The following is a 57,671-nucleotide window of genomic DNA, read 5'->3' on the forward strand; positions in this document are numbered from 1 at the left end:
TAAATACGACATTATGAATGACCTCATGTCTGGTGGGATTCACCGTTTATGGAAGCGCTTTACTATTGATTGTAGTGGCGCACGTCCGGGCCAGCGGGTACTGGATTTAGGCGGTGGCACCGGTGATCTCACGGCTAAGTTTTCACGTATCGTCGGTGATAACGGCCATGTTGTGTTAGCGGATATCAATAACTCAATGCTGAACGTTGGTCGTGAGAAGCTGCGTGATAGCGGCATTGTCGGCAACGTTCATTATGTTCAAGCGAATGCTGAAGAGTTGCCGTTCCCAGATGATTACTTTGATATCATCACCATCAGTTTTTGCTTGCGTAATGTCACGGATAAAGATGCAGCGCTTCGTTCAATGTTTCGAGTGCTGAAACCGGGCGGACGTTTGTTGGTTCTTGAGTTCTCAAAACCGGTGCTTGAACCATTATCTAAAATCTACGATGCGTACTCGTTCCATCTGCTTCCACGCATGGGGCAGCTGGTTGCTAATGATTCGGAAAGTTACCGCTACTTGGCGGAATCCATTCGTATGCACCCAGATCAAGAAACACTCAAAGGGATGATGGATGAAGCGGGTTTTGAAAATACCAGTTACTACAATCTCACTGGGGGCATCGTTGCTCTTCACCGCGGGTACAAATTCTAAGGAATCGTGATGCCATTTGACGCCTTAATGACCGCAGGTATTGAAACCACACTCAACACCTTAATCAAAGATAATCCGGATTTGGTCCGTCGCTTAGCTCGTCTTAAAGGCCAAGTGATTCAAGTTCATCTTAAAGAGGTGAATAAGACCATGACATTCGTGTTTAGCCAGCAAGTGGATGTGTTGGCTCACTATGAAGGTAAGCCGGATTGTTATCTCTCGATTAACTTATCCGTGCTGCCAGAACTGCGTGAGCAATCCAATATCACTCATTTGATCAAACAAGATAAAGTTGTGCTTGAGGGGGATATTCAACTGGCGCAAAAATTTGCTCAATTAATGACGGACTGCAAACCCGATATCGAAGAATGGCTCTCGCGCGTGACGGGCGATGTCATCGCTCATTCTCTGGTTAGCGGGGCGAAGCAACTGGCAGGGCAAGTGAAGCAATGTGCGCAAAGTCAGCGTCACCATATGGCACAGGTAGTGACCGAAGAGTGGCAACTTGCACCATCGTCATTGGAAATTGCGCATTTTTGTGGCCAAGTGGATGAGGCGAAAAGTGCAGCGGCTCGCGTTGAATCGCGCATTAACCAATTGCTGGAGAAGCTATGACCCTAGCGGAACTCAAACGTCTATATCGCATCATTAAAGTTCAGCTAGAGTATGGGTTAGATGAATTTTTGCCCGTCGAACATCAACTCACCAAGGCGCCACTATTAGCCCGTAAATCTCTGTTTTGGATAAAAAATCGCTATCCCGATAAACCGTTAGGCGAGCGTTTACGTTTGGCTTTGCAAGAGCTGGGTCCGGTTTGGATTAAGTTTGGGCAAATGATGTCGACTCGCCGCGATCTCTTTCCTCCTCATATCGCTGATCAACTCGCTTTACTGCAAGATAAAGTTGCGCCGTTTGACGGAGAATTAGCTCGACAGCAGATGGAGCAAGCTCTGGGAGACAAGCTCGAAACGTGGTTTAGTGATTTTGATAGTACGCCACTCGCATCCGCTTCAATTGCTCAGGTGCATACCGCCACGCTTAAAGACTCGGGTCGAGAAGTCGTTTTAAAGGTCATTCGTCCTGATATTCGCCCTGTGATTGATGCAGATCTAAAACTCATGTATCGCATGGCGCGTATAGTCGCTAAAACGCACCCTGAAGCACGTCGTTTAAAACCGGTTGAAGTGGTGCGTGAGTATGAGAAAACCCTGCTTGATGAGCTCGATTTACGTCGTGAGGCAGCCAATGCTATTCAATTAAGACGCAACTTTGAAGGCAGTGAGGAACTCTATGTTCCTGAAATAATTACTGACTTCAGTAATCAAACTGTCATGGTTTCTGAGCGAATATACGGTATTCAGGTATCGGACCTTGCGCAGTTAAAGGCTAATGGCACCAATATGAAGTTATTGGCTGAGCGCGGCGTCAGTGTGTTTTTTACTCAAGTGTTTCGCGATAGTTTCTTTCATGCTGACATGCATCCAGGAAACGTGTTTGTAAATCCTGAACATCCAGAAAATCCTCAGTGGATTGGTTTGGACTGTGGTATCGTCGGAACCTTAAATAGTGAAGACAAGCGGTATTTAGCAGAAAACTTTTTGGCGTTCTTCAACCGAGATTATCGCCGAGTTGCTGAATTACACGTTGAATCCGGTTGGGTGCCTCTTGATACCAATATCGACGAATTTGAATTTGCGATTCGTATCGTTTGTGAACCCATTTTTGCCAAACCCTTGTGTGAAATTTCCTTTGGTCATGTGCTGTTGAACTTGTTTAACACTGCGCGACGCTTCAATATGGAAGTTCAGCCACAATTGGTGTTATTGCAAAAAACATTGCTCTATGTAGAAGGGTTAGGGCGCCAGTTGTATCCGCAGCTTGATCTGTGGGAAACGGCTAAACCTTTCCTTGAGAAATGGATGATGAATCAGGTAGGTCCACAAGCGGTGATTAACGCGGTACGCGATCGAGCACCGTTTTGGGCGGAAAAATTACCGGAGCTGCCTGAACTGCTCTACGATAGTCTTAAACAAGGTAAAGCGATGAACCAGAGAATGGACGCGCTGTATCAAGGGTATCGAGACAGTAAACGCCAGCAGGCGACAGGGCGGTTTTTGTTTGGTGTTGGAGCAACGTTAATTGTGTCCGCCACGATTTTACTCACCAGTACTGAACAACAATTAGCGTATGGTGCTGCAGCCGTCGGTGCTGTATGTTGGTTACTAAGTTGGCGAGCGTATCGACGTTAGGCGATACGCTCATAAATTGTAAAAAGTAAGACCCGAGGAAAATGACAATGGGTGGTATTAGTATTTGGCAACTGGTCATCATTGCCGTAATCGTTGTGCTGTTGTTCGGCACCAAAAAGCTTCGCAACATTGGTGGCGACTTGGGTAGTGCTGTAAAAGGCTTTAAAAAAGCGATGAATGACGATTCATCTTCAGACAACAAAAAGCAGGACGCTGACTTCGAGAACAAGAATATCGAACAGCAACGCGAGCAGGCGTCGACTGAAAGTAAGAAAGACAAAGAGCAGGTATAACTGTGTTTGATATCGGTTTCTGGGAACTGGTATTGATTTCTGTGGTGGGGCTAGTGGTGCTTGGGCCAGAGCGGTTGCCGCATGCGATTCGCAGTGTTTCGCGTTTTATTGGTGCTGCGAAAAGCATGGCCAACAATGTGAAAGATGAAATATCGCATGAGCTGAAAATCCAAGAGCTGCAAGAGAATTTGCGGAAAGCTGAGAAAATGGGCATGGAAGATCTTTCTCCCGAGCTCAAAGCGTCAGTGGATGAGTTAAAGCAGGCTGCTCAGGATGTTCAACGTCCTTATGCTCAAGACAACACTCAGCCCGAATCTCAAGCAGAGACCGAAGCGAGCGCTTCGAATCACGAGTCTACATCGGCAGATAAAAAAGCCGAGTAACCTTTTCGTCTAGGAGCAGTGCGTAGGTGCTGCTCCTTTGTCTTTATAGTTGAGGCTTGAAATGTCTTCGGTAGAGCAGACACAACCTTTGATTAGCCACCTGTTAGAGCTACGTAATCGCCTATTAAAAGCGATTCTTGCTGTGTTGGTGGTGTTTGTTGGATTGGTATACTTTTCCAACCATATTTACGAATTTGTCTCCAAGCCGTTGGTCGACAAATTGCCTGAAGGGGCCACCATGATTGCCACCGATGTGGCGTCTCCGTTTTTCACACCCTTAAAGCTGACCTTGATTGCCTCGGTATTTGTTGCAGTCCCCTTTATTTTGTATCAAGTGTGGGCGTTCGTCGCGCCAGGCTTATATAAACATGAACGCCGTTTGATCATGCCGCTGATGTTTTCCAGCTCCCTATTGTTTTACTGCGGAGTTGCGTTTGCGTATTACGTCGTGTTTCCTCTGGTATTTGGGTTTTTTACCACTATTTCTCTGGGTGGCGTGGAATTCGCCACCGACATTGCCAGTTACTTGGACTTTGTTTTAGCACTGTTTTTGGCGTTCGGTATTGCTTTTGAAGTGCCGGTTGCGATTATTCTTCTGTGCTGGACGGGGGCTACCGATGTGCAAAGTCTGAAAACAAAACGCCCTTACATCGTGGTGGGTGCGTTTGTGGTTGGGATGTTACTGACACCGCCAGATATGATTTCACAAACGCTACTGGCGATTCCAATGTGTGTGTTGTTTGAAATTGGGCTGTTCTTTGCGCGTTTCTATACGCGCCGCGAAGAGTCACAAGAGGATGAGCAAGCACAAGACTAACGGGTGCATATCGAGATAAAAAGGTTGGCAATGGCCAACCTTTTTTGATCCAAGTGAGCTAAGGTTTTAAACCAAATAAGGTTTCAGCGTTATGAGTGGTTAGGTTGTCGACTTGTTCGACACTTAACTCTCTCAATTCTGCAATACGGCTAGCCACAAGCGCTGTGTAAGCGGGTTCATTACGTTTACCACGATGTGGTACCGGCGCCAGATACGGGCAGTCTGTTTCCAAAATGACGTAATTCATATCCAAATGTGGGATAACTTTATCCATACCACCGTTTTTGAACGTAGATACACCGCCAAGGCCTAAGTGAAAACCAAGTGCGTTGATTGCTTTCGCTTCTTCAATACTCCCACCAAAGCAGTGAAAGACGCCGCGCAAAGAGCCATCTTGCTCTTGTTCGAGTAACGCTAATGTCTCTTTAATCGAATCGCGGGTATGGATCACCACGGGTAAATCTAGCTGTTTTGCCCAACGTAATTGGGTCACAAAGGCTTGTTCTTGCTGCGCGCGGAATGTTTTATCCCAGTAGAGATCAATGCCAATTTCGCCGACAGCAATGAAGGAATGCTTGTCAAACCAGCCACGAATAACCTCCAAGGTGCTATCGACATTTTCATCCACATAGCAGGGATGCAATCCCATCATCGAACGGCAAACATGAGGAAAAGCGGCTTCAGTATCCAGCATGGGTTGAATGGAATCTAAGTCGATATTTGGCAGCAGAATACGATCAATACCTTGGTCTAGAGCGCGTTGAACCACTTGCTCGCGGTCTTGATCAAATTCGCTGGCATAGATGTGAGCATGTGTATCGATCATCATGATGTCCTTTGTAAAAATACGTTGGCTATCTAAACATAAATTAGGGGTAGCTGCATCTGTTGTGGTGATGGCAATCGGACTCTTTAGACGTTTTTCAGCTTTGTCTCTGGCGTGTGCAGGTTTGAGTGATATGATTTCTTCCAACTGTCACTGAACAAAGGAGAGCAGTGTGTCTGTTTCTATTCAAGGTCAATTTCCTGCGCGCCGTATGCGCCGCGTTCGTAAGCATGATTTCAGTCGTCGTTTAGTGGCTGAAAACCAGTTGTCCGTCAGTGACTTGATTTATCCGATGTTTATTCTGATGGGGAAAAATCGCCGCGAAGAAGTTGAGTCAATGCCGGGTGTTGAGCGTTTGTCGATCGACTTGATGCTCGAAGAAGCGTTATACCTTGCCAACTTAGGGGTACCAGCCATTGCGCTATTCCCGGTGGTGACGCAAGAAGCTAAGAGTTTATGTGCCACCGAAGCTTATAATGCTGAGGGGCTAGTGCAGCGCGCTGTCAAAGAGCTCAAACAACATGTGCCGCAAATGGGTGTGATCACTGATGTCGCACTTGATCCTTATACCACACATGGTCAAGACGGAATCATTGATGACGACGGTTATGTACTCAATGATGAAACGACAGAGGTGTTGATCAAACAAGCGCTTTCGCATGCTGAAGCGGGAGCCGATGTCGTTGCTCCATCGGATATGATGGATGGGCGAATTGGTAAAATCCGTCAAGCATTAGAAGAGGCTGGGTACGTCAATACCCAAATCATGGCCTACTCCGCGAAGTACGCGTCTGCGTATTATGGACCGTTTCGAGATGCTGTCGGTTCAGCAAGTAACCTAAAAGGCGGTAATAAAAAGAACTACCAGATGGATCCGGCCAATAGCGATGAAGCGCTGCATGAAGTGGCAATGGATATTGCTGAAGGTGCTGATATGGTAATGGTTAAGCCGGGGATGCCGTATTTAGACGTGGTACGTCGCGTTAAGTCTGAATTACAAGTACCGACGTTTGCCTACCAAGTGTCAGGTGAATATGCGATGCACAAAGCAGCCTTTCAAAACGGTTGGCTTAATGAGAGAGAAGTGGTGATGGAGTCGCTATTGTGCTTTAAACGCGCGGGAGCGGATGGCATTTTGACTTATTTCACCAAACAGGTTGCCGAGTGGTTGGCGCAGGAGCAAGCACAAGCGGCGCAATACCTCGCGGATGACGAGGCGTAAGTCGATGTTATTGATGAGAGCTGGCCTAGTGCCAGCTTTTTTATTGCACAATGAAAGAGACACAACAAAATGAACACGATTCAGGTTCGTCAAGGTACATTGGAAGAAGCACTGAATATCGCGCGACAAATAAAAGAGTTTTCTCAAACCACCACACGAGAGTCTCTAAAACAGAGGTTAGAGGGTAAGTCATCGTTGATTTTAGTGGCCGAAGAAAACCAGCAACTGCTTGGATTTAAAATGGGCTATCGGCTTGATGAATCAACATTTTATAGCTGGCTTGGTGGCGTGGTTGTGAATGCATGAGGTAAAGGGATTGCACAGGCTCTATTAGATGAACAAGAGAAATGGGCACGAGATCATAATTATCAAAACATTACTGTGAAGTCTCGAAATCAGTTTCCATCGATGCTAAGACTGCTACTTAGAAATGATTATCTGATTGATAATTATGAGAAAAGAGATAATCCTCTTGCATCAAGAATTCACTTTATCAAGACGCTATAAACCGAGCGTGATAAAAATAAATGATATTTTTTCTCATTTAGATGTTGACCTATTAAATGAGAATAATTATTATTACTACCGTCTTAGGGAATAAAGGTAATTCTTCTGACATTGCGATTTGCACTCACTCCTCGGGTGTCTAGTAATGAAAGAGGGACGACACGAATTCTTTTTGACACGACATTGCTCACATTGCTTCCAGTGTAATTTATAGCTTTTTGGTAGGGCGGACGTATTCATTAGAATCGCTCTAACCCCTTTATGCTAGGCGACATCTTAGGGTGTCGCTTTTTTTCGCCTTGTGATCAGAGACTCTCGGTTTTGAGATGGGTAAAAGGTCATCAATAGTCTTTTCCACAGTTGAGGATCGGTTTTTGATCCTGAGGTTTCTGATCGATCTAATATTTTTTCCTTTAATTTCAATTTGATAATTTGTTGCTTTTGTTGTTGCGCAACAATAAAAATCATCACAGGAAAATAATATAAACAGAGTTATCCACAGAGCGTTCACGATCATAGCGAAGCGATCCTCAATCATTCACGCAATTCAGAGACTTAAAATGGATTCATGGCAATAGTCGTGGCATCCTAGGCGCATCTTTTTAAGCACTCTCTGTTTTGGTACACAAGATTATGGCTACTATTCCCGATAATCCTCTTATTCTGATCGATGGATCTTCTTATCTATATCGTGCGTTTCATGCCTATCCCGGCACTATGAGTAATGGTGAGATTCCAACGAATGCGGTGTACGGCGTGGTGAATATGTTAAGAAGCATGATGCGCCAGTTTGCTTCTGAACGCATGGCCGTCGTCTTTGATGCGAAAGGTAAGACATTTCGTGATGAACTGTTTGCGGAATATAAAGCCAATCGTCCACCCATGCCGGATGATTTGCGCTGCCAAATTGAACCCTTGCATGAGGTGATTCGGGCGATGGGTTTGCCACTGATTTGTGTTCCAGGTGTTGAAGCCGATGATGTGATTGGCACCCTTGCATCACAAGCGTCAAAAGCTGGTATGCCGGTCTTGATCAGTACTGGTGATAAGGATATGGCGCAGTTGGTGGATGAGAACGTTACCTTGATTAACACCATGACAAACGTGGTGATGGACAGAGAAGGGGTGATAGAGAAATTTGGTATCCCTCCAGAGCTGATCATCGATTATCTCGCGCTGATGGGCGATAAAGTCGACAATATTCCTGGCGTACCGGGAGTTGGTGAGAAAACCGCCACGGCGTTACTTCAAGGTATTGGTGGGCTGGATGAACTTTACCAGCGGCTTGATGATATCGCCCCTCTTGGCTTTCGTGGTTCTAAAACCATGGCGAAAAAACTTGAGGATAACCGCGATAATGCGTACCTCTCTTATGAATTGGCGACCATCAAACTTGACGTTGAATTAGAGCAAGCTCCAGAAGCTTTGACCAAGTCAGAACCGCATAAAGACCAATTGATCGAGCTATACAGCAAGTTATCTTTCAAATCGTGGCTTAATGAATTATTAGAAGGTCACAGCCCAGTCATTGAAGCGGCAGAGAAAGCGGGAATTCCTATTGCCTCTTCCTCTTCATCAACGGTTGAGATCGACACGTCAGCGGTTACCTTTGATCATAGCCAATATGAGGTCATTACCGATAAGGAGAGCTTTGAGCGTTGGCTTGAGCAGCTTAAGGCTAGTGAGGTATTTGCGTTTGACACCGAAACGGACAGCTTAAATTACATGGTGGCCAACCTTGTTGGTTTATCTTTTGCGATTGAAGAGGGTAAAGCTGCTTATGTGCCGGTAGCGCATGATTATCTAGATGCACCAGAGCAACTGGATCGTGATTGGGTTCTTGAACAGCTCAGGCCGATTTTGCAAGACGAAAACCAAGCCAAAGTAGGACAAAACCTCAAATATGATGCCAGCGTGCTTGCGCGCTATGACATCGAAATGAAAGGTATCAAGCACGATACCATGTTAGCGTCATACGTTTATAACAGCGTTGGCGGTAAACATGATATGGATAGTTTGGCGCTACGTTTCTTACAACATAGCTGCATCTCGTTTGAGCAAGTGGCAGGTAAAGGCAAAAACCAGCTGACCTTTAACCAAATCCCTCTTGAGCAAGCCGCGCCATACGCGGCAGAGGATGCAGATGTCACACTGCGTCTTCACCATCGCCTAATGGCCAGTATTGACGGTGATGAAAAACTCAAAACGATTTACGAGCAAATTGAAGTACCGTTGATTCCGGTGATTTCTAAAATTGAACGCACGGGTGTGTTGATTGATGACATGAAACTCGCCGCCCAATCACAAGAGATCGCTGCGCGACTTGATGAGCTTGAACAAAAAGCGTTTGAAATTGCTGAACAAGAATTCAACCTCAGTTCACCAAAGCAGCTGCAAACCATCTTTTTTGAAAAAATGGGCTTGCCGGTGATTAAGAAAACACCGTCAGGTACGCCATCGACCAATGAAGAAGTGTTGCAAGAGTTAGCGCTCGATTACCCATTACCAAAACTGATTTTGGAGTATCGTGGGTTAGCAAAACTGAAATCGACCTACACCGACAAACTGCCGAAAATGATTAACCCAGAAACAGGGCGTGTTCACACCTCTTATCATCAAGCTGTTACGGCAACTGGGCGTTTGTCATCAACTGATCCAAACTTACAGAATATTCCTATTCGTAACGAAGAAGGTCGTCGCATTCGTCAGGCCTTTATTGCGCCTCGCGGTTGTAAAATTATGGCGGTCGACTATTCACAAATCGAATTGCGTATCATGGCGCATCTCTCGGGTGATAAAGCCCTATTGGAAGCGTTCCAACAAGGAAAAGACATTCACGCCGCCACTGCTGCCGAGATTCTAAATATCAGTATTGACCAAGTGACCAGTGAACAGCGCCGTCGTGCTAAAGCCGTTAACTTTGGTCTGATCTATGGGATGAGTGCCTTTGGTCTCGCTAAGCAATTGGGTATTCCACGTGGTGAAGCGCAGCAATACATGGACGCCTATTTTGAGCGTTACCCGGGCGTGATGCAGTACATGGAAGATACCCGTAGTGCAGCGGCAGAACAGGGCTATGTGGAAACCATTTTTGGTCGTCGGTTGCACCTACCCGAGATCAAATCGCGAAATGGTATGCGTCGTAAAGCGGCAGAGCGGGCGGCGATCAACGCGCCAATGCAAGGTACAGCGGCTGATATCATCAAGAAAGCAATGTTGCTGGTGGACGAGTGGATTACCGAGCATGGTGAAGATCGTGTAAAACTGCTTATGCAAGTACACGATGAACTGGTGTTTGAAGTACAAGAATCCGCATTGGATGAAATTGAAAGTAAAATACAACAATTGATGGAATCCGCAGCTGAGCTTGCCGTCCCTCTCGTGGCAGAAGCGGGACACGGGGATAACTGGGAACAGGCCCACTAGACAAAATTTAATCAAAATCGCCAATAAAGTATGAGCCAGTGCACAAACACTGGCTCTTTTTTTGATTTAAAAAAGCCAGTAGGAACAAGGGTTTTATGTTGTTTAAGAAAACTTTAATGAAAAAAAACTACAAAAACAGTTTCCATTTCTGACCATTTGTTGTACATTAATCGACGTAGGGTACAGAGGTAAGATGTTCTATCTTTCAGACCTTTTGTTTCACGTTATTGGATTAGGCTGATTCAGCCGCCCCAGTCAGCTTTTGACTGGGGCGTTTTTTATTGTGCTAAATAAAAAATCCTATATAAATCATTTGCCTACTTATCATTTCTGACTTTTCCCTCATCCATGTGTTCCTCTTCACAGAAAAGCCTGTTGATTGATAACGTCAATTGGAATGTAAAAACAATTCTGTAATAAAAATTCATTATCTGTGTGAATGTTTCACTAATATACTGATTTATTATCGTTTTATGATGCGGTTGTAGAGAAAAGGCGAGTGGGATCTTAGTAACAGGTTTGTCATGTCATATTTGCTTTCTGGCGCTGAGTGAACAAGGATTACTAACGCATAACAATAACAACCTCCTTACTTCTCTCCCATTCCCCATCCATCGATGGGGACTTTTATTTGAATAACCCGAACGCGCTGTCTGTTATTGCAAATAAAGCCATTAATAAGCAAAAAGCTCGCGATAGCGAGCTTTAAAGGCCGGTAATATATAGTTGAGTAATGGTTACTCTTGTTCATCCGATGCTGGAGTTTCTGAAGGCTCCTCGAGCTGTTCAAGGGCGGGAGCAAACCACCCATCCAACTTACGGCGCAGAATATCCACTCCCAGCCCTTTAAGGCTTGAGAATGCATCAACCTGAACATCGCCACCAAAGGCCATGGCTGCTTCACGAATTTTGAGCAGCTGCGCTTTACGTGCGCCACTTTTCAGTTTGTCGGCTTTAGTCAATAAGACTTGGACCGGAATACCGCTATCGACGGCCCAGTAAATCAACTGTTGGTCTAGGTCTTTCATGGGATGGCGAATATCCATCAATACCACCAAACCTTTAAGACATTCGCGCTTTTGTAAATATTCACCGAGAGATTTCTGCCATTTCTTTTTCATCTCGATGGGCACTTGAGCAAAACCGTAACCCGGCAAATCGACAATATGACAGCCGTCAGTCACTTTAAATAAGTTAATCAGCTGAGTTCGACCTGGCGTTTTACTGGTTTTTGCTAAACTTCTTTGGTTAGTTAAGGTGTTTAGTGAACTTGATTTGCCAGCATTAGAACGTCCAGCAAACGCAATCTCGATGCCTTCATCTTCAGGCAAATGACGAATGTCAGGTGCACTTGTGATGAAATGGGTGTGTTGGTAATTAATTTTTGCGCTCACTGTGTTAACTCCATCTCGACTTTGTGTAGTCGATTGATTACTTCTTTGTGAAATTGTGTAAAATAACCGTGCTCGGCATAAGGTCGTCTATTGTACCATGAGTCATCCCCCTAAGGGGTACTGGAAGCTTGATAATTATAATGGAATGTCATGAATAAATTAGCGCTAATTGTGAGTGTATTAGCCAGTTTTTCAGTGTGGGCCCAAGGCAACATTGAAGCTGGTAAAGCCAAATCCCAAACGTGTGTTGCCTGCCACGGTGCAGATGGCAACAGTATTATGAACATCTATCCCAAACTTGCAGGCCAACATGCCACTTATCTTGAGAAGCAGTTACAAGATTTGAAACTGGGTATGACGACACAAGGCGAGCAAGGTCGATACGATCCCGTGATGAGTGCAATGGCGGCGCCACTGTCAAAACAAGACATGGCCGATCTTGCCGCGTATTATGCCTCGCTTCCTATATCAGAAAATAGCACACCAGAAAGTGTGGTTACGAAAGGCAAAACGCTGTATACCGCAGGTGATGCAGAGCGTGGTTTGACCGCCTGTATCGCATGCCATGGGCCACGAGGTAACGGAACCAAGCTGTCTGGGTTCCCTAAAATCTCTGGTCAGCATGCTGAGTACGTAAAGTTACAACTGGAAAAATTTCGTGAGGGTGCTCGTGGTAACGATATGAATGCCATGATGCAAGATATCGCGAAAAAACTGACTGACGATGATATTGAAACCTTATCGCAATACGTTGGTGGTTTGCACTGATCGAAAACCTTATTATTCGGTTCTCAACGCCTCGACTTTGTTCGAGGCGTTTTTATTTGTGAGCGAGTTCACGTGAGGTTTTTTCTCTGGAAGCGCAAGTGACTGATCGCTTTGTAAGAGATCGACCATTGATACAACTGTTTTTACGAATAATGAAATTTAATCTCATTAATAATCAATGAGTTATTTGTTAGATTGAATTTTAAGCGAATTTTTTTTCGAACGGTGATTGTACAAGGCATCGAACGGAGTAAAGTAATTCCCATCAGCAGGACGCTGAAACGAAGGATTTTAGCCACGATGGCTACCAAGGATTAACTTAAGCTCTGCTTAAGTTTGGAAACAGCAAGTAGGATGCTTGCTGGACAAGGATGGTCGACTTGTCTGATGGTTTGGACAGTGTAAAGGATCAGGTTAAGGGTTAACCTAGATACAGGAAGTAAAACGGAAAGCCAAAATTCATCAGGATGATGGAAAACGACTTTTTGCAAGGAAAGCACCAAAAACAAAAGGAATGTTGGCGCACTTTTAGTGACCAGTTTTCGCCAAATATTGGCACCGAAAAGCGATAGTAACCCTATCGCTTTTTTTATATTTACAATTTGACGCTCGTCACACGAGCATTTTTTCCAAAACTGGCGAGAAAATACTCACTAGGTCTCCACTCTAAGGTTCATTTCTGGTATGTTGCGCATCCCATACAGAGGATCTCTCAATGCAACATTGTCCTTTATGTCATAGCTCGACGAGCTATCCGTACTTTGAAGATAAACAACGAGCATATTGGCAGTGCGATCAGTGCGAGTTGGTATTCGTTGATCCAAACCAACGCTTAGTCGCCAGCGACGAAAAAGCGCACTATGATCTGCATGAGAATGACCCCAATGATCTTGGCTATCGTCGATTTCTGTCACGAGTGGCAGCGCCACTCGTACAGCGCCTGATGCCAAAGTCATGTGGATTAGATTTTGGCTGTGGCCCAGGTCCAACACTTTCATTGATGTTGCAGGAGCAGGGCCACACGATGTCGTTATACGATCTCTACTATTATCCTGAGAGTCAGGCGTTAGAGAGAACGTACGACTTTATAACTGCCACCGAGGTGATCGAGCATTTGTACGATCCCGCCGGAGTCTGGCAACAATGGTTAAATTTAGTTAAGCCTGGTGGCTGGATTGGTCTTATGACCAAAATGGTCATCAACGTGGATGCGTTTGCTGGATGGCACTACAAGAACGACCCAACGCACGTGGTGTTTTTTAGTCGGGCCACTTTCCAGTATCTGGCAGAGCGAGACAAGCTCGAACTTGAATTTATAGGCAATGATGTAATTTTGCTGAGGAAACCCCAGTAATGTCTAGAGAAAGCATATCAAGAACCGGTATCAATGGTGATCTCGTATTTGCGCGTAAGCACAACCGTAAGAACGATGATATCGAAGGCCGTGAGCGTAAAAAGCAGAAAAAACGGAAAGGCTTGAAAACCGGTAATCGTAATTCGGAAGCGAAACAAGCAGAGCAGCGTCATGCTTCTGCGAAGCGTGATCCACGCTTGGGAAGCAAGAAAAAGATTCCGTTGGTCGTGGAAGCGGCGAAGAAACCAAGTAAGCAGCAACGTAAGCTCAATGCTAAGCAAGAGCTAGAGATGTTGGAAAATGACGCGCAACTTAATGTGTTGCTCGATCGTTTGGACAATGGTGAAAGCCTTGGTGCTGGCTTGCAAAAATACGTTAATGAGAAGCTTGATCGTATTGAAGTATTGATGAAGCAACTTGGTCTGTTTGATGACCAAGACGATGACGAACCGCAAGATGAAGTCGAGACAGTCGCTAAACCGACGAAATCGGCCTCACGTAAAAACGTGTCGTCAGAAGATGAGTTGCTCTCTCAATTTGAAGATTTGGACCTTAACGACTTTAAAGGATAGAGCACGATGATGAATGTAACCGTATTAGCCACTATTGGCGGGATCATTATTCTCGGCTTGGCCTCATACGCAGGTTACCTTCTGTTCCAGCTAAAGAAACAAAATCAGTTGCAAGAGCAGCACAAAGCATTGGCGATTGAAAAGCGCAACGCCAATATCTTTGATAGCGTGAATACCCTGTGTCTTGCAGGGATTCAGGGGCAGTGTGATTTGTCGGAAATCAGTATTCGAGTCTATAACATCATGGATTATGTCCAAGGTGATGATCGCGTCGATTTCGATAAAGAGTTTCCTGCGACCGCTGAGTTGTTCCATTTGGTGAAAGACATGCCGCGTGGCGAAGAGCGCCAAAACATGGACAAAAAAGAGCGTATGAAACACAATTTGATGCGCCACAAAGCGGAAACCCGTTTGAATGATGCCATTATTGAAGAACTGAAACTGTTGCAAAAACGGGTTCAGCCACTTAATAATCAGATCAATATTCAGATGGTTTAACCTTCGCGATCACTCCTACTTTAGAGGGAGTGATCCGCTTATCAATTCTGAATTATTATTGATAAATCCGTTTTTTCCCCAGATCGAATAGACTCGACCTATGGCAAAATGGAATGTCTTAGTAATTTTTGCCCTCAGTCACAACGGAAAAGCTTATGTTGCAGCAAGTCGGTGTTAGTCAGCAAATCGAGTGGGATCAAGCCGTTCTGGATAAGTATAACTATTCAGGGCCGCGTTATACCTCGTATCCAACAGCGCTGGAATTTCACGAAGTGTTCACCATTTCTGATTTGGATATGGCTTGCACCCAGTATCCAGACCGGCCGCTTTCGTTGTATATCCATATTCCGTTTTGTCACAAGCTTTGCTACTACTGTGGCTGTAACAAAGTGGTGACTCGCCATTCGCATAAAGCCGATGAATACCTTGATGTGCTTGAACTCGAGATTCGCACTCGAGCCTCTTTACTTCAAGGGCGAGCCGTCCGTCAGTTGCATTTTGGGGGCGGAACGCCAACCTTTTTATCCAACACTCAAATTAGCCGCATCATGGCTATCGCTCGTGCGGAATTTGAATTTGAGCCAGATTGTGAAATTAGTATTGAAGTCGACCCACGTGAAATCACACTAGACGTTCTCGACCACCTACGCAGTGAGGGTTTTAACCGTCTGAGTATTGGGGTTCAGGATTTCAACAAAGAAGTGCAAAAGCTGGTTAATCGTGATCAAGATGAAAGCTTTATCATTGCGCTGGTGGAAAAAGCCAAACAGCTGGGCTTTCGCTCAACCAATTTGGATTTGATTTACGGGTTACCCAAACAAACTAAAGAGAGCTTTTCACAAACCTTGCAGCAGGTGCTGAAAATGCAGCCTGGGCGATTGTCGGTATTTAACTATGCGCATATGCCACAACTGTTTGCTGCGCAACGTAAAATTAAAGAACAAGATTTACCCAGCGCCGATGAAAAAATGGCAATTTTGCAGCATACCATCGAAACCTTAACCGGTGCGGGGTATCAGTTTATCGGGATGGATCATTTTGCCTTACCGGATGACGAACTCGCAAAAGCACAACGTGAAGGCGTGCTGCATCGTAATTTCCAAGGTTATACCACGCAAGGTCAGTGCGATTTAATCGGCTTTGGGGTTTCAGCCATTTCCATGGTTGGAGATGCGTACGGCCAAAATCAAAAAGAACTCAAGCTTTACTATCAGCAAGTGAATGAGCAGCGCCACGCATTGTGGAAAGGGCTCGTCCTTGATGGCGATGATTTATTACGTCGTGAAGTCATTAAACAGCTCATCTGTAATTTCACGCTTGATAAACGCAAAATCGAGCAAGCATTTAATATCAGCTTTGATCGCTATTTCGCTGAGGATCTTGGGCTACTAAGAACTTTCGTTAACGACCAACTGGTTGAAGTGACGGATTCCCGTATTCAAGTGACCTTAAAAGGCCGATTGCTGATCCGCAATATTTGTATGTGCTTTGATAAGTATTTGCGTCAAAAGGCGCGCCAGCAACAATTTTCCCGAGTCATATAATCTTCAGAAGCCGCGATAAATGCGGCTTTTTTGTACCGTTTTGCCGTCGAAGAAGTCACGCTTAAGGTGTGATGTATTTGGTTTCTGCCACTTTCCACAAAGCCTGTATCAACGGGTTTTCGAGCTGTGATCGTTTGCAACATACACCGAGTTTAAAAGGTTCAATCGGTAACACTTTCAGACGCTGAATTTTATCGCGCACTGGGCTGTTGTTGATCACCACATCTGGCGCGATACCGACACCACAACCCAGCGCAACCATACTGATGATCGCCTCGTGGCCTGAGACTTGAGCATATAAGTTAGGCTTGCGAATTTTCATTGCTTTGAACCACGCGTTGGCGCGATCGCGTGCCGTACCATGTTGCGGCACAATAAACGGCAGGCTATTCCAATCCGGTTTATCAAGGTTGAGGGGTTCTGCAAAGCTATTGCCGGATATCGGGGCAATAACCGATAGGGGGATTTCGCTAATGGTTTCAAATGCAACTCGAGACGGCAATTGATCCGGATAGGCAGAAATAGCGATGTCAGCGTCATCAGATAAGATTCGGTCAATGGCTTTCGCCGGGTCACCGGTTGAGAGTTTAAACTCAATGAACGGATGTTGGAGACGAAATGTGGACAGCAGTTGGGGTAGGTGGCTATAGCTGGCTGTGACTGAACAGAAGATGCGAATTTCTCCTTTAAGCTCATCACTGCGCCCTTGTGCCTGGCTATGATACTGCTGCCATTCGGAGATGATCTTTAAGGCCACGGGCAGTAACTTTTTCCCTGCCTGAGTCAGTTCGACGCTGCGGTTGTCACGCAGAAATAACACTTGGCCGATATCCTGTTCTAGCTTTTGAATTTGACGACTTAATGCGGAAGGGCTGACGTGCATCGCAGAAGCGGTTTTACTGAAGTTGTTACTATCGCAAAGATGCACAAACATCTGCAGGCTTTTTATATTCATCAATCGAGTTCCGTGTTGCAATTTTTGCAATGACTAATTGTGAATATATCACTTTGAGCAATCATCTGCTTGTTTTAGTATAAATTCATTCGGCAAGCATGCCGACCTAACTGGACGAATCATTAAGGAGAGCCCACCATGGCTAACTATTTCAACACGCTAAATCTTCGTGAGAAGCTTGACCAACTTGGTCGCTGCCGTTTTATGGATCGCAGCGAATTTGCCACTGAAGCAGATTACCTCAAAGGCAAGAAAGTCGTGATTGTCGGCTGTGGTGCGCAAGGTCTTAACCAAGGCCTCAACATGCGCGATTCAGGGTTGGACGTCTCCTACGCTCTTCGCCAAGCAGCGATTGACGAGCAGCGTCAATCGTTCAAAAACGCGAAAGATAATGGCTTTAACGTTGGCAGCTACGAAGAGCTGATTCCTCAAGCGGATTTAGTGATGAACCTGACTCCGGACAAACAGCACACTAACGTGGTTGAGACGGTCATGCCGCTAATGAAAGAAGGCGCAGCGCTGGGTTACTCTCACGGTTTCAACATTGTTGAAGAAGGCATGCAAATTCGTAAAGACATCACCGTTGTGATGGTCGCGCCTAAGTGTCCGGGTACTGAAGTTCGCGAAGAGTATAAGCGTGGCTTTGGCGTACCAACTCTGATTGCGGTTCACCCAGAGAACGATCCTCAAGGTGAAGGCTGGGATATTGCCAAAGCTTGGGCGGCTGCGACAGGGGGTCACCGTGCGGGTTGTCTAGAGTCATCGTTCGTTGCGGAAGTAAAATCTGACCTGATGGGTGAGCAAACAATTCTGTGTGGCATGCTTCAAGCGGGTTCTATCGTTTGTTACGAGAAAATGATTGCAGAAGGTGTTGATGCGGGTTATGCCGGTAAACTGATTCAGTACGGCTGGGAAACCATCACCGAAGCGCTTAAGTTTGGTGGTATCACTCACATGATGGATCGCCTATCAAACCCAGCAAAAATCAAAGCGTTTGAGCTTTCAGAAGAGCTAAAAGAATTGATGCGTCCACTGTACAACAAGCATATGGATGACATCATTGAAGGTGAATTCTCTAGCACCATGATGGCTGACTGGGCGAACGACGATGTCAACCTATTCAAATGGCGCGAAGAAACCGGTGAAACGGCATTTGAAAACTACCCTGAAAGCAACGTTGAGATTTCTGAGCAAGAGTACTTTGACAACGGCATTCTGATGATTGCCATGGTTCGTGCTGGGGTTGAGCTTGCATTTGAAGCGATGACTGCTTCTGGCATCATTGATGAGTCTGCTTACTACGAGTCATTGCATGAACTTCCACTGATTGCCAACACCGTAGCCCGTAAGCGTCTTTACGAAATGAACGTGGTGATCTCTGATACTGCTGAGTACGGTAACTACTTGTTCGCAAACGTGGCCACTCCGCTATTGCGCGAGAAGTTTATGCCTGCCGTTAGCACTGACGTGATTGGTAAAGGCCTTGGTGAAACGAGCAATCAGGTTGATAACCAACGTCTTATCGAAGTGAACGAAGCGATTCGTAACCACCCAGTTGAATACATCGGTGAAGAGCTTCGCGGTTACATGACTGACATGAAACACATCGCCGTTGGCGGTTAATTGAGAATTGCGCGCTAAGCGCGCAATCTGCCATCAATAGGGCATCGACCAGACAGACGGTCAAAAATAATAATCAAACACAACATAAACAAAAGGCTAACTCGCTGAGTTAGCCTTTTTTATTGCGCTGAAAATAGCATTGCATTGAAAAGAACAACGCTGATGGTTTATTCAGCCGCTTTGTCGTCGAGCTTAGCTTCTAGCTCGGCAAGTTTTTGTTCCATCTCGGTAAGCTTTTGGCGAGTACGCAGTAGCACTTGCGTCTGTACGTCAAACTCTTCACGGCTTACGACATCAAGTTTGTTTAGTTGGCCTTGAATCACTTGACGGACTTTTTGATCAACATCATTACCAAGATCTTTAACAGGTTGTGGCATGGATTCGTGAATCTGTTTGGCGATTTGCTCGAGTTTTTTTGGGTCAAACATAGTGGCGTAAACTCCTTTAAATTTGTCTTCATTCTATGTAATTGCGTGAAGAAAGTCGCCCCTTGTGGTCAAAAAAGCGTAGCCAAATAAAAAAGGCCCTTGCGGGCCTTTTACATCGTTTGAGTGATTAATCGTGGTGAGGGTTTAAACCACGATGGCTGGCTCTGGCTTCATCGATTCTTGCTAGCTTTTCTAAGTCTTTGTCTTCGACAAAAACAGGCAGCGGTTTATGACGCTCTGCCAAGTAACTGTAAATAACAGGTAGCACAAAGAGCGTAAAGAGCGTACCAATCGTTAGGCCTGAAACAATCACTAAGCCAATACTAAAGCGCTGTGCTGCACCAGCACCGGTAGCGTACATCAATGGAATCAAACCCGCGATCATCGCGGCCGTCGTCATTAGGATTGGACGCAGACGTACTTTCGCCGCTTCTTTTACGGCGTCAATACGGCTCAGCTGGTTGTGCAGTTGCTCTTCTTTGGCGACCTCACAGATCAAAATACCGTGTTTGGTGATAAGACCAATTAAGGTAATCAAACCGACTTGTGAGTAGATGTTCATTGACGAGATACCAAACAATGCTCCCCAAGCAAGCGCTATCAAAGCGCCACAAATCGCTAAGGGGACCGAAACCAAAATCACTAACGGATCACGCAGTGATTCAAATTGAATCGCCAGGACCAAAAAGATGATGGCTAAGGCCAGTGCAAAGGTGGCGTATAATGCGCTTCCTTCGGTCACGAACTGGCGTGATTCACCCATGTAATCATGCGTGTAGCCTTTTGGTAGCTTACTTACCGCGTTAGTTTCAAACCAATTGACGGCGTCACCCATTGCGGTACCTGGTGCAGGAACGGCTCCGATGGTCGCTGAGTTCAACTGATTGAAGTGTGGCAAGGCTCGAGGCTCTGCAACGACATCGATGTTGATTAGGCTGCCAAGTGGTACTGAATCACCATTTGCTGAGCGGACATAGTATTGATTCATCGATTCAGGGTTTAAGCGCCATTTCCGCTCTACCTGAGGGATGACCTCATAAGAGCGGCCATTGAGGTCGATACGGTTAACGTAACCATCCGCCATCATGGTGGCGAGGGTGACGCCGATATCTTGCATCGTCACCCCGTATGCGCCAGCTTTGTCTTTGTCGATATTGATTTTCATGGTTGCCGAATCGAAGTTCAAATCCAAGTTTGAGTAGACAAACATTGGGTTTTTCGATACATCGAGCAAAATATCATTAGCCACAGTAAACAGGTTTTCAAAGTTACTTGGCGTAGTGATAACAAATTGCAGTGGCAAGCCAGAACCCGCCCCTGGTAATTCCGGCATTTGGAAAGTGGTGATGGCCATGCCTGGAATGTCTTTTACCAAGTCACCAATCCGTTTGGTTATCTCTTCTTGGCTTGCTTCACGCTGGCTCCAAGGTACTAATGAGGCGATACCAAAAGACTGGTTAGAATTTGGCACACCGGTAAATGCTTGTGCATATTTGATTTCATCTTCTTGGTTTAAGATGCGATTTACCTCATCCATGGTATTGGCAAGGTAATCCAAGTTGGCATTGGATGAACCTGTCCCCATCATCATCACCACGCCTTTATCTTCGGCTGGAGCCAGTTCACTAGGAATGAAACTAAACAGCACGGGTAAGCTAGCAAACACGATGACCCCAAAGGCAATGATGACTGGACGACGGTTCATGACGGCATTCAGCATACGCTCGTAGCGATGCGTCATGCGATCCAAGACATTATGAACGGATTGCTCAAATCGGCTTGGCTTTGCCGTTTGCTTGAGCATCTTTGAACACATCATCGGTGATAAAGTCAGAGCAATAATCCCGGAAACAAAGACAGAACCTGCAAGGGTTAGCGCAAATTCCTTAAACAGCGAGCCTGTGACGCCGCCCATTAACGCAATCGGAGCATACACCGCGCCCAGCGTGAGTGTCATGGAGATAACTGGAATCGCAATTTCACGAGTACCGATAATCGCAGCACGAAAGGGGGATTCACCTTCTTTAATGTGGCGGTCGACGTTTTCCAGAACCACAATGGCATCGTCCACCACCAAGCCGATGGCGAGTACCATCGCCAACAACGTCATTAAGTTCCATGAAAAGCCCATCGCTTGCATTGCCATCGCGACCCCGATCAATGATAGAGGAATGGTAATGATGGGAATCAGCACCGCACGCAGTGAACCAAGGAATAGGGTGATCACCACCAATACGATGAGTGCAGCTTCAACGATGGTTTTGATGACCTCATGAATCGATTCGTTAATGGCAACGGTTGAGTCATAGAGAACATTCATTTCCATGTTGCTTGGCATGTTGCGCTTAAGATCGGGTAGGAGCTCAAGAACATCATGGGCAATATTGATTGGGTTGGCACTGGGTGCCGCGTTTACTGCGAGTACTACGGCTTCTGCGCCGTTTGCCGTCGCACGGTAGGTATCGTGGCTTTTGGCGAGCGTCACTTTGGCGATGTCACTGAGCCTGGTCACATTACCGCTGCTTTCCGTTTTGATGACTAAGTTACGCAGTTCGTGGGCGGTGGTAACCTGAGTGTCGGCATTGCCGTTATACAGTACAAATTCACCTGTCGCTTGACCCGTCGCCGATTGGTAGTTGTTGGCGGATAACACATTCATCACGTCCGTGGCGGTCATGTTGAACGCTGCCATTTTTGCCGGGTCGAGCCATACACGCAGCGCGTATTTGGTGCCGCCATAGACATCAATCGAGGAGATACCATTGACGGCGTACATCTGTGGATTGATCACTCGGTCAATGTAGTCACCAATTTGGCTTGAATTCAGTTCTTTACTGGTAAAGCCAATATACATTACCGCCGTCGTCGAGCCGGTCGACATGGTTACCGTTGGGTCTTCCGCTTCGCGGGGTAACTGAGAGCGAACCGAGTTGGTTTTTGCCAAAACATCAGCCAGAGCACCATTTGGGTCGGTATTAAGCTTCATCGTCACGGTAATCGTCGAACGACCCAGTACCGATTGTGACGTCATAAAGTCAATATTATCCGCCTGAGCAATGGCTTGCTCGAGAGGTTGAGTGATAAAGCCTTGAATTAAGTCCGCACTGGCACCGTAGTAGCTAGTGGTGACGGTAATCTCGGTGTTGGTCATCTCCGGGTATTCCCGAACTTGCATTTTAAACACCGCTTGCAAGCCAAGTAGGGCGATTAAAAAGCTAATTGAGATCGCCAACACCGGACGTTTTATGAAAACATCAGTAAAGCGCATAGTGCCTCCCGTTACAGCATCGGTGTTTCAGCAGGCGTTTCAGTCGCCTTGCTATCAACCACGTGCACTTTGACGTCATTGCTGAGACGCACTTGACCCGTAGTGACGATTTTCTCGCCGGGGTTGATTCCGTCAAGCACATGTACGATGTCTTTATTGCGCTCACCCACTTTAATCACTCGTTGCTCTGCGCGCATTTCTCCGTCTTTTTCATTGATGACGTAGACGCTATCGCCATAGAGCGTAAAGGTAATGGCAGTTTGAGGAAGAACCACTTGGTTGTTGAGTGTCGGTAGCATGATGTTGACGCGCGCAAACATACCGCTACGCAACTGACCGTCACTATTCGGAATGTCGGCTTGAACTTGAATCAAACCACTTTGCACATTCACGGCGGGTTCGATAGCACTGATTCGACCTTCAAAGGTTTGATCTGGGTAAGAATCAACGTGGATATTGACTTGCTGGTCGATACGAATACGTGAAATTTCAGTTTGTGGAACCGTAAAACGAATACGCATAACACTGGTATCTTCTAAACGTACGATGTCGGTACCAGCCTGCAAGTACTGCCCGAGATACACATTACGAATACCAATCATACCTGCAAACGGAGCGCTGATTTCTCGGCGATCAATCGAGGCTTTGAGGCTTTCAATATCCGCAGACAGTGATAAGTAACTGGCTTCTGCATCGTCAAAATCTTCTTTGGAAATCGAGCCTTTTTTATACAAGCCTTGATAACGTTTGTATTTTGCTTCCGCTGCGGGTAAACGTGCTTCGGAGCTTTTTAGATTCGCTTTTTCTACTGACGTATCTAAAGACACCAAAGGCTGGCCTTCTTTTACTTGGGAGCCGGACTCAAACAAAATTTTATCAATCACACCACTGGTTTCATTTGCGATGGTGACCCCTTGATTCGGCTCAATAAAGCCGATCGCTTCAATCACGGGTACCCAATCGACGGCTTCAACGTCAATCGCGGTCACCGGAAAACTTTGCTCCGGCATATTGGCAAGAAACTCGGCAACTTTTTGCTTCTTAATCATATTGGCTCCAATAACGCTGCCAAATAACAGCAACGCAATCAGTAACATCACAAAAGTCCACTTTTTCATGGTGACTCTAACTCCAATTTTTTAGTGTTGAATAATGGCGTCCCAACTTGCTTCAATAATGGCGTCAATGCCATCAGGCTGGTGGGGAATGATTCCCCAGTTTTTCTTGCGAACGATGCTTAATAAAGGTTCAAATCCAAGGCAGATAAGAATTTCATTTGCCAGAGGTTTGAGAATGTTTTGTTGTTTTCCTTGATTCAGCATCTTGTGTACTTGGTGAAACAGTTTTTGTTCTCGAATTTGAATGTCTCTGCGGTCGTCGGTTGGCAGCGATTCGTATTGTACTCGATTGCTGATCACCGACTGGTTCGATTCACTCAGGTTCCAAATGTTTAGACAGATCACTTGATGCCTCTGCTTGACGGACATCGCATCGTCAATGTTGTGTTGCACTTCATTGGCGATACGCTGGGCGACATGCTGGCGCACTTGATGAATCAAATGCTCTTTATCGGTAAAGTAATGGTAAATCGTTCCTGCAGAAATGCCTGCGCGTTTAGCGACTTTGTGCATCGAGAGGCCACGAAATCCTAGTTCTGCAATCAAACTTTCAGCAGCTTCAATGATTTGTATGCGCTTTATTGGGCTTAACTGTTTAGGCATAAATTTATACTGAATGAACGTTCATTCATTTATTAAAGCAGTAATCTAATCTTTTGCAATCCAAGTGGGCAATAAAGGTGATTTTTGTCGCGATTCTATGATTGGCATCAAGACCAGAGAAGATTATCATTAGCGGCGTTAACCAAAGGATTCACCACAGTTATGAAGTTAAATCCCAGCCAAGATGAAGCGGTAAAATATGTCTCCGGTCCCTGCCTCGTATTGGCCGGGGCTGGGTCTGGTAAGACACGCGTTATCACCAATAAAATTGCTTATTTAGTTCAGCAGTGTGGATACAAAGCACGCAATATTGCTGCCGTTACCTTCACCAACAAAGCCGCACGAGAAATGAAAGAGCGGGTTGGGCAAACGCTAGGTAAAGCGGAATCGAAAGGTTTGATGGTATCGACCTTTCATACGCTTGGTCTCAACATCATTAAGCGTGAATATAAGCAGTTAGGGCTTAAAGCCGGTTTCTCATTATTTGATGACCAAGACCAAATGGCATTGCTTAAAGAGCTAACGGAGCAGCAGCTCGATGGCGATAAAGACCTGTTACGTCAGTTGCTAAGTACGATTTCCAACTGGAAAAACGACATGCTAAGCCCTGATCAAGCCAAAGCCATGGCTAAAGGGGAACAACAGCAGCTGTTCGCTTTTTGCTTTGAGATGTACCAAAAGCAAATGAAAGCCTATAACGCGCTGGATTTTGATGACTTAATCTTAATGCCGGTGATGCTTCTTAAAACCAATCAAGAGGTTCGTGAGCGTTGGCAAAACCGTATTCGTTACTTACTCGTCGATGAGTATCAAGATACCAATACCAGTCAGTATGAGTTAGTGAAGCTTCTGGTGGGGCAACGGGAACGCTTAACGGTGGTCGGTGATGACGATCAGTCTATTTATTCTTGGCGGGGTGCCAAACCACAAAACTTGGTTCTGTTAGGTCAAGACTACCCAAACTTGCGCTTAATTAAGCTTGAGCAGAACTATCGTTCCACCAGTCGTATTCTGCGCGCGGCGAATATTTTGATCGCCAATAACCCGCATGTGTATGAGAAATCGTTGTTTTCTGAGATTCCCGATGGCGAGAAGCTCAAAGTGTTACTGGCTAAAAATGAAGAACACGAAGCCGAGCGTGTGACTGGGGAATTGATTGCCCATAAATTTTTAAATCGCACTCATTATCGCGATTACGCCATTTTATACCGTGGTAACCACCAATCGCGGCTGATCGAAAAGTCACTGATGCAAAACCGGGTGCCTTATAAAATCTCCGGAGGGACTTCATTTTTCGCACGTGCTGAAATTAAAGACATCATGGGGTACTTGCGTGTTTTGGTGAATCCCGATGATGACAATGCTTTTTTGCGAATCGTGAATACACCACGCCGTGAAATTGGCCCTGTGACCTTAGAAAAGCTCGGTAGTTACGCCAATATGCGTGGTAAAAGCTTGTTTGAATCTAGCTTTGAAATAGGGCTGGAGCAGCACTTAACCGGCCGGGGGCTAGAAACTCTGCGCCGCTTTACTCACTGGTTGGTGAAAATTAGCGATCAAGCAGAGCGCGGCAATACTGTGGAAGCGGTACGTTCATTGGTACGTGATATCCATTACGAAGATTGGCTTTACGAAACGTCTTCCAGCCCGAAAGCAGCAGAAATGCGGATGAAAAACGTCTCTGATCTCTATTCATGGATTGTTGCTGATTTAGAAGGTGACAACTATGACCAAGAAGAAAAAACCTTAAAGGAAGTGGTTCAACGACTTACCTTGCGTGACATGATGGAGCGCGGTGAAGAGGACGATGAGACAGATGCTGTACAATTGATGACCTTGCACGCGTCGAAAGGTCTTGAGTTTCCCTATGTGTATTTAATGGGGAGTGAAGAAGGCATTTTGCCGCATCAAACCAGCATTGACGAAGAAAATGTCGAAGAGGAACGTCGCTTGATGTACGTAGGGATCACGCGAGCGCAGCGTGAGTTGACCTTTACGATGTGTAAAGAACGTCGCCAATTTGGTGAATTGATCAAACCAACACAAAGTCGATTTCTCGATGAGTTACCATTTGACGATGTCGAGTGGGAGATGACGAAAAAGCCCGTATCGCAGGAAGAGCGAATGGCCAAAGGGCAAGCTCACATTGCGAATTTAAAAGCGATGTTCAATAAAAAATAACCTTAAAAGGCTGACTATTTTGTTCAGCCTTTTTTGACGAACTGCCGTTATCGCGAGAGTTAGCGATTAGAGCCCTTCAATCATATGTTCGATGGCGGCAACGATTTCATCGTCTGAGCAGTCCATACACGTACCACGTGCTGGCATTGCGTTGAAGCCGTTGATAGCGTGATCTTTCATCACATCTTTACCTTGGGCAATACGCGCACTCCAATCTTCCGCTTTGCCTTTAATGGGCGCACCACTGACTCCGGAGCCATGGCAAGCGATACAGAATGTTCCATAAACAGTTGCACCATCGCGTGGACCACTGGGTTCTTCGACGACGGGCTCGCTTCCTGCGAGATACACATCACCAACCGGTTTAATGCGTTCGGCGATATCGTCGTATTGCTGCTGAGTGATGGTGGCAGCAAAAGAGGCGGTCGAAAAAGTTAGCGTGGCGATTACTAAACTCAAAATAGGTCGAGACATAGACATTAAGCTCACTTCACATTCCATAGATAAGTGTGTTCTTATCTTCATTATTAGAGTACGAATCTGATTCACAGTGGGATCAACTGTTAAATCAATGTAAATAATGGGTGATTATATCTCGTTAAGTTATAGCCATAAACAACAAGTTACTCGCTTCAAGGGTTAGGTCACACCTCCAAAGCGTCGTTTGCAGGGTTTAATTGCCCAAAAAGGCGTCAAACAATAAAAAAAAGTTGAAAAAGTACTAGACGATGCATAGCGATCTACGTATTATTCCACTCCGCCGATAGGGCATGCGCCCGTAGCTCAGCTGGATAGAGCGTTGGCCTCCGGAGCCAAAGGTCGAAGGTTCGAATCCTTTCGGGCGTGCCATTCTCTTCCGGAATAGGGTTATCGGTAAAAATCAGTGGTGGCTATAGCTCAGTTGGTAGAGCCCCGGATTGTGATTCCGGTTGTCGCGAGTTCAAGTCTCGTTAGCCACCCCATTTATTTTGGTAGCTTCGGCTTCCTGCTTTGATGAAAGATCAGGGCGAAACTAAGTCGGTGAATAGCGCAGTTTGGTAGCGCATCTGGTTTGGGACCAGAGGGTCGGGGGTTCGAATCCCTCTTCACCGACCATTATTTTGTTTATGGCTCAAGCGGTAAACACACAGAAATTGATGGTGGCTATAGCTCAGTTGGTAGAGCCCCGGATTGTGATTCCGGTTGTCGCGAGTTCAAGTCTCGTTAGCCACCCCATTTATTTTGGTAACTTCGGTTTCCAGCTTTGATTACAAAGCAAAATCAAGTCGGTGAATAGCGCAGTTTGGTAGCGCATCTGGTTTGGGACCAGAGGGTCGGGGGTTCGAATCCCTCTTCACCGACCATTATACGAAAGCCTCGTCAATCAATGACGGGGCTTTTTTTATGCTTATCGTTTAGGAACAGGTCTCAGGTGAGTGATAGCTTTGGGTCGTGGTCTGGAAGCCCAGCCGCGTCAAATCCCTCTTCACCGACCATTATACGAAAGCCTCGTCAATCAATGACGGGGCTTTTTTTAAGCTTATCGTTTAGGAGCAGGTCTAAGGTGAGTGATAGCTTTGGGTCGTGGTCTGGAAGCCCAGCGGCGTCAAATCCCCTCTTCACCGACCATTCTACGAAAGCCTCGTCAGTCAATGACGGGGCTTTTTTATGCTTATCGTTTAGGAACAGGCCTCAGGTGAGTGATAATTTTGGGTCGGGGTCTGGAAGCCCAGCCACGTCAAATCCCCCCTTCACCGACCATTCTGCGAAAGCCTCAGATTGCTGCCCTTAACTTACAATGCAAATGCCGTTTTTTGGAAGAAGTGGTTTTATCTATGTCTATCTTTTTCGATTTTTCGTGCTAGATAAAATAAAAATGCGCTTATTATTCATTGCTTTACCATGGAGACACTCACCTGTTGATTATAATTTGTTTTATAAATCAGGAGGTTGAAAGTTTATGCTACTAAAGATTGTATACAATGTTGGGATTGTCGTTCACATAAATGCTGCAATTAAATGATAACTTATGCTGATAATGTGATTTTGGATTCACTCTTTATTGCTATGTAAGGTAAGCCATCAAGGCAGCGTAACGGGATGAAATAAACAAACTACGAATAGTGTATTTGTTCTAATTTTTAAAATATTTAGAGTAAAAACCTAATGTAATGGTTTTTATATGGTTTTAAATTTCAGTTGATGGTGGTTTTATCTTGGTTTTGTATTGATAATGTTAATGAGCGTTTTATGTCAGGAAATGGGGTTTTATTCTGTCTTTAAATTGAAACACAACAGGGGGTTTGGTTATAGATGCCTGATATCCCGATATTGTGTGTCGTATTATAAAATAGGCTCAATGATGTTTTATGCATGCATGATGCATGTCGCTTTGTATAAGCTGCTTTATAATCGCGTGATCTCGACTTTTTATACTCTGTTTGTTGCTTTTCCGTGAAATATTTGCCAAATTGAACAGCTTGTAGATTACCAGAGTTTTATGCTGGTACGAATGGATTCAACTTTCAGACAGGGCTAAAGTGCCGCAGTTGTAGAGGTCTGGTAATGTCACTTTTAGAAGTCAAAAATCTTCGTATTGAATACCCGTCGCGTCATGGTGTTCATGCCGCGGTTAAATCGCTCTCTTTTAGTATCGAACGCGGCGAAATCGTCGGTGTGGTCGGAGAGTCAGGGGCGGGTAAATCGACCGTTGGTAACGCGGTAAGCGATTTGTTAAGCCCTCCGGGACGCATTGCTGGTGGCGATGTGTATCTTGATGGCACCAAAATATCAGGATTATCCGCTGAAGAGATGCGCAAAATCCGTGGATCAAAAATTGGGTTTATTTTCCAAGACCCGATGACGTCACTCAATCCACTGTTTACGGTGGAACATCAACTTAAAGAAACGATTCATGCCAATATGAAAGTTTCTGATGAAGAAGCGTATAAACGTGCATTATCGTTGATGAATCAAGTGGGTATTCCACAACCAGAGAACCGTCTTAAACAGTATCCTCACCAATTTTCTGGTGGCATGCGTCAGCGTGTCGTCATCGCCATTGCGCTTGCGGGTGAGCCCGACTTAATTATCGCTGACGAACCGACCACGGCGCTTGATGTCTCAATCCAAGATCAGATTTTGGAATTGATTCGCGAACTGTGTATCAAAAATAATGTCGGTTGTATGTTGGTTACCCACGACATGGGCGTGGTGTCCAATGTGACGGATAAAGTCGCGGTTATGTATCGCGGTGACTTGGTTGAATTTGGTCCAACCGCCAAAGTTTTGGGTACACCGGAGCATCCTTATACTCACAGTTTGATTTCTGCAGTGCCACGCTCAGACATGAAACTCGACCGTTTTCCTTTGGTTAACTACATTGAAGAGGCGCAAGAACATCAGCCTCTTGATGTCAAAAACCATTGGTTAGGTCAAAGCCAAGACCAGCGCGTTTATACAGGGCCTCTGCTTAATGTTGAGCATGTGAACCTACGCTTTACTACCAAAGATTCGTTGTTTGAAAGTCGTCGTGAATATGTTCAGGCATCAGATGATGTGAGCTTTGAAGTGTTTGAAGGTGAAACTTTTGGCTTGGTGGGTGAGTCGGGCTCAGGTAAATCGACCATCGCTCGTGTTATCGCCGGTTTGTATCAACCAAATGAAGGTAAAGTGACCTTTGAAGGTATTGATTTAACGGCATTAACCTCCGAGAAGCAGCGTCGTCCTATTCGTCGTCAAATGCAGATGGTGTTTCAAAACCCATACACGTCAATGAACCCGCGAATGAAAATTTTCGACATCATTGCAGAGCCAATTCGTTTTCATAAATTGACGAAAAATGAGAGCGAAACAAGGCAGATCGTTCACGATCTCCTTGATCACGTGGGTTTGGGTCGTATGGCGGGCGTAAAATACCCTCATGAGTTTTCTGGCGGTCAGCGCCAACGTATTTCTATCGCGCGTGCACTTGCGACGCGACCTCGTTTACTGATTTGTGATGAGCCGACGTCGGCACTGGATGTTTCGGTTCAGGCTCAAATTCTCAACCTGTTGAAGGATTTGCAGGATGAGCTCAATCTCACCATGATGTTTATCAGCCACGATTTGCCTGTGATTCGCCAGATGTGCGATCGCGTTGGGGTGATGAAAATGGGTAAATTGCTGGAAGTAGCACCCACTGAACAGCTCTTTACTGATCCGCAAAACGAATACAGTAAACAATTGATTTCTTTAATGCCTGAATTTACAGGCTTAAGAGAAGATGTGAAAACCGCTTAACAAAGGCGTTCACATTTATCAGGCTTGCCTGAACTAATAAACAGAAGCAAATACAACAACTAGGGATTGGATTCCCGCATAAGGAGTTATGCAATGAAAACCATGAAAAGCAAATTAGCAGTGGCTTTAATGGCAGCAGGTCTAAGTTTTGCAGCATCGGCTGCAGACATCACTGTTGCTTATGACGCTGACCCAGTATCTCTCGACCCACATGAGCAACTCTCTGGCGGCACACTGCAAATGTCACACATGGTGTTTGATCCTCTAGTTCGTTACACCCAAGATTTGGATTTCGAAGCTCGCCTAGCATCAAGCTGGGAACGTGTTGATGACAAAACTTTCCGTTTTCATCTACGTAAAGGCGTTAAATTCCACTCTGGTAACGAACTGACTGCGGATGACGTCGTTTGGACTTTCAAACGTCTGAAAAACTCGCCTGACTTTAAAGCGATTTTCGAACCATATGCGGAAGTGGTGAAAGTGGACGATTACACGATTGATCTCGTGTCTAAAAATGCGTACCCACTGGTTCTGCAAACGGCTACCTACATTTTCCCAATGGACAGCAAGTTCTACACGGGTAAAGATGAAGGCGGCAAAGATAAAGCAGAGATCGTAAAACACGGTAACTCTTACGCATCAACACATGTTTCAGGTACCGGTCCTTTCGTGATCAAATCACGTGAACAAGGCGTCAAGGTGGAATTTGAGCGTTTTGCTGATTACTGGGATAAAGAATCTGAAGGCAATGTGGATAACCTGACTCTAGTGCCTATCAAAGAAGATGCAACACGTGTGGCTGCGCTTCTGTCGGGTGATGTTGATATGATCGCACCAGTTGCGCCAAACGACCACAAACGTGTCGATTCTGCCAGCGGTGTTGACCTTGTCACTCTACCAGGTACTCGTATCATCGAGTTCCAAATGAACCAAAATTCCAACCCTGCGCTAAAAGACGTACGCGTGCGTCAAGCGATCGTTCATGCAATCAATAACGAAGGTATCGTTAAGAAAATCATGAAAGGTTTCGCAACCGCAGCTGGTCAGCAAAGCCCAGAAGGTTACGCCGGCTACAATGCTGACCTTAAGCCACGCTACGATCTGAAGAAAGCGAAAGAGCTGATGAAAGAAGCGGGCTACGAAGATGGCTTTACGCTGTCGATGATTGCACCGAACAACCGTTATGTGAATGACGCGAAGATCGCGCAAGCGGCTGCAGCAATGCTGTCAAAAATTGGCATTAAAGTTGACCTAAAAACCATGCCAAAAGCACAATACTGGCCTGAGTTTGATAAATGTGCGGCTGACATGCTGATGATCGGCTGGCACTCGGATACTGAAGATTCAGCCAACTTCACTGAATTCCTAACCATGACTCGTAATGAAGAAACAGGTAAAGGTCAGTACAACTGTGGTCACTACTCAAATTCAGAAGTGGATGGTTTGATTGAGTCTGCGAACGTAGAAACGGACCCAGCGAAGCGTGCGCAAATGCTGCAAAAAGTAGAAACAACGCTTTATAACGAAGCGGCGTTTGTTCCTCTACACTGGCAAAACCTTGCTTGGGGTGCGAAATCTAACGTTCATATCAAACCAATCGTGAACGCCATGAATTTCCCATACCTAGGTGATCTTGTTGTCGACGAGTAATCTCACGTCACTGAGTTAACATCTCACGCCTTCGTTGCTGTAGCTTCGAAGGCGTGTTTTAACTGTTTTGGTATTAAACTTTGATTCAGTCGAGTTTCATACCGTTGTTTAGGCTGAATAATTTCCGCACCTCAGGGTGTCTCGCAGATCTCTCATGGAAAGTTAAGGGGCAAGGAATGTTTTCGTTTCTGGTCAAGCGCCTGTTTCAGGCACTGATAGTGATGTTTGTGATCAGTTTAGTGGCGTTTGCCATTCAGGATAATCTGGGTGACCCGCTGCGTGAGCTTGTCGGTCAGTCGGTTTCGGAAGCAGAGCGTCAAGCACTGCGTGATGAACTCGGCCTCAACGATCCCTTCATTACAAAATATACTCGCTTTGTTACCGCTGCTGTGCACGGTGATTTAGGCACATCTTACTTCTTCAAACGCCCAGCGGTTGAAGTGATTCTTGACAAACTGGTCGCAACGCTAGAATTGGTTGTTGGAGCCAGCTTTATCATTATTGTATTTTCGATTCCGCTTGGTGTTTACTCAGCGATTCGACCCAAAAGTCTATTTACCAAAATCATCATGGCTGGCAGCAGTATCGGTATTTCGATTCCAGTGTTCTTGACCGCGATTATGCTGATGTATGTCTTCTCGATTGAACTCGGTTGGCTGCCCTCCTACGGACGAGGAGAAACCGCGAATTGGCTTGGTTGGGAATCTGGCTACTTTACTCTTGATGGGCTTGCACACTTAGTGTTGCCATGTGTTTCTTTAGCCTCGATCATGTTGCCACTCTTCATTCGTTTGGTGCGCTCAGAAATGCTAGAAGTATTAGGCTCTGAATACATTAAATTCGCCCAAGCGAAGGGCTTACCACTTAAAAAAGTGTATTTTCAACATGCTCTGAAAAACACCATGTTGCCTGTACTAACCGTGGGTGGTGTACAAATAGGTACGATGGTCGCTTATACTATTTTGACCGAAACCGTCTTCCAGTGGCCGGGAACGGGTTTCCTTTTCCTTGAAGCAATCAACCGTGTCGATACGCCACTTATCACCGCGTATGTCATCTTCGTTGGTTTGATTTTCGTGGTGACGAACACGATTGTCGATTTGTTATACGGTTTGATTAACCCAACCGTGAACTTAACAGGAAAAGGGGCGTAATCATGAATCAAGTGACTCAAGCTCAAGCGCCTTCACGTTGGGAGCGCTTTAAATCTTCAGATTTTCTCTACCACTTTCGCCGCGATAAAGTGGCGATGTTCAGTTTTGTGGTCTTTTTGGCCTTTGTGCTAACGGCGTTATTGGCGCCGTGGATTTCCCCGAGTAATCCCTATGATCTAGCGTCAATCGACATCATGAACTCAGAATTGCCGCCATCATGGCTGGATGGTGGAGAGGCGGATTTTGTTCTTGGTACTGATGACCAAGGCCGCGATATTTTATCGACTATTTTTTATGGCTCTCGCTTATCACTGACCATCGGCTTTTTGGCTGTTGGTTTGCAGCTGCTACTTGGTATTTTGATTGGGTTATCGGCAGGGTATTTTGGTGGTCGTATTGATAGCTTCCTGATGCGTTTTGCGGATGTGCAGCTTTCATTCTCCACCATGATGGTCGCCATCATTGTTTCTGCAATTTTTAAAGCCAGTTTTGGTAGTGAGTTTTACAGTCAATACGCGGTTGTAATGTTGGTCGTGATCATCGGGATTGCTGAGTGGCCGCAGTATGCGCGAACCATTCGTGCATCGGTACTGGCTGAGAAGAAAAAAGAGTATGTTGAAGCGGCGCGTGTCATGGGCTTTAAATCGCTACGAATTATGTTCCGCCATATTCTGCCGAACTGTCTGTCGCCGATTTTAGTGATTTCTACGGTACAAGTTGCCAATGCCATCATGTCTGAAGCGGCGCTGTCATTCCTTGGCTTAGGCTTACCCGTCGACCAGCCTTCTCTCGGCTCTCTGATCAGCATTGGTTTTAACTACATCTTCTCTGGCTCATGGTGGATTACCGTCTTCCCAGGCATCGTGCTTGTGACCTTAGTCTTGGTTATCAACCTGTTAGGTGACTGGTTACGTGATGTATTTAACCCCAAAATCTATAAAGGGTGATCTCATACTAAGATTTTGAGATAAAAATATTCCTACACTAAGAGTCGTTATCAATAACGGCTCTTTTTTTGCATTTATTTTTTTCTCAACAGTGAACCGTCAAGAATGTCACTATTAAATCATTATGAGTAAAAACATATGGATAACATGATGGCTGTAAAATCTGCACGTCCTTGGGCGATACTCTTTTCTCTGTCTGCACTTTCTACCTCGCTCTGGATTCAACCTGTCAGTGCGGAAGAATTCTTATGTGATGCCCAACAAGCTTCGAGTCAACAACTGCCTGTTTTAGATAAAAGTTGCCCAATTGGCCGTGGGTTGTGGGGAAAACAGCAACCAAAGAACAATGCATCACTGTTCTGGATTCAATGTGGTTTGCTCAATCGTCCACTTTCATTAGCGCAAGCCAAGCCCATTTATCAGCATATTTCAACCGATGTATGGATGAAGCATGAAGGCAATAATGTTCGCTGTCTTATCGGTCCGTATAAAGATTTTCAAGAAGCCAATCGAGATTTAACATCATTGCGTACTCAGCGAGCTTACCGTGAAGCGTTTATTCGTGAAGTGGTGCCAGGCGTCGCTAATCCCCCTGTAAAAGCGCAGGCTGCAAAACCTGTGGCAGCGACCAAGTCACAGCCCAAGACGGGCAGTTCACAAAAAACCACCGTGTTTGCTCCAGCGAAAAGTGAGCCCGTCGCTAAATCGCAAGTCTCAGCCACGTCTTCGGCCAAGCCTATCGCCAATATGGATATTGACCTGCGTTTGCAAGGGGAAGTCTCTGGGGTTGAATACGTCGTACCTTACGTTACCAATAGCGATCATCAGTTTTATATGGAGCATAACAAAGCGTGGAATCGCTTAAATTATGATGATGCGACCTTAGTTTGCCGTCAATTGGGCATGAAATTGCCGACGGAAGTCGAATGGTCACGTTTTATTGGCTCTGATGTGATGGAAAAAGATAAGTGGCCAATGCACTTACCTTACTGGGGCAGTGACCGTCATGGTTTATTTACCAGCGGTAAAGTGACCAAGCTAAAAGGTACCTCGCTCCTCAACGTGATGTGCACCAAATAGCAAAGTGTCGATTATTTGACAGAGTGTTAACACTCCATGACTGAGCACTGACTGCTGAGCTTCAGCACCTTATAGACTCAAAGAGGATCCCATGTTGGAACCATGTTGAAAAAAGGTGCTTCTATGAAAAAACTAATCTTGAGTGTGACGCTCTCACTCGCAGCATTGTACACACTGCCAGCATCGGCTGAAGTGTCACCTGCAGGTAACGGTCAAGCAGCGGCACAAGTGAACCCAGCACAACAACGTGTTGGTGAGATTCAAAGTGAACTCAACGGTATCTGGGATAAAGCGTTTAAAGAAAATCCAGACTTAGTTAAAGCCGCTGATGAAACCAATGCAAAGCTCAAAGAGAAAGCGTCAGAAATTGGTTACGATCCTAATGTAATGAAAAAAGCATTAGTCGACGCGCAAACGAAATTGGCTGATCAAGACGTTTCAGATGAGCAGCGTCAAGAGGTGATGGCTTCACTGAAAGAAACCAAAGATGATCAAGCTGAGATTCGCGCGAAATTCTTAGCGGATCCCGAAGTTCGTAAGCTGAATGAAGATCTGCAAGAGAAAGTGATGGCTGCGATGAAAGAGGTTGACCCAAAAACTGAGCAACTAATCAGTGAAATGGATTCTCTATTGGCTTCAATGAAGTCCTCATAATGTAAAAAACAGATAGCAAAAAAGGCCACCTTAGGGTGGTCTTTTTTATGTCTTGCGGTTTGTATTATTTAACTAATGTTTTATTTGTAAGTTAGCCAATACAAACCTAAGTGTTGATAAAGCACTAGTTAAAACGTTTCAAATTAAAGAAGCAAACAGATCTCTTATTAGAGAATCGCTCATCACGGAGTGAAAACCTCCACCCATAGCGTTGACTTTATAATTGGCTGAGTGTCAAATTTATGTCAGTGATGGGTTTCTAGCGCATGTCATTACAACCAATGTATCGTTCAATCATAGCGAAACGCCATCTGCGGTTATTTTTATCTACAGGGATCGGATAATGGAGCTATGGAATTGTGAATTTTAGATATGATATCAATGGATTGAGAGCTATAGCGGTTATAGCCGTTGTATTATTTCACTTTAATTCAGCACTCGTGCCTGGCGGCTTTGCCGGTGTTGATGTTTTCTTTGTTATCTCCGGCTTCCTGATGACTGGGATTATATTTCGAGGGATAGAAAGCCATTCATTTAATCTGCTTAAATTCTATGTTGCCCGTGCCAACCGAATAATTCCTGCGTTATCTGTTGTTTGTTTATGTCTACTTTTTTATGGCTGGTTTTTCCTGTCTCCTAAAGAGTATCAAGAAGTCGCCAAACACGTTACCAGCAGCGTGTTTTTTGTTTCTAATATTATTTACTGGAAAGAATCCGGTTATTTTGATGCCGACTCGCATTTTAAGTGGTTACTACATACTTGGTCGCTTTCGGTTGAGTGGCAGTTTTATATTGTTTATCCGATTGTATTGGTGATTTTAAAACGTTTCCTTTCGGTCGATAATGTAAAACGCTTAATTGTGGTGGGGGCCTTACTCAGTTTTATGGGGGGGATCGCTATTACAATGAAGATGCCCGATGCTGCCTATTATTCATTTCCGACTCGCGCTTGGGAGATGATGTTTGGCGGTATTGCGTTCATTTACCCCATAACTCTAGCTAAATCGTCAAAGAAGCGTTTAGAGTATTTAGGGCTACTGATGATCGTATCGTGTTACTGGCTTATCAGTGCCGAAACGGCTTGGCCTGGTTATCTCGCCATCGTTCCTGTGTTGGGGACTTACTTTATTTTGGTGGCAAATCGGCAAGATAGCGTATTTACTAATAATCCCGTATTTCAGGCGATAGGGAAGTGGTCATATTCGATCTATTTGTGGCATTGGCCAATCGTAGTATACGGTTTCTTCCATATCGACAACTGGTCGGTTATCGGTGTGCCTTTATCACTGATGATGGGCTGGCTTAGCTATCGATTTGTCGAATCTAAGAAATTTCCTAGCATTCAACAATGGAAAAGATTCTTCAGTATTAAACCAGTATGGATGTCTCTTGGTGTCGCAGTGTGCTCGGTGTTTGTATTATCAATGAATGGACTGGATACCCCTTACCGAGTTGGGGCTACATCACTTAGAGCCAAGTTTTTAGATAAATATCAACACTATGACATCGACCCTTCAGGTTTATTTAATCAATGTAATACCTCAGTGCAAATCCACTTAACAGGTAAAGTTCAAGTTGGTGATGAGTGTATTAGCCAGAAAAAAGGCGGAGTCTTTGTTTGGGGCGACTCTCATATGGGAGCGTTATCCACGGGATTGCGCCACAACTTGCCGTCAGGTGTGCCTTTTAGTCAATTAACCTCTTCTGGTTGCTCGCCTTCATTCTTGATCAAACGAAGTGGCACCACGCGTTCGGATATTGGATGTAATTATTCCAATCGTATTGCTTATGACGCGATTATGAAAACCCAACCTAAGGTGGTTATTTTAGGCGCTCGACGCTTTCATGAAAGCAACGACTGGTTGAACACGGTCGATACACTAAAAGGGTTAGGGGTTGATAAAGTGATCATCATGGGGCCTTTCCCTCAATGGTCACCGTCACTTCCGCTTGTTTATTTCCAAAAGCATTATGGTGAGGAATTTATTCAAGATGACAACTTTGATAACAGTGTGGTGAAAAACAACAACTACTTAAAGCACATCCTGAATAACAAGTTCGTATTTATTGATTTGCTGAAATCGCTATGCCGAACGGATGAACAAGGCAAGCTGAGCTGTCGAGCCAAAGTAGGTGATGAACTGATTGCCTTTGATTACGGGCACTTAACCACAGATGGATCGGATTTCGTGGTTAAAAACTATGTGATGGATAAATTGACACCGAGTCTTGAGCCGTATTAATGAGTCAAAAAAGCCAGAGCATTCTCTCTGGCTTTTTTATTATAAGCATTCCGCTGCGTCTTTAACGCATGGTAACGAACTCTTCGCTGCCGGTCGGGTGAATGGCGACCACTGAATCGAAGTCAGCTTTTGTTGCGCCCATCTTCATGGCAACACCAAAACCTTGAATCATTTCATCAACGGCAAAACCAATGCCGTGTAGACCCACGACTTTCTCTTCATCACCAGCACACACCAATTTCATCTTGCAAGGTTGACGGTGCTGAGTCACTGCGGTGTACATGGCAGTAAAACCTGATGTGTAAACCTTCACTTGGTCTTCGCCGTATTTGGCGACTGCTTCGGTTTCGGTAAGGCCAATAGTGCCAATTGGTGGATGACTGAATACCACCGTAGGCACTAGGTCGTAATCCATCTTTGCGTCAGGCTTATTATTGAATAGGCGCTCAGATAACTGACGACCCGCTTTAACCGCAACTGGCGTTAATTCAATTCCGCCTTCCATGATGTCACCGACACAGTAAATGCCTTTGACGTTTGTTTGCTGATAGGCATCAACCTTGATGTAACCATGGTCATTGGTTTCGACACCCGTCGCTTGCAGGTTAATGGCGTCCGTCGCTGGGTGACGGCCAATCGCCCAAATTAGAGTATCTACATTTTGCGAATGCCCATTTTCGAAGTGCAGTGTCAAGCTACCATCCGATTCTTTTACCACCGTACTTGGCACTGAGTTGGTGTGTAGCGTTGGCCCTTCAGCTTCCATCACTTCCACTAAGGTATCAATGACCATACGGTCAAAGGTACGCAGTGGCGATTCTTTACGCACAAAAAGATGCGTTTCGCTACCCAGAGCATTCAGCACGCCCGCGATCTCAACGGCAATGTAGCCTGCGCCGACAACTGCAACACGTTTAGGTTGCTCGTTAAGTTCAAAGAAACCGTTTGAATCGATACCGTACTCAGCACCAGGAATATTTGGAATGGTCGGGCGCCCGCCAACCGCAATCAAAATATGGTCAGCAGTATAAAGCTCACCGTTGACTTCAACGGTTTTCTCATCCACAAATTTGGCAAAGCCACGAATGACTTCCACTTGATTGTTACCAAGGACACGGTCATACGATTGATGAATACGACCAATATACGCTTGGCGATTCTCAACCAACTTTGCCCAGTTAAAGTTTTTTACATCGACGTCAAAGCCGTAATCTTCCGCATAGAGATTCATCGCTTCAGCAACCTGTGCACCATGCCACATGACTTTTTTCGGCACACAACCAACGTTGACACAGGTACCGCCAAGATCTTTGGCTTCAATCAGCGCAACTTTTGCGCCGTACATGGCTGCGCGGTTTGCAGAGGCGATACCACCGCTGCCGCCACCGATACAGATATAGTCAAAATGAGTCGCCATTACTTTCTCCAATTTCTTTTAGGCAAGGAGAGCAGAAATACTCTGCTCCGAAGCCCAATCAATTTTAATTCTCGGGTTATTGGTTTACCGGCGGCGGGATGCGCACTTCGCCACCTACTGGTTATGCTTTACTCGGGGACTATCCACTCAACGTTAAAGTGTCCGGTCGCCGGAGCGATTCTCTCCTTAAGGAAAGGTAACACGGCTTGCATTTGACTTTCCAATTTCCAAGGCGGATTTATGATGATCATGCCGGAAGCGGTCATACCGCGTTCAAGTGTGTCCGGTGAGACACCAAGTTCAACTTGTAAAATTTTTCGAATGCCGAGCCCTTGAAGACCCTCAATCATATCTTCGATATCCACACGATTGACCACTGGATACCAAATCGCATAAATGCCGGTCGCCCAGCGTTTATGGCTTTGAGCAATGGCGGTGACCACATCTCGATATTCGCGAGCCAATTCATATGGGGGATCAATTAGCACTAAGCCGCGGCGTTCTTTCGGCGGCAAACTGGCTTTTAAGCGCTGAAAACCATCCTCTTTAAAAATTTTAACTTGGCGATCACGATGAAATTCCTGCTCCAGCAATGGAAAGTCGCTCGGATGCAGTTCTGTCAGTACCATTCGATCTTGTTCACGAAGTTGAGCCCGAGCTACGCGCGGTGAGCCTGGATAGTAACGAAGTGTCTCCTCCGGGTTGAGCTCTGCAATGGCATCAAGGTAGCTTTGCAGTTCGGTAGGAATACCTTTCTGTTGCCAGATACGTGCAATCCCTTGTTTATACTCGCCCGTTTTTTCCGACCATTCGTGAGTGAGATCGTAGCGGCCAACGCCTGAGTGAGTATCGTGGTACACGAAAGGGGTGTCTTTCTGCTTTAACGCATCCAGAATCAAACTTTGCACAATATGTTTAACCACATCAGCGTGGTTACCAGCATGGAAGCTGTGGCGATAACTTAACAAAACAAACTCTCAATATGGGCCAGTGGCGCATTTCCGATAAGTGGATGCGTTGAATTATACGTCACTATTGAAAATTGCTGAACCTACCTATATTTACTAATTAATGACTGAAAACGATAAGCAGTGATTTTTGCTTTCATCACTGTCGCTAACAAAAGGAATTCTCTATGTCGAACCCTCTGCTTTCCATCACCGACTTGCCTGCGTTTTCGCAGATCAAGCCAGAACATGTCAAGCCAGCGGTGGAGCAAGCTATTACTGAATGCCGTAATAAAATTGAACAGCTGCTGCAAGACAATCCAACACCAACTTGGGACAACCTCGTTGCGCCAATTGAAGAAGTGGATGATCACTTAAGTCGCCTTTGGTCTCCTGTGAGCCATTTAAATTCGGTCATGAACAGCGAAGAACTGCGTGAAGCGTACGAAAGCTGTTTGCCGCTGCTCTCCGAATATGGAACATGGGTCGGCCAACATAAAGGGCTCTTTGAAGCCTACAAAACGATAAGAAACAGTGAGGAGTTCGCCACTCTAACTCGCGCACAGCAAAAAACCATTACCGACGCACTGCGTGATTTTGAGTTGTCAGGCATTGGTTTGCCGAAAGATGAACAGGCGCGTTATGGTGAAATCAGCAAGCGTATGTCTGAGCTGGGTTCGCAATTTTCCAATAACGTGCTTGATGCCACGATGGGCTGGACCAAGCATATTGAAGATCCCTCTGAGCTCGCTGGTTTACCGGAATCGGCATTGGCCGCTGCGCAAGCGGCTGCCCAAGCGAAAGATCTCGATGGTTACTTAATCACGCTGGATATTCCTTCTTATTTGCCCGTGATGACTTACTGTGATAACCAAGCGCTGCGTGCAGAATTGTATGAAGCTTATGTTACTCGTGCTTCTGACCGTGGGCCTAATGCGGGAAAATGGGACAACACAGAAATCATCAATGAGTTACTCAAGCTACGTCATGAAGTGGCTCGCATGCTCGGGTTTAGTAGCTATAGTGAGAAATCGTTGGCAACCAAAATGGCTGAAACGCCAGAGCAAGTGTTGGGCTTTTTAAATGATTTAGCCGCAAAAGCGAAGCCGCAAGGTGAGAAAGAAGTTGAAGAGCTACGCCAGTTTGCTAAAGCGGAATTTGGTGTTGAAGAGCTTAACCCATGGGATATCGCGTATTACAGCGAGAAACAAAAGCAGAAGCTATTTGAAATTTCTGACGAAGAGCTCCGTCCTTATTTTCCTGAACAGAAGGTCGTCAGTGGTCTCTTTGAGGTATTGCATCGCGTATTTGGTATGAAGGTGGTCGAACGTCAAGGCGTCGATACCTGGCATGAATCGGTTCGCTTCTTTGATATTTTTGATAGTCAACAACAGCTGCGTGGTAGCTTTTATCTTGATTTGTATGCTCGTGAGCATAAACGAGGTGGCGCGTGGATGGATGAGTGCCGCGTGCGCCGTATGAACACCCAAGGTGAGTTACAAACTCCTGTGGCTTACTTAACCTGTAATTTCAACAAACCCGTCGGTGATAAACCAGCACTGTTTACTCACGATGAAGTCGTGACCCTTTTCCATGAAACGGGCCATGGCATTCACCACATGTTGACCCAAGTCGATACGGGAGCCGTGTCTGGTATTAATGGTGTGCCATGGGATGCGGTTGAGCTACCAAGTCAATTCCTAGAGAATTGGTGTTGGGAAGAAGAAGCACTGGCGTTTATTTCTGGTCATTACCAAACGGGTGAGCCATTACCTAAAGCTATGTTGGATAAAATGCTGGCTGCGAAAAACTTCCAGTCAGCGATGTTTATTTTGCGCCAGCTTGAATTTGGTTTGTTCGATTTCACATTACATACCGAATATGACCCAGAAGTCGGTGCTCGGGTTTTGGAAACCTTAGCGGAAGTCAAAGCTAAAGTTGCAGTATTGCCAAGCTTAGAATGGACCCGCTTCTCACACGGCTTTAGCCATATTTTTGCTGGTGGTTACAGCGCTGGCTACTACAGCTACTTGTGGGCAGAAGTGCTCTCTTGTGATGCCTATTCACGTTTTGAGGAAGAAGGAATCTTCAACTCCGAAACGGGTCAAAGCTTCTTGAATAATATCCTAGAGATGGGGGGTAGTGAGGAGCCAATGGAGCTGTTCAAGCGCTTTCGAGGTCGCGAACCGCAAATTGACGCTTTACTGCGTCACTCCGGAATTGCTGCTTAAATACCACTAAACGAAATGATGAAAAAGCCCTTGCTAGCAAGGGCTTTTTTTTATGGCTTAATTCTCTTATGAACTTGGTCGCCTTATTGATAAGAGAGGATAAGTGTACAGCTTTCATTGCTTTTGGTTACCCATGATCTTTTTGCTTTAAAAGCTGCTCAACTGCCCATTTCCCTCCACCAAAAATCATCACAACCATCAACATAAATCCCCAAAGTTGATGGTCGTAAAAGCCGCGCTCCCACAGGAGCGGATACGAAACCACCGCCATAATATTAAAACCAAACAGTAGCGTTGCGCTAAGACGAGAATATAGGCCGCTAGCGAGGATTAAGGGCAAACTTAACTCGGCAAAGGTAGCGATATAAGCTGCTGCTTTAAAAGATAAAAATGGCACCTGATATTCGTATTCAAAGAGAAACAGCGTGCTGTCCCAACTTTGGATTTTACTCAGGCCTGCGCGAAAAAATACCCAGCTCACCCACAAACGACAAAATAGCAATAAGCTGGGTTGTAACCAAGGCGCTAGCCGATGTTCTAAAAATTGCTCAAGGTTAAGCATTTGGTTTGCCATGATCCATTTCCTCACTTTGCTGTACATCGTCATAGAGCTTAAACCCTGTGATAGCCCCTAAGCTCGCCAACATCGGTAGGTGCGTTAACCAGTTTGGCGGAATTTTCTCAAGTGGTTGTTTTCGTTCTAAAGTACTAATTAACTTAAGCGCATGGTCAGTAACAACATGCGGTGTGACGATGCCGAGCTTCCTAACAATCAACACGTATTCGCTATGGTTGATAGCCAGTGAGGATAAGTCTTGATTATTGTCGATGGCATACTTTAGAGCGGTCACCGCATATTGAGTGGTCAGTATTGAAATGTGTGGATTCAGTTCGAGCACGACTTGGCGATATTGAAGGGGCGTTAACTGTTGTAATTCATTCAGTGGTCGCGGCATGTCATGAGAAGGACGAGCAGAAAAGTCGCGTTGGTGAAGGCGGTCACATTGCCATTCCAAATCTGCCATATCGACAATATACGGAGCGCTTTCAATAACCTGTGGAAACTTGGCGAGCGTGGCACTAAAGCCCTCGCCATATTGGTTAACGTCGGCTTGGGTTGGAGGATGTGTCAGTACGTGGCTGCGAGCTAACTGCATAAAGCATTGCTCACCCACCAGCAATCTAACCAAAGGGTAGGTCGCCGCAAGAACGTCGCTCAAGCTGAGCACGAAATGATTGCGATAAATTTGCAGCCTTTCGGCAGTGTTAATCGCGTCAGCGTGAATGTGCTGAGTGATATCTTCGTTTTGGTAACGTAATGCCTGAGTAAATTGCTGTTGTAATTGAGCGAGAGTCATCAGGTGCTCCTCATGGTATTGATCGCGGTCAGCGGAGTGAGCATTTGGCTGGCGATGGCAGCTTGCTCTAGCAGCACCTCAGGTCGAGGAATATCGGTGTCCCATTCGATCAGCGTATGGCGAGGACCGAATTGTTTAATCCAGCGGTGGTACCATTGCCAAACGTCTTGGCATACCGGGCGATCGTGGGTATCAATCCATATTTCCCCACTGTCTAAAATCTGCCGGCTGAAACCTGCAAGATGAATTTCATCCACCGCTTGAGTATTGATGGCTTGAAGGTAAGTGAGTGGGTCAAATTGGTGGTTGAAGGCGGAAACGTAAATATTATTAATATCGAGGAGCAGGCGACAATCAGTGCGCTGTTGAACGTGATTGAGAAAAGTCCACTCGTTGATGGTTGAGTGGTTGAACGTCAGATAGCTCGACGGATTTTCAATTAATAACGGGCGCTTTATCGCGTCTTGTACTTCGAGAACATTGCGACAAAAGACATCTAACGCTTCTTCGGTATAGGGCAGGGGCAGCAAATCGTTGTAATAATGGCCACCTTGTTGACACCAACTAAGGTGATCAGAGACGAATATCGGTTGGATATCATTGAGTAACGTGGTCAGCTCAACCAGATGACGACGGTTCACACGCTCCACGCTGCCGAGTGACAACCCTATACCATGGCAACTGATCTGGCAGGATTGGGCAATATGGTTAAGTTTTTTTCTCGCTGGGCTTTGAGGCTGAAAGTAGTTTTCGCTGTGGATTTCTAACCAAGACAAGGTCTCAGGTTTGGCGGCGAAATAGTCAAGGTGGGGAGTACGTAGCCCAACACCGACATAAGGACTCAACGCACAATGATGAGATGACATTACAAGCTCCTTAGTCTGGCTGACAAACATTACGCTTGCCAGCCATAACAGAGATCATCCGCTACGATGACATTTTGCTGCTACCAGCAAGTTTGTCACACAAGCCTTTTGGCACCACAACAAACGCATCTTTTTGATGGTCCATTTTTGAGGTGCCTGCGCACGAGCTGGTTTTGGTTGCGCAGTCATTCATTCCTGCTTTGGCGACGCCGTAGCATTTTTCCTTTTCGGCGGCGACGGCTGGGGCCGCGCTGAGTAATGATCCTCCGATGGCAAGAAGCCCAGTCACGGCGGCACTAACGGCGATATTGGATTTGTTCATCTTCCTTTCCTCACTAAAGTCATTGTTTGAATGTTCACAAGTGACTCTACCGCTCGCCAACTTGCTTACTAAAAAAGAGCGATGGAAAAGAAAAAATCTTTCACCTTAAAGGCATATTTTTTCTATAAGTGGTGAAATTATCTGGTAACAAACTGAATTTATTCCTTATTTAGACTAAAAATTTTTCTTGGCTTTAGCCCTGAACACAGCAAGTTGTTTAGGTTATAATCGTTCTTTATGTATAAATAACCAGTAGCCTGACATGATGGATCCCTCCTTATTACTCGATGGTCTTAACGACAAACAACGCCAAGCCGTCGCCGCACCGCTTGAAAACTTACTCGTGCTTGCCGGAGCGGGAAGTGGTAAGACTCGAGTGCTGGTTCATCGTATTGCGTGGTTGATGTCTGTTGAACAAGCATCGCCGTTCTCAATCATGTCGGTCACGTTTACTAATAAAGCGGCAGCAGAGATGCGTGGGCGAATTGAAGAGCTGATGATGGGCAGCGCATCAGGCATGTGGAACGGGACTTTCCACGGCATTTGCCACCGAATTTTACGGGCGCATTATCTGGATGCTAAGTTGCCGGAAGATTTTCAAATCATCGACGGTGATGATCAGCAGCGCCTGTTGCGTCGTTTAATTAAGGCGCAAAACCTTGATGAGAAGCAGTGGCCTGCACGCCAGGCGGCGTGGTGGATTAATGGTAAGAAAGACGAAGGGTTACGTCCGCAGCACATCGATGCGTACCACGATCCGATTACCAAAACCTATTTGCAGCTTTATCGTGCTTACCAAGAGGCATGTGATCGCGCCGGGCTGGTGGATTTTGCTGAAATTTTGCTACGCACTCATGAGTTGCTGCGTGACAAACAGCATATTCGCGAGCACTATCAAGCGCGTTTTAAACATATATTGGTCGATGAATTTCAAGACACCAACAACATCCAATACGCTTGGTTAAGAATGATGGCGGGCCCTGACAGCCACGTCATGATCGTTGGTGATGATGATCAATCGATTTATGGCTGGCGCGGTGCAAAAGTCGAAAATATCGAAAAATTCACGTTGGAATTTCCTAGTGTGAATACCATTCGTCTCGAACAGAACTACCGTTCGACCAAAACCATTTTGGAAGCCTCAAACACACTGATTGCCAACAATACCGAACGTATGGGCAAAGAGTTGTGGACGGATGGCGAAGCGGGTGAGCTGATTTCAGTATACTCGGCCTACAACGAGCTGGATGAAGCTCGGTTTACGGTGAGTAAAATCAAAGAGTGGCAAGATAAAGGCGGCGTGCTTAACGAGTGCGCTATGCTATATCGCAATAACGCCCAATCACGGGTGCTGGAAGAAGCGTTGATTCAAGCGGGCTTGCCGTATCGAATTTACGGGGGCATGCGTTTCTTTGAGCGTCAAGAAATTCGTGATGCGTTGAGCTACATGCGTTTGATGTCCAACCGTAATGATGACGCCGCGTTTGAGCGTATCGTTAATACGCCAACGCGTGGTATGGGCGATAAGACATTAGAAACCATTCGTTTTGCCGCTCGCGAGCGTGGTTGTACCATGTGGGATGCAAGTATCGCATTGCTCAATGAGCAAGTATTAACCGGCCGAGCGGCTGGCGCATTGGGGCGTTTTGTTGAACTGGTTAATGCGTTGGAAGATGATACTCATGAAATGCCACTGCATGAACAAACCAACCATGTGATTCATTCATCGGGTTTGTACACCATGTATGAACAAGAAAAGGGTGAGAAGTCAAAGGCACGGATTGAGAACTTGGAAGAATTGGTCACCGCTACTCGCCAATTTGAAAAGCCGGAAGAAGCGGATGATATGCCACTGCTGACGGCGTTCTTGACCCACGCAGCATTGGAGGCCGGTGAAGGCCAAGCGGATGAATTTGATGATGCTGTGCAGTTAATGACACTCCATAGTGCGAAAGGTCTGGAGTTTCCTCTGGTCTTTATGGTTGGGGTTGAAGAAGGCATGTTCCCAAGCCAAATGTCAGCCGAAGAAGCGGGGCGTTTAGAAGAAGAGCGCCGCTTGTGTTATGTGGGAATGACCCGTGCCAAGCAAAAACTGTATATCACCTACGCTGAAATGCGTCGTTTGTACGGTCAAGACAAATACCACAAACCATCACGTTTTATTCGTGAGTTACCCGAAAGCTGTTTAGATGAAGTCCGAATGAAAGCGCAGGTGAGCCGTCCCGCGAGTAGTGGCCGCTTTAGCCAAACCGCGGTCAAAGAGAGCTTCAATGAGACAGGGTTCAGCCTCGGTTCGCGAGTGAAACACCCTAAATTTGGCGAAGGGACGATTATTAACTTTGAAGGTAGTGGTCCACAAAGCCGTGTGCAAGTCGCCTTCAATGGTGAAGGGATTAAGTGGTTGGTCACCGCTTACGCTAAGCTTGAGCAGCTTTAAGTGATGAATGGCTGATATAAAAGGAGCGCTATGGCGCTCCTTTTTCACTTTGGATGATAGCTAGCTTGCTGTGAGTTTTGCTATTAGCGACTGGCTGATAAAGAAAAACCCCGAGGGCAAAAGCCCATCGGGGTTATAGTCTTACTTGCAGCAATCCGGCTACTAAGTTGCTCCCTGCATCTATTCCTTGATAAGTATGCTGAAATCCGTCAGCTTAGTCCTTTCGTCGCCATCCTAGCGGTGTCCTTGACCTGTCCTGGTCCACTAACTATCCCAGTTAGCTCTCATCACTTAATCCCTGAGCGGTGTCCTTTACATCATCCTGATGTTGAGTCCTTGCCTCGTCCAGAGGTGTCCATTTCACTTCCTTTTTAGCAACCATCCTAGTTACTATTGCGTCCGTTCAATGTCCTTTGCTGTCCATGCCGATCATTCATCCTGAATAACCGAATCTTCTTCCTGAAGATGACCAATCCGTGGTGAGTTCCTGTTCCGTGTCAGCATCCTACCGACAACTTCGATATTACGGGAATCTGACTTTTCAGCAATGGTAAGAAAATGATTATATGCGTTTTTATTTGAGTGATCTTTGTTCATATTTTTATGAATCAATAACTTACATACATTCATGTGTTATTTTCTGCGTAAAAAAGCGATATTTACTCACCCCCGTGTGAGAGATCTCGCACACGGGGGTGAGCAGATCAACCCAATACCTCCAAAGCGTTATTGGCCAATAGCCACACCTTCTCGGCGTGGATCGGCTGCTCCCTCTAAACCTTGTGATGTAATACGGATTGCATGCAGTCCAGAATTGAGATCTCGCGCACGAACTTGGATGCCGAGCTGTTTCAGTGGCTCAATGAGATTTTCAGCTTCTGTACCTTGCTCAACATCCATTTCACCAAAACGATTGAGTAAGTGAGGTTGGTTTATCGCTTGTTGAATATCCATATTCCATTGAGTGTGGGCAATAATCGATTGGGCCACATAACCAATAATTCGGCTACCGCCAGGAGAGCCGATCGCTAAGTAAGGCATATCGTCTTTCATGACAATGGTCGGGGCCATTGATGATCGTGGGCGTTTTCCCGGTTCAATACGATTGGCAATGGGAACGCCATTGCTGTGTGTTCTAAACGAAAAATCGGTCAGTTCATTATTGAGCAAGAAACCCCGAACCATAAGTCGTGATCCAAAAGCATTCTCAATTGTGGTGGTGATTGAGACGACGTTGCCATCACGATCAACAATATTAAAGTGACTGGTGCTGGGTAACTCAATGGATTGGTCAGGGCTGAGGCGCATTGCGTGCTGCCATGGTGGTGTGCCCGGTCTCGCATCTTGCAAGGCCTTACCGACGGTTATTTGCTGAGCGCGGTCAGAGAGATAGTTTTCATCAAGTAAACCTTGAGTTGGCATCGGAACGTAATCTTCGTCAGCCATGTATTGGGCGCGGTCAGCAAAAGCTAATTGCGAAGTGTCACTGATGATCTGCCAAGAGCGTGGATCGTTCGGCCCCCATTTTTTTAGGTTGAAGTGTTGCGTCAGTGATAAAATCTGCCCAACAGTGAGGGCGCCCGAGCTAGGTGGCCCCATGCCGCATACGTCGTAAACTTGGTAAGCAGAACACACCACGGAACGCTGCTTGATGTCATAGTTGTCCATATCGCGCTGAGCTAATACGCCCGGATTACCTTCAGCGTTCTGTACTGTTTCAATAATATCGCGACTGATGTCCCCTTGGTAAAAGGCATCCGCGCCTTGTTTGGCAATCGCTTGCAGAGTGGTTGCGTATTGTGGGTTTTTCAATAAGGTTCCGGCGGAGAGTGGCGCCCCTTGATCATCAAAAAAATAATGTCGCGTCGCTGGGTAGCGGCTGAGTCTTTGCTGATCATCGGCAATTAATGTTGCAAGACGAGGGCTCACGATGAAGCCCTGTTCAGCGGCTTGAATGGCAGGTTTCAGCAGGGTTTCCCACTTTAACTTGCCGTATTTTTTATGTGTTTCCCACATCAGCTTCACAGTACCTGGCGTACCGACCGATCGGCCACCAACCACTGCATCATAGAAAGAAAGGGGTTCGCCATCGTCATCTTGAAATAATCGGGGTGTGACGGCCATGGGGGCGGTTTCTCGCCCATCAAAACTGGTTAGGTCTTGATTCTTTGCATCCCAATAGACCAAGAACGCGCCACCACCTATCCCCGAAGATTGGGGCTCGACCAAGCCAAGAACGAATTGTACCGCCACCATCGCATCAATAGCGTTTCCTCCTTGCTTAAGAATATTGGCTCCCGCGCGGGCTGCGATTGGGTTCGCTGCTGTGACCATCCAGTGTTTGGCATGGGTTAGGTTTTTGTGTTCTAAACCGCTACTTTGCTCTGGCGCAATACTGTCCGTAATCTGGTTAGCCAAAGTAAAAGGGGCGAATAACATCAGCCCTGCACTGATGACCCATTTGCTTTTCCACGGCATACACTCTCTCCTTGTTCACGAATCAATGAATAATTTATCAGTTGTGTTAGACACTTATAGATAGTTAAGTCCATTTTCAGAGTGGCAGTTGACGTGTTTTGGATCTAGCGATGAGCGAGAAAAATTGATCGAAAAATCAAAAATGGGGCATTAGCTCAGCAAACGCAGCACCGCTTGATACAAGATAGTGATCGCGATGAGGGTAAACACCAAGCCACATAAAGCATCAATATATCGTACTGCGGATTGCAGTTTGTTCTGCAATCTCGGTGTAGAAAGTACCCAAGCCAGAAAAGAAAACCAGCTCAGTGACAAAACAAACAAAATCACGACCGTCAATGTTTTGATGCTGATACTCATGTCAGCGGGCACCAGACTCGACATCAAGCTAACGAAAAACACTAAGGCTTTGGGATTAAGAATATTAGTGGCAAAGCCTCGAGAAAATGCCTGTCGTCGATTGGCGAGCAGTAAAGGGCTTTTATCAGATGAAGACTCGGCAACCGCGGGTGTATGACGATGGAGCCATACTGCGGTTAGTGCGCCATAACCTAAGTAAAGCAAATATCCACCGCCAATGATCTGCATGAGCGAAAATAGCAGAGGGTGCTGGTGAACAATGAGGCTGACGCCCGTAATACTAAAAATGGAGTGCAGCAATATCCCGCAAGCTAATCCTAATGCGATTGCCAAGCCAGTAGGCCGCCCGTAGCGCGTGGCATTTTGAACCACAAGGGCAAAGTCGGGTCCTGGGCTCATTAAGGCAATAAAGTGAATGGTGGAAATAGTGATAACGGGCGTCAGAGTATCCATAAGTATCTATTTATCGTGAGTTAGGGGCGCAGTATGGCAAATCGGTCTTCATGGTGATTGTAAATTCCGTACATGGATACCTTAGCGACGCTGAATTTGTGAGGGCGAAATACCGTAACTGCTTTTGAACGCTTTCACAAAGTGGGCTTGATCATAAAAGCCAACAGCCAGCGCTACCTCACTACCATTTTGCCCGGACTTGAGCAGCTTAAATCCTTGCTCCAGACGTAGGCGAGATAACCACGCATACGGGCTAATATTCATTGTGGCTTTAAAGTGGCGCTGAAATTGGGTCGGGCTCAGTTGGCATATCGAAGCTAATTCCGCCAAGCGAATCGGTTGGTCTAGATGTGCCAGTAAGTACTCTTTTAGGCGCTGAATCGAGATACTGCCAAGCGTATACAGCGGTTGGCGTTGACGCGATCCAAAGCGATCAAAAACGAGATTAAGTCCTTCAAATGGCAGACAATCTTTGGCTAACGCACTGAGATTTTGCACGGTGAGTTGTTGGTGAAGGTTAAGAAGTTGTGAAAAAACCGCAGGATCCGAGAGGATCAGATGATTAAAGTGGATAATTTGACCAGTTTGCTTGAGATCGGCAAGATCGCTCAGCCAATCGGGCTGGATCGCAAATACTCGAACTTGATATCCAGCATCCATATAAGCATGACCGTCATGCAGTTCATCGGGCGGCATTAACACGATTTGCCCTTGTCCCACTCGATGTCGTTGCCCATGAGAGTAAAACGACTGCTCTCCTCGAGTGATTAAACCGATATGAAAATCGAGATGATAATGGCGTGAAAACGCGAATTGCTTATAGTCGGCCGCGATCAAATGCAGCGCATCATAAGCCGTGGTGTAATAGTTGACATTATCTTGATGCATAACGAAATCACGTGGTTAACTCTTGACCAATATTATCCATTCAACTTATTGATGTCTTGTAAAAAATTATCACGTAAATACTCAGGATGTGTCATTAAGGAGACAGCGGCTAAAGGATGGCAAGATGAATAGACGTGATCGATGTCTCTTGTTGTAATGTAAGGCTCATGTTTTAAGTGTGGCGAATTATGACTAGTATACTCAATCAGCTGACTCGAGTTGACGAAGACGAAATTGAAGACTTGGTTGTGGAGTTGCTCGATACTCGGCGGACGATTTCGGTCGGGTTTTTAAATCAGTACGGCTATAACCTGATCGAGAAGAATCGTCAGACACGAGACAGTTTTTTCCAACTCGATTATCTACTGCGAGATGGTAAAGGGATCGAAATCGCTTGTCGTTATCATAAGCTTGAGCCTAAGGCGAACCTAAACGGTACGGATTTCATTCCATTGCTCATTTCATCAGCGCTGAAGTCAAACAAGCAGCTGCGTTTTTTTGCTTACGGTACTTGTGAACCGTGGTTAAAAACGGGGGCAAAAAATTTATTTCGTTCGCGTGATTTCCTCAGTCTCGATGGTTTTTTGTCTGAGTCTGATTACGTGCAACATTATCTGCGTCATGTGGATGAAAACCGACTTAACATCATCGTACTTGCGATGGGCATGCCAAAGCAGGAACGAGTTGCGCAGCTTATTAAAGAGGCATCCGATGCACCGACCATCATCGTGTGTGGTGGGGCGATCATCGACTTCCAAGCTGGGCGTTTTACTCGTGCGCCGGAGATATTCCAACAAATGGGATTAGAGTGGCTGTATCGCTTGTTCTTGGAGCCTAAGCGCTTGTTCAAACGCTATGTTATTGGTATTCCAGTGTTTATTTATAATGTGATGTACTGCGGTAAATAAGCACTGACCGCTGAAACAGCCTAGAATAACGGCAGCAAGGTGACGATAAACAAGGTTCACCTTGTTGCCGGTCTTTTAAGGATGATTAACTGCCTGTAGTCTTTTTTTCTTGGAATGGGCAAAGCCATCGGCACTGAAAATCAGCAAAGCCCCCCAGATAAAGGCGAAAGTGACGGCTTTATCCATTGAAAAGGTTTCACCATATATCGCTACGGCAAGTACAAACATAAAGCTTGGTCCGATATACTGAAAAAATCCTAGAGTGGAGAGTTTTAGCCGTGTCGCGGCACCAGTAAAACACAGCAAAGGCAGAGTTGTGACGATCCCAGCCGCGATCAGCAGCCAGTTCAGTGACCAAGAGTTGTGGAACATGTTGTTGGTTGAGCTATCAGCAAATTGCCAAAGGTAAATCGCCGCTACAGGCAACAACAGTAAGGTTTCAATAAATAGCCCGGTTTGAGCATCGACCGCCACTTTCTTTCTCAACAAGCCGTAGAGCGCAAAAGTCATAGCGAGAGCAAACGCCACCATCGGCACACTGCCAAACGCAATCAACTGGGTTAACACACCGCATGCTGCCAGAAACACGGCCAGCCATTGCATTTTGCGTAACCGTTCTCCGAGAAACAGCATACCAAACACTACGTTAATCAGTGGGTTAATATAATAACCGAGGCTTGCATCCAGCATATGATTGGCGTTGATCGCCCAGATAAAAACCAACCAGTTGCTGCCAATTAACAACGAGGTAGCCAACATATAGATCAGTTTGGTCTTGGTGCGAAAGATCTCAACAAAACCTCGCCAGCGGCGTCCACTGTGCATAAGTACCGCTAAAAAGATAAATGACCATACAACGCGATGACTGAGAATTTCCAGAGCGGAGACGTGGGCAACGGTCTTGAAATAGATGGGAGCAATTCCCCACATGGTGTAAGCCGCAATGGCAAGTAGCACGCCTTGTTTGGCCTGAAGTTGTTCTTCCGTGGTCATCCGTCTTCTCTGTCATCGGAAAGTTGAGCAGCGGTCATTATACGAGCGACAGAAACATTCACCTAACAATTTGCAGTTTTATTCGCCAGCAATCCCCTCTACAATGTGCGCCTCAAACGAAATTATCTTTTCGCTCTTATCATCATTTACTTGAGAAATTGCATGACCTCCACTTTGCTTGCCCAGCAGCCTGACGACCAACTGACACCGCAAAGTGTGTTGGAGACCGTATTTGGTTACCAAACCTTCCGCGACGGGCAACGTGAAGTGATTAATGCCGCAGTCGCTGGTAAAGATGCGTTGGTGATCATGCCAACCGGAGGCGGAAAATCTCTTTGTTACCAGATTCCTGCTTTGGTACGTGACGGCTTAACCCTGGTGATTTCCCCTCTCATTTCATTAATGAAAGACCAAGTCGATCAATTGAAGGCTAATGGCGTTGCGGCAGAATGTATTAACTCGACGATTCCACGTGAAGAGTTGATGACGATTTATAACCGCCTCCATGCTGGAAGCGTCAAATTGGTTTATGTCTCGCCAGAACGGGTCTTAATGCGCGATTTTCTAGAGCGACTAGCCAGTTTGCCGTTGTCGATGATTGCTGTTGATGAAGCACACTGTATCTCACAGTGGGGCCATGATTTTCGTCCTGAATATGCCTCGCTAGGCCAGTTAAAACAGCACTTTCCTCATGTGCCTGTTATGGCGTTGACCGCAACTGCGGACGATGCAACGCGCAACGACATCATGCACCGTTTACAGCTTAATGCGCCGGATATTCATCTTGGCAGTTTTGATCGCCCTAATATCCGGTATACCTTGGTAGAGAAGCACAAACCCGTTTCACAAATTATCCGTTTCCTCGGCACGCAAAAGGGGCAGTGCGGCATTATCTATTGCGGTAGTCGCAAGAAAGTAGAGATGCTGACAGAGAAATTGTGTAACAACCACATTCGCGCTGCCAGTTATCATGCGGGGCTGGATATGGATGAGCGGGCTTATGTGCAAGAAGCTTTTCAGCGTGATGATATTCAGATCGTGGTTGCGACGGTGGCATTCGGTATGGGAATCAATAAGCCGAATGTGCGTTTTGTGGTTCACTTTGATATTCCTCGTAACATCGAATCTTATTATCAAGAGACGGGCAGGGCCGGTCGTGATGGTTTACCGGCAGAAGCGATGATGCTGTATGACCCAGCGGATATTGGATGGCTCAGACGTATGCTTGAAGAAAAGCCGGAAGGGGCGCAAAAGCAAGTTGAAAGCCATAAGCTCAATGCAATGAGTGCCTTTGCGGAAGCGCAAACTTGTCGTCGTCAAGTGCTGCTTAACTACTTTGGTGAGTATCGTCATGAGCCATGTGGTAACTGTGATATCTGCCTGGACCCACCAAAGCATTTTGATGCCACGCAGGAAGCGCAAAAGGCGTTGTCGTGTGTGTATCGTGTCAATCAAAGCTTTGGTATTGGCTATGTGGTCGAGGTGCTTCGTGGCATGCAAAATATTCGAATTCGCGAACAAGGCCATGACAAGCTGTCCACGTATGGTCTTGGCCGTGACCACAGCCATGACTATTGGGTGAGTATTTTTCGTCAATTGATCCATAAAGGATTGCTGTTTCAAAACATCACTCGTAACTCCACTTTGCAACTTACCGAAGAAGCGCGCCCGCTATTAAGAGGGGAGATGAGTATTGAACTGGCGGTACCACGTTTAGATACAGCCGCACGGGCTGCCAAGGCGGATAAGCTCTCCAATAAACATTACGATAAAAAGCTATTTAGTAAGCTGCGGAAGCTGCGTAAATCCATTGCTGATGAAGAAGGGTTGCCGCCATACGTGGTGTTTAGTGATGCGACCTTGATTGATATGGCTGAGATCTTACCGATGTCTTATGGTGAGATGTTAGCGGTTAATGGCGTTGGACAGCGTAAGCTTGAAAAATACGCGGATCCGTTTTTGGATATGATTCAGGAGCATGTTACGCACTATGGCTAATTCATTGCCTCAATTTACATTACGCGATTTCCAGCCTGAACTTGGCCGCTTAGTTATATCGACCCCAAGTTTTGACTACGATAGCTTTCCTGTTTTAGGCGAGCAGTTAGTCTCTTTGTTATCTGCCACGGTGACCGAAAGGCAAGCCGATGCGGACATCCACTCGTGGCTAATTGACTTTGAAGGCTGTGAGTTGATGTTGAAAGCGGAGCAGTACAGCGAATCCGTGTGGTTTGAAACCTTAAGTGCTCATGAATCTCAGCAAGAAATGGCTTTTTTAGCCCAGCTCTTCACCAAAGGGTTTTAAGCCCATTCTCAGATAATCGTTTGCCTATTATTTAAGCGCTTGCGGCCGGTGTTGGTTTCGGTATAATCGCCAGCCGCTCTATTGAGCTTCGCGTTGTACGCGTGATCGTATTTCATATTATTGGTGAGAGTTAACAGCATAAGTGCTGACGACTCGATTTGGGTTCCCTCACCCCCAAACCAAACTAAAAAGGTATTGCATGAATAACTTTACTCCTGCGCAGCAGCGCAACGCCCTTAATTATTTGGTTCTCTTCCATTTAATCATTATTGCTTCCAGCAACTATCTGGTTCAAATCCCTTTTACTCTATTTGGTTTACATACCACTTGGGGCGCGTTTACCTTCCCGTTTATTTTTCTGGCGACGGATTTAACGGTACGTATCTTCGGTGCGCCGCTGGCTCGTAAGATCATCTTTTTGGTGATGATTCCGGCTCTGGTGGTTTCTTATGTGCTGTCAGTGTTGTTTTATGAAGGCCAATATCAAGGTTTTTCCCATCTCAGTGAATTTAACCTGTTTGTTGCGCGTATCGCTTTGGCGAGCTTTATGGCGTATTTACTTGGCCAAATATTGGACGTCCAAGTCTTTAATCGTCTGCGTCAACTCAAACAGTGGTGGGTGGCGCCGACCTGCTCAACGCTATTTGGTAACGCGTTAGATACACTCGCGTTTTTTGCGATTGCGTTTTATCAAAGCCCCGATGCTTTTATGGCTGAACACTGGACAGAAATCGCGCTGGTGGATTACGGTGTGAAGTTATTGATCAGCCTAGGGCTGTTTGTCCCTATGTATGGGGTGCTTTTGAATTACCTCATCAAAAAGCTCACTCAGGTCAATCCAAGCTTTACGATTGCTGGTGTCACGCAGCGTTAAGCTCAATACGATGACCAAATAAAAAATGCCGAGCGTGATGCTCGGCATTTTTGTGTTTCGACGTCGTCACATTATGCATTGATGACCAGCGGCCAGCCAATGTCGGTTTGACGATGCGCCTCGATTTCAAGCTCTGCGGCGGTTAATGGGTTTGCCGTCAGC

47 protein-coding genes, 5 tRNA genes and 2 pseudogenes (2 of these 54 cut by a window edge) are annotated in these 57,671 nt (G+C 45.8%); 35 read left to right on the forward strand and 19 right to left on the reverse strand.

Annotated elements, in window-relative coordinates; translation table 11 throughout:
* From ubiE to tatC, 6 genes and pseudogenes are all read left to right on the forward strand, one after another.
* Window positions 1–655, forward strand: partial view of a bifunctional demethylmenaquinone methyltransferase/2-methoxy-6-polyprenyl-1,4-benzoquinol methylase UbiE gene (gene ubiE, locus M1D72_RS07380; RefSeq protein ID WP_390196714.1) — the 3' portion only. The gene continues 128 nt to the left of window position 1, outside the view; the window shows 655 of its 783 coding nt (coding positions 129–783); the start codon falls outside the window, past its left edge; the stop codon is at window positions 653–655.
* Between the two features lie 9 nt (window positions 656–664).
* Window positions 665–1,270, forward strand: a complete 606-nt coding sequence (locus tag M1D72_RS07385; RefSeq protein WP_456296509.1) for a ubiquinone biosynthesis accessory factor UbiJ — start codon at window positions 665–667, stop codon at window positions 1,268–1,270.
* Complete coding sequence (gene ubiB / locus M1D72_RS07390) at window positions 1,267–2,904, forward strand: ubiquinone biosynthesis regulatory protein kinase UbiB (protein WP_456296510.1); 1,638 nt, start codon at window positions 1,267–1,269, stop codon at window positions 2,902–2,904. The genes M1D72_RS07385 and ubiB overlap by 4 nt, the downstream gene beginning before the upstream one ends.
* Window positions 2,905–2,951: 47 nt before the next feature.
* Window positions 2,952–3,197, forward strand: coding sequence for a Sec-independent protein translocase subunit TatA (tatA, locus tag M1D72_RS07395; RefSeq protein ID WP_390196722.1), 246 nt, complete (start codon window positions 2,952–2,954; stop codon window positions 3,195–3,197).
* Window positions 3,198–3,199: 2 nt separating this feature from the next.
* A pseudogene (gene tatB, locus M1D72_RS07400) lies at window positions 3,200–3,494 on the forward strand (Sec-independent protein translocase protein TatB); the annotation flags it as partial.
* A gap of 147 nt (window positions 3,495–3,641) precedes the next feature.
* Window positions 3,642–4,397 carry a twin-arginine translocase subunit TatC gene (gene tatC, locus M1D72_RS07405; RefSeq protein WP_456296511.1) on the forward strand — a complete coding sequence of 252 codons (756 nt, stop codon included), beginning with the start codon at window positions 3,642–3,644 and terminating at the stop codon, window positions 4,395–4,397.
* Between the two features lie 58 nt (window positions 4,398–4,455).
* Here tatC and M1D72_RS07410 read toward each other — a convergent pair whose 3' ends face one another.
* On the reverse strand, window positions 4,456–5,223 hold the full coding sequence (locus M1D72_RS07410; RefSeq protein WP_456297366.1) for a TatD family hydrolase: 768 nt from the start codon (window positions 5,221–5,223) through the stop codon (window positions 4,456–4,458).
* A 172-nt stretch (window positions 5,224–5,395) separates the two neighbouring features.
* Between M1D72_RS07410 and hemB the strand changes: the two genes are divergently transcribed.
* From hemB to M1D72_RS07430, 4 genes and pseudogenes are all read left to right on the forward strand, one after another.
* Window positions 5,396–6,445, forward strand: a complete 1,050-nt coding sequence (gene hemB, locus M1D72_RS07415) for a porphobilinogen synthase (RefSeq protein ID WP_456296512.1) — start codon at window positions 5,396–5,398, stop codon at window positions 6,443–6,445.
* A gap of 78 nt (window positions 6,446–6,523) precedes the next feature.
* A pseudogene (locus M1D72_RS07420) lies at window positions 6,524–6,952 on the forward strand (GNAT family N-acetyltransferase).
* A 633-nt stretch (window positions 6,953–7,585) separates the two neighbouring features.
* Complete coding sequence (polA, locus tag M1D72_RS07425; protein WP_456296513.1) at window positions 7,586–10,378, forward strand: DNA polymerase I; 2,793 nt, start codon at window positions 7,586–7,588, stop codon at window positions 10,376–10,378.
* Between the two features lie 193 nt (window positions 10,379–10,571).
* Window positions 10,572–10,619, forward strand: a complete 48-nt coding sequence (locus tag M1D72_RS07430; RefSeq protein ID WP_438356636.1) for a hypothetical protein — start codon at window positions 10,572–10,574, stop codon at window positions 10,617–10,619.
* A gap of 496 nt (window positions 10,620–11,115) precedes the next feature.
* Here M1D72_RS07430 and yihA read toward each other — a convergent pair whose 3' ends face one another.
* Window positions 11,116–11,772 carry a ribosome biogenesis GTP-binding protein YihA/YsxC gene (gene yihA, locus M1D72_RS07435; RefSeq protein ID WP_390196737.1) on the reverse strand — a complete coding sequence of 219 codons (657 nt, stop codon included), beginning with the start codon at window positions 11,770–11,772 and terminating at the stop codon, window positions 11,116–11,118.
* A gap of 150 nt (window positions 11,773–11,922) precedes the next feature.
* On the opposite strand from yihA, the gene M1D72_RS07440 reads away from it, so the two are divergent.
* From M1D72_RS07440 to hemN, 5 genes are all read left to right on the forward strand, one after another.
* Entirely contained in the window at window positions 11,923–12,540 is a 618-nt protein-coding gene (locus tag M1D72_RS07440) for a c-type cytochrome (protein WP_456296514.1), read from the forward strand.
* 715 nt (window positions 12,541–13,255) lie between these two features.
* Entirely contained in the window at window positions 13,256–13,894 is a 639-nt protein-coding gene (locus M1D72_RS07445; protein WP_456296515.1) for a class I SAM-dependent methyltransferase, read from the forward strand.
* The gene (gene yihI, locus M1D72_RS07450; RefSeq protein WP_390196746.1) at window positions 13,894–14,466 is read left to right on the forward strand and encodes a Der GTPase-activating protein YihI; all 573 of its coding nucleotides are present in this window, start codon (window positions 13,894–13,896) and stop codon (window positions 14,464–14,466) included. Before M1D72_RS07445 ends, yihI begins: the two co-directional genes overlap by 1 nt.
* A 9-nt stretch (window positions 14,467–14,475) precedes the next feature.
* The gene (locus tag M1D72_RS07455) at window positions 14,476–14,964 is read left to right on the forward strand and encodes a DUF2489 domain-containing protein (protein ID WP_456297367.1); all 489 of its coding nucleotides are present in this window, start codon (window positions 14,476–14,478) and stop codon (window positions 14,962–14,964) included.
* A 155-nt stretch (window positions 14,965–15,119) separates the two neighbouring features.
* Window positions 15,120–16,508, forward strand: a complete 1,389-nt coding sequence (hemN, locus tag M1D72_RS07460; protein WP_390196749.1) for an oxygen-independent coproporphyrinogen III oxidase — start codon at window positions 15,120–15,122, stop codon at window positions 16,506–16,508.
* Window positions 16,509–16,569: 61 nt separating this feature from the next.
* Here hemN and ilvY read toward each other — a convergent pair whose 3' ends face one another.
* Entirely contained in the window at window positions 16,570–17,463 is an 894-nt protein-coding gene (gene ilvY / locus M1D72_RS07465; protein ID WP_390196752.1) for an HTH-type transcriptional activator IlvY, read from the reverse strand.
* Window positions 17,464–17,601: 138 nt separating this feature from the next.
* Between ilvY and ilvC the strand changes: the two genes are divergently transcribed.
* Window positions 17,602–19,086 carry a ketol-acid reductoisomerase gene (gene ilvC / locus M1D72_RS07470; RefSeq protein WP_390196755.1) on the forward strand — a complete coding sequence of 495 codons (1,485 nt, stop codon included), beginning with the start codon at window positions 17,602–17,604 and terminating at the stop codon, window positions 19,084–19,086.
* A 167-nt stretch (window positions 19,087–19,253) separates the two neighbouring features.
* Here ilvC and ubiK read toward each other — a convergent pair whose 3' ends face one another.
* The 4 genes from ubiK to M1D72_RS07490 all read right to left on the reverse strand — a co-directional run bounded on the left by ubiK (window position 19,254) and on the right by M1D72_RS07490 (window position 24,503).
* A complete protein-coding gene (gene ubiK, locus M1D72_RS07475) occupies window positions 19,254–19,514 on the reverse strand; it encodes a ubiquinone biosynthesis accessory factor UbiK (RefSeq protein ID WP_390196758.1) in 261 nt (86 codons plus the stop codon).
* A 127-nt stretch (window positions 19,515–19,641) separates the two neighbouring features.
* Window positions 19,642–22,782, reverse strand: coding sequence for a multidrug efflux RND transporter permease subunit (locus M1D72_RS07480; protein WP_390196761.1), 3,141 nt, complete (start codon window positions 22,780–22,782; stop codon window positions 19,642–19,644).
* Between the two features lie 11 nt (window positions 22,783–22,793).
* On the reverse strand, window positions 22,794–23,900 hold the full coding sequence (locus M1D72_RS07485; RefSeq protein WP_456296516.1) for an efflux RND transporter periplasmic adaptor subunit: 1,107 nt from the start codon (window positions 23,898–23,900) through the stop codon (window positions 22,794–22,796).
* Between the two features lie 21 nt (window positions 23,901–23,921).
* Window positions 23,922–24,503, reverse strand: coding sequence for a TetR/AcrR family transcriptional regulator (locus tag M1D72_RS07490; protein ID WP_390196767.1), 582 nt, complete (start codon window positions 24,501–24,503; stop codon window positions 23,922–23,924).
* Window positions 24,504–24,665: 162 nt separating this feature from the next.
* On the opposite strand from M1D72_RS07490, the gene rep reads away from it, so the two are divergent.
* Window positions 24,666–26,684, forward strand: a complete 2,019-nt coding sequence (gene rep, locus M1D72_RS07495; protein WP_456296517.1) for a DNA helicase Rep — start codon at window positions 24,666–24,668, stop codon at window positions 26,682–26,684.
* A gap of 66 nt (window positions 26,685–26,750) precedes the next feature.
* Here the strand turns inward: rep and M1D72_RS07500 are convergent, their stop codons facing one another.
* Window positions 26,751–27,164, reverse strand: a complete 414-nt coding sequence (locus M1D72_RS07500) for a c-type cytochrome (RefSeq protein WP_456296518.1) — start codon at window positions 27,162–27,164, stop codon at window positions 26,751–26,753.
* A gap of 292 nt (window positions 27,165–27,456) precedes the next feature.
* Between M1D72_RS07500 and M1D72_RS07505 the strand changes: the two genes are divergently transcribed.
* The 12 genes from M1D72_RS07505 (at window position 27,457) to M1D72_RS07560 (ending at window position 38,672) form a co-directional block, all read left to right on the forward strand.
* Window positions 27,457–27,533: transfer RNA gene (locus tag M1D72_RS07505), tRNA-Arg, on the forward strand.
* Window positions 27,534–27,570: 37 nt separating this feature from the next.
* Window positions 27,571–27,646 (forward strand) — tRNA-His (locus tag M1D72_RS07510).
* A 56-nt stretch (window positions 27,647–27,702) separates the two neighbouring features.
* Window positions 27,703–27,779 (forward strand) — tRNA-Pro (locus M1D72_RS07515).
* Window positions 27,780–27,823: 44 nt separating this feature from the next.
* A tRNA-His gene (locus M1D72_RS07520) sits at window positions 27,824–27,899 on the forward strand.
* A gap of 51 nt (window positions 27,900–27,950) precedes the next feature.
* A tRNA-Pro gene (locus M1D72_RS07525) sits at window positions 27,951–28,027 on the forward strand.
* 1,201 nt (window positions 28,028–29,228) lie between these two features.
* On the forward strand, window positions 29,229–30,944 hold the full coding sequence (locus M1D72_RS07530; RefSeq protein ID WP_390196776.1) for a dipeptide ABC transporter ATP-binding protein: 1,716 nt from the start codon (window positions 29,229–29,231) through the stop codon (window positions 30,942–30,944).
* 93 nt (window positions 30,945–31,037) lie between these two features.
* Entirely contained in the window at window positions 31,038–32,594 is a 1,557-nt protein-coding gene (locus M1D72_RS07535; protein WP_456296519.1) for an ABC transporter substrate-binding protein, read from the forward strand.
* 176 nt (window positions 32,595–32,770) lie between these two features.
* Window positions 32,771–33,748, forward strand: coding sequence for an ABC transporter permease (locus M1D72_RS07540; protein WP_390196782.1), 978 nt, complete (start codon window positions 32,771–32,773; stop codon window positions 33,746–33,748).
* 2 nt (window positions 33,749–33,750) lie between these two features.
* Window positions 33,751–34,695 carry an ABC transporter permease gene (locus tag M1D72_RS07545; protein WP_390196785.1) on the forward strand — a complete coding sequence of 315 codons (945 nt, stop codon included), beginning with the start codon at window positions 33,751–33,753 and terminating at the stop codon, window positions 34,693–34,695.
* 147 nt (window positions 34,696–34,842) lie between these two features.
* Window positions 34,843–35,775 carry an SPOR domain-containing protein gene (locus tag M1D72_RS07550; RefSeq protein ID WP_456296520.1) on the forward strand — a complete coding sequence of 311 codons (933 nt, stop codon included), beginning with the start codon at window positions 34,843–34,845 and terminating at the stop codon, window positions 35,773–35,775.
* Window positions 35,776–35,898: 123 nt separating this feature from the next.
* Complete coding sequence (locus tag M1D72_RS07555) at window positions 35,899–36,429, forward strand: hypothetical protein (RefSeq protein ID WP_390196791.1); 531 nt, start codon at window positions 35,899–35,901, stop codon at window positions 36,427–36,429.
* A gap of 359 nt (window positions 36,430–36,788) precedes the next feature.
* On the forward strand, window positions 36,789–38,672 hold the full coding sequence (locus M1D72_RS07560) for an acyltransferase family protein (protein WP_456296521.1): 1,884 nt from the start codon (window positions 36,789–36,791) through the stop codon (window positions 38,670–38,672).
* A gap of 61 nt (window positions 38,673–38,733) precedes the next feature.
* Here the strand turns inward: M1D72_RS07560 and gorA are convergent, their stop codons facing one another.
* Both gorA and M1D72_RS07570 read right to left on the reverse strand, forming a co-directional pair.
* The gene (gorA, locus tag M1D72_RS07565; protein WP_456296522.1) at window positions 38,734–40,089 is read right to left on the reverse strand and encodes a glutathione-disulfide reductase; all 1,356 of its coding nucleotides are present in this window, start codon (window positions 40,087–40,089) and stop codon (window positions 38,734–38,736) included.
* 128 nt (window positions 40,090–40,217) lie between these two features.
* Window positions 40,218–41,057, reverse strand: a complete 840-nt coding sequence (locus tag M1D72_RS07570) for a 23S rRNA (adenine(2030)-N(6))-methyltransferase RlmJ (protein ID WP_456296523.1) — start codon at window positions 41,055–41,057, stop codon at window positions 40,218–40,220.
* A gap of 167 nt (window positions 41,058–41,224) precedes the next feature.
* Between M1D72_RS07570 and prlC the strand changes: the two genes are divergently transcribed.
* The gene (gene prlC, locus M1D72_RS07575) at window positions 41,225–43,267 is read left to right on the forward strand and encodes an oligopeptidase A (RefSeq protein ID WP_456296524.1); all 2,043 of its coding nucleotides are present in this window, start codon (window positions 41,225–41,227) and stop codon (window positions 43,265–43,267) included.
* 127 nt (window positions 43,268–43,394) lie between these two features.
* On the opposite strand, the gene M1D72_RS07580 is transcribed toward prlC, so the two are convergent.
* The 4 genes from M1D72_RS07580 to M1D72_RS07595 all read right to left on the reverse strand — a co-directional run bounded on the left by M1D72_RS07580 (window position 43,395) and on the right by M1D72_RS07595 (window position 45,813).
* Window positions 43,395–43,829 (reverse strand): DoxX family protein, encoded by a 435-nt coding sequence (locus M1D72_RS07580; protein WP_456297368.1) that lies wholly within the window; start codon window positions 43,827–43,829, stop codon window positions 43,395–43,397.
* Window positions 43,822–44,625 (reverse strand): HvfC/BufC family peptide modification chaperone, encoded by an 804-nt coding sequence (locus M1D72_RS07585; RefSeq protein ID WP_456296525.1) that lies wholly within the window; start codon window positions 44,623–44,625, stop codon window positions 43,822–43,824. Before M1D72_RS07585 ends, M1D72_RS07580 begins: the two co-directional genes overlap by 8 nt.
* Entirely contained in the window at window positions 44,625–45,491 is an 867-nt protein-coding gene (bufB, locus tag M1D72_RS07590; protein WP_456296526.1) for an MNIO family bufferin maturase, read from the reverse strand. Before bufB ends, M1D72_RS07585 begins: the two co-directional genes overlap by 1 nt.
* Window positions 45,492–45,552: 61 nt before the next feature.
* Window positions 45,553–45,813 carry a BufA1 family periplasmic bufferin-type metallophore gene (locus M1D72_RS07595; protein ID WP_456296527.1) on the reverse strand — a complete coding sequence of 87 codons (261 nt, stop codon included), beginning with the start codon at window positions 45,811–45,813 and terminating at the stop codon, window positions 45,553–45,555.
* Window positions 45,814–46,075: 262 nt separating this feature from the next.
* On the opposite strand from M1D72_RS07595, the gene uvrD reads away from it, so the two are divergent.
* Window positions 46,076–48,250, forward strand: a complete 2,175-nt coding sequence (gene uvrD, locus M1D72_RS07600; RefSeq protein WP_456296528.1) for a DNA helicase II — start codon at window positions 46,076–46,078, stop codon at window positions 48,248–48,250.
* Window positions 48,251–48,976: 726 nt separating this feature from the next.
* On the opposite strand, the gene ggt is transcribed toward uvrD, so the two are convergent.
* The 3 genes from ggt to M1D72_RS07615 form a co-directional block, all read right to left on the reverse strand.
* Window positions 48,977–50,728 (reverse strand): gamma-glutamyltransferase, encoded by a 1,752-nt coding sequence (ggt, locus tag M1D72_RS07605; RefSeq protein WP_456296529.1) that lies wholly within the window; start codon window positions 50,726–50,728, stop codon window positions 48,977–48,979.
* A gap of 150 nt (window positions 50,729–50,878) precedes the next feature.
* Entirely contained in the window at window positions 50,879–51,541 is a 663-nt protein-coding gene (locus M1D72_RS07610; RefSeq protein WP_456296530.1) for a LysE family translocator, read from the reverse strand.
* A gap of 81 nt (window positions 51,542–51,622) precedes the next feature.
* On the reverse strand, window positions 51,623–52,429 hold the full coding sequence (locus M1D72_RS07615) for an AraC family ligand binding domain-containing protein (RefSeq protein ID WP_456296531.1): 807 nt from the start codon (window positions 52,427–52,429) through the stop codon (window positions 51,623–51,625).
* A 188-nt stretch (window positions 52,430–52,617) separates the two neighbouring features.
* Here M1D72_RS07615 and M1D72_RS07620 point away from each other — a divergent pair, with 188 nt between their 5' ends.
* Window positions 52,618–53,337 (forward strand): WecB/TagA/CpsF family glycosyltransferase, encoded by a 720-nt coding sequence (locus M1D72_RS07620; RefSeq protein ID WP_390196827.1) that lies wholly within the window; start codon window positions 52,618–52,620, stop codon window positions 53,335–53,337.
* Window positions 53,338–53,412: 75 nt separating this feature from the next.
* Here M1D72_RS07620 and rarD read toward each other — a convergent pair whose 3' ends face one another.
* Complete coding sequence (gene rarD, locus M1D72_RS07625; protein ID WP_456296532.1) at window positions 53,413–54,330, reverse strand: EamA family transporter RarD; 918 nt, start codon at window positions 54,328–54,330, stop codon at window positions 53,413–53,415.
* A gap of 162 nt (window positions 54,331–54,492) precedes the next feature.
* On the opposite strand from rarD, the gene recQ reads away from it, so the two are divergent.
* The 3 genes from recQ (at window position 54,493) to M1D72_RS07640 (ending at window position 57,509) form a co-directional block, all read left to right on the forward strand.
* Window positions 54,493–56,328, forward strand: coding sequence for an ATP-dependent DNA helicase RecQ (gene recQ / locus M1D72_RS07630; protein ID WP_456296533.1), 1,836 nt, complete (start codon window positions 54,493–54,495; stop codon window positions 56,326–56,328).
* The gene (locus M1D72_RS07635) at window positions 56,321–56,635 is read left to right on the forward strand and encodes a DUF3630 family protein (protein ID WP_456296534.1); all 315 of its coding nucleotides are present in this window, start codon (window positions 56,321–56,323) and stop codon (window positions 56,633–56,635) included. Before recQ ends, M1D72_RS07635 begins: the two co-directional genes overlap by 8 nt.
* A gap of 199 nt (window positions 56,636–56,834) precedes the next feature.
* Window positions 56,835–57,509 carry a 7-cyano-7-deazaguanine/7-aminomethyl-7-deazaguanine transporter gene (locus M1D72_RS07640; protein ID WP_456296535.1) on the forward strand — a complete coding sequence of 225 codons (675 nt, stop codon included), beginning with the start codon at window positions 56,835–56,837 and terminating at the stop codon, window positions 57,507–57,509.
* A 71-nt stretch (window positions 57,510–57,580) separates the two neighbouring features.
* Here M1D72_RS07640 and gppA read toward each other — a convergent pair whose 3' ends face one another.
* Window positions 57,581–57,671 carry the end of a guanosine-5'-triphosphate,3'-diphosphate diphosphatase gene (gene gppA, locus M1D72_RS07645; RefSeq protein ID WP_456296536.1) on the reverse strand. The gene runs 1,400 nt beyond the window's last position, so only the last 91 of its 1,491 coding nucleotides appear in the window; its start codon lies beyond the right edge, outside the window; the stop codon is at window positions 57,581–57,583.

Source organism: Vibrio sp. AK197, from assembly GCF_053903115.1.

Bases quoted from the DNA above. Each gene is read 5' to 3' on its own strand.
- M1D72_RS07595 (WP_456296527.1), bottom strand. From the start codon at position 45,813: ATGAACAAATCCAATATCGCCGTTAGTGCCGCCGTGACTGGGCTTCTT.
- M1D72_RS07620 (WP_390196827.1), top strand. From the start codon at position 52,618: ATGACTAGTATACTCAATCAGCTGACTCGAGTTGACGAAGACGAAATT.
- polA (WP_456296513.1), top strand. From the start codon at position 7,586: ATGGCTACTATTCCCGATAATCCTCTTATTCTGATCGATGGATCTTCT.
- M1D72_RS07580 (WP_456297368.1), bottom strand. From the start codon at position 43,829: ATGCTTAACCTTGAGCAATTTTTAGAACATCGGCTAGCGCCTTGGTTA.
- M1D72_RS07485 (WP_456296516.1), bottom strand. From the start codon at position 23,900: ATGAAAAAGTGGACTTTTGTGATGTTACTGATTGCGTTGCTGTTATTT.
- M1D72_RS07615 (WP_456296531.1), bottom strand. From the start codon at position 52,429: ATGCATCAAGATAATGTCAACTATTACACCACGGCTTATGATGCGCTG.
- M1D72_RS07385 (WP_456296509.1), top strand. From the start codon at position 665: ATGCCATTTGACGCCTTAATGACCGCAGGTATTGAAACCACACTCAAC.
- M1D72_RS07480 (WP_390196761.1), bottom strand. From the start codon at position 22,782: ATGCGCTTTACTGATGTTTTCATAAAACGTCCGGTGTTGGCGATCTCA.
- M1D72_RS07530 (WP_390196776.1), top strand. From the start codon at position 29,229: ATGTCACTTTTAGAAGTCAAAAATCTTCGTATTGAATACCCGTCGCGT.
- rep (WP_456296517.1), top strand. From the start codon at position 24,666: ATGAAGTTAAATCCCAGCCAAGATGAAGCGGTAAAATATGTCTCCGGT.
- gorA (WP_456296522.1), bottom strand. From the start codon at position 40,089: ATGGCGACTCATTTTGACTATATCTGTATCGGTGGCGGCAGCGGTGGT.
- ubiK (WP_390196758.1), bottom strand. From the start codon at position 19,514: ATGTTTGACCCAAAAAAACTCGAGCAAATCGCCAAACAGATTCACGAA.
- M1D72_RS07410 (WP_456297366.1), bottom strand. From the start codon at position 5,223: ATGATCGATACACATGCTCACATCTATGCCAGCGAATTTGATCAAGAC.
- M1D72_RS07585 (WP_456296525.1), bottom strand. From the start codon at position 44,625: ATGACTCTCGCTCAATTACAACAGCAATTTACTCAGGCATTACGTTAC.
- tatC (WP_456296511.1), top strand. From the start codon at position 3,642: ATGTCTTCGGTAGAGCAGACACAACCTTTGATTAGCCACCTGTTAGAG.
- M1D72_RS07545 (WP_390196785.1), top strand. From the start codon at position 33,751: ATGAATCAAGTGACTCAAGCTCAAGCGCCTTCACGTTGGGAGCGCTTT.
- ubiB (WP_456296510.1), top strand. From the start codon at position 1,267: ATGACCCTAGCGGAACTCAAACGTCTATATCGCATCATTAAAGTTCAG.
- M1D72_RS07535 (WP_456296519.1), top strand. From the start codon at position 31,038: ATGAAAACCATGAAAAGCAAATTAGCAGTGGCTTTAATGGCAGCAGGT.
- M1D72_RS07555 (WP_390196791.1), top strand. From the start codon at position 35,899: ATGAAAAAACTAATCTTGAGTGTGACGCTCTCACTCGCAGCATTGTAC.
- ilvC (WP_390196755.1), top strand. From the start codon at position 17,602: ATGGCTAACTATTTCAACACGCTAAATCTTCGTGAGAAGCTTGACCAA.
- M1D72_RS07500 (WP_456296518.1), bottom strand. From the start codon at position 27,164: ATGTCTATGTCTCGACCTATTTTGAGTTTAGTAATCGCCACGCTAACT.
- M1D72_RS07635 (WP_456296534.1), top strand. From the start codon at position 56,321: ATGGCTAATTCATTGCCTCAATTTACATTACGCGATTTCCAGCCTGAA.
- uvrD (WP_456296528.1), top strand. From the start codon at position 46,076: ATGATGGATCCCTCCTTATTACTCGATGGTCTTAACGACAAACAACGC.
- M1D72_RS07610 (WP_456296530.1), bottom strand. From the start codon at position 51,541: ATGGATACTCTGACGCCCGTTATCACTATTTCCACCATTCACTTTATT.
- M1D72_RS07445 (WP_456296515.1), top strand. From the start codon at position 13,256: ATGCAACATTGTCCTTTATGTCATAGCTCGACGAGCTATCCGTACTTT.
- M1D72_RS07540 (WP_390196782.1), top strand. From the start codon at position 32,771: ATGTTTTCGTTTCTGGTCAAGCGCCTGTTTCAGGCACTGATAGTGATG.
- yihI (WP_390196746.1), top strand. From the start codon at position 13,894: ATGTCTAGAGAAAGCATATCAAGAACCGGTATCAATGGTGATCTCGTA.
- prlC (WP_456296524.1), top strand. From the start codon at position 41,225: ATGTCGAACCCTCTGCTTTCCATCACCGACTTGCCTGCGTTTTCGCAG.
- M1D72_RS07550 (WP_456296520.1), top strand. From the start codon at position 34,843: ATGATGGCTGTAAAATCTGCACGTCCTTGGGCGATACTCTTTTCTCTG.
- ilvY (WP_390196752.1), bottom strand. From the start codon at position 17,463: ATGAATATAAAAAGCCTGCAGATGTTTGTGCATCTTTGCGATAGTAAC.
- bufB (WP_456296526.1), bottom strand. From the start codon at position 45,491: ATGTCATCTCATCATTGTGCGTTGAGTCCTTATGTCGGTGTTGGGCTA.
- M1D72_RS07490 (WP_390196767.1), bottom strand. From the start codon at position 24,503: ATGCCTAAACAGTTAAGCCCAATAAAGCGCATACAAATCATTGAAGCT.
- M1D72_RS07455 (WP_456297367.1), top strand. From the start codon at position 14,476: ATGAATGTAACCGTATTAGCCACTATTGGCGGGATCATTATTCTCGGC.
- rarD (WP_456296532.1), bottom strand. From the start codon at position 54,330: ATGACCACGGAAGAACAACTTCAGGCCAAACAAGGCGTGCTACTTGCC.
- ggt (WP_456296529.1), bottom strand. From the start codon at position 50,728: ATGCCGTGGAAAAGCAAATGGGTCATCAGTGCAGGGCTGATGTTATTC.
- M1D72_RS07440 (WP_456296514.1), top strand. From the start codon at position 11,923: ATGAATAAATTAGCGCTAATTGTGAGTGTATTAGCCAGTTTTTCAGTG.
- recQ (WP_456296533.1), top strand. From the start codon at position 54,493: ATGACCTCCACTTTGCTTGCCCAGCAGCCTGACGACCAACTGACACCG.
- hemN (WP_390196749.1), top strand. From the start codon at position 15,120: ATGTTGCAGCAAGTCGGTGTTAGTCAGCAAATCGAGTGGGATCAAGCC.
- tatA (WP_390196722.1), top strand. From the start codon at position 2,952: ATGGGTGGTATTAGTATTTGGCAACTGGTCATCATTGCCGTAATCGTT.
- M1D72_RS07640 (WP_456296535.1), top strand. From the start codon at position 56,835: ATGAATAACTTTACTCCTGCGCAGCAGCGCAACGCCCTTAATTATTTG.